Below are 55,045 nucleotides of genomic sequence, written 5' to 3' on the forward strand. Positions count from 1 at the left end.
CCGCGCGGCAGGATCAGGCAATCGACCGGCAGTAATGGCCTAACGTCGCGCGAGGGCGGGGCACTAACCTTGGCAGCCTGGTTTTTCCGTCCGCATGCTTCAAGGAGATCGTTCATGACCCAGCCACAACCGGTCACTCACCTGGCTTTCATCCGTGCCAGCAGCGGTCGTTCGGCGGAACTGGGCGCGCGTCTGCGCGACCTGCTGGAGCCTTCGCTGCGTACACCGGGTTGCCTGAGTTTCACCGTACAGCGGTCCCAGGCCGACGACGACCTGTGGTTGCTCAGCGGCAGCTGGAGCGATCAGCAAGCCATGAGCGGCTACTTCGCTTCGCCGACCCTCGAGGTGTTTGGCGAGCTGGTGCAGGCCCAGGTGGTGAGCAGCCTGGACCTGCATACGTTTGCCTGATGTGTATGCATGGGCTTTTTGCGGGCAAACCTGCTCCTACAGAGGCGTGAAGCCTCATCCGTGATTGAGGGGTAGAATGGCGGCCCTCGTTTTTTGGATGCGGATTTGCAGCATGGCACGTAGAGAGTTTTCCCACTTCGAAGCCGTTTCGGCGATGGTCCCTGTGCAAGGCGGTGGTTACAACGCGGCCATCGCCGTGAAAGCCTTGGGTATGGGCGGCGCGCCGCGCTTTCACAAGGTGCTCGATGGCCAGGTGTTTCAGAGTGCAGTGGCGGCCGACGAGGCCGCCTGTGCCGAACTCGCACGCCTGCAAGGCGTGGGCGAGGAAGGCGAACTCATTTTCTGATCAGACCTGCGGGCGGGCCATCTTGAACAGATTGCCCAGCTCGAAGTAGTCCGCTGGGCCTCCTCCCCGCAGGATCGGCTCGGCGGCGGCGGTGTCGTAGATGCCATCCTTGAGCAGATGCTCGGCGATGTGCACGGCCACGACTTCCCCCAGGATCAGCCAACTGGGCACCAGCGCCTGGTCGGCTCGCTTGAGCTGCACGATCTGGCTCACCTTGCATTCGAAGGCCACCGGGCTTTCGCCTACTCGAGGTACGCCGACGATGCGCGATGCCATCGGCGTCAGACCGCTCAATTCGAACTCATCGACATCCGCGGCTACCGCCGCGCAGCTTTGGTTCATCGGCTCGGCCAGTGTTCGGGTGGCCAGGTTCCAAACGAATTCGCCGGTCTGCTCGATGTTGTTCAGGCTGTCTTTGCGCCCAACGCTGCAGAAACCGATGATCGGTGGAATGTAGTTGAAGGCGTTGAAGAAACTGTAAGGCGCCAAATTGAGGCGGCCTTGCTGGTCCTGGGAAGAGATCCAGCCGATAGGGCGAGGGCCAACGATGGCATTGAACGGGTCGTGGGGCAGGCCATGGCCTTTGGCGGGTTCGTAGTAGTACATCTGCGCAAGGCCCGTGGGCCCTTTCCTTGTTGTGGACGAGGTGCCTAGTGTGCCAAGGCTCCAGCCCGCTGGAAATGATCAAGCCCGGCCGAAGCCGGGCTGGGCGCTCGCATCGGATCAGCTGATGCGGTGGGCATTGGTACGGTCGAAGCCGTCTTCAGCGAAGCGCTGTGCGCCGGTGCGGTCGTAGCCATCTTCGGCGAAGCGCTGTGCGCCGGTGCGGTCGTAGCCATCTTCAGCGAAGCGCTGTGCGCCGGTGCGGTCGTAGCCATCTTCAGCGAAGCGTTGTGCGCCGGTGCGGTCGTAGCCATCTTCTGCGTAAGTTGCCGATTGGGTCTGGGCGGCGGCGAAGCTGTGGGCGCTGGTACGGTCGAAACCGTCTTCGGCGAATGCACCGGTAGCCAGTGCCGACAGAGCCAGGGTCAGGATCAGTTTGCTTTTCATGGTCGTTGCTCCAGTGAGATTCGCGGGTTGTTTGTTTCTATGGGTTTAATGCTACGCCGATTAATTTGATAAAAAAGCGCAAAAAATCACGCATAAAAATCGATTTAATCGATGTGTTTGGGCGCATGTTCGCTGTTTAAAACGACAGAGAGGCCCGTGAGACAGGCGCTAGGGGCGGTGGCCTATCCACGGTTCAAGGATGCGGGAGGGGAATTAATCCCGAGTTAAATGAAACCTTCGATGAACGAACGCTTTTTTCATGCTTCACGAACCGTTTTTTCAAACCCGCCCGCTCAGCATCGCGCCCACTCAACCCAGGAGCGGCAAACAATGAATAAACTGGACCCATATCCCAGGCGTGGCGCTGTTCTGGATCGCATTTGTCCTGACCCGCCCATTCGGCGCGACCTTGGGCGACTTCCTGACAAAACCGCACGAAAAAGGCGGGATGGACTTCGGTACGGTGGGCTCTTCGGCGGTGCTCGGCGGCATCTTGCTGGTGCTGATCCTGATGGCGTCGTTCTACAACCGTGAACCGCGTCGAGAGTTGGAGGCTTCCTGACGGCTGTCACTGTCAGCGGCGTATGCGGTTCACCGCTCATCCGAACCATGAAAAAGGGGCGCTCCGTCAGCCGGAGCGCCCCTTTTCAATTACCGCGTGAGCAGGATCAGTCAGTCGTGATCCGCGAATGCTTGGCGGTGTCTTTCATGGTCGCGTAGACCAGCAGCGAGCAGGCGATGCAGCCGGTGACGTACCAGTAGAAGCCGGTTTCCATGCCGTTGCTCTTGAACCACAGGGCCACGTACTCGGCGGTGCCGCCGAAGATCGAGACGGTCAGGGCGTAGGGCAGGCCGACGCCCAGGGCGCGGATCTCGGTGGGGAACAGCTCGGCTTTGACCACGGCGTTGATGGAGGTGTAGCCACTGACGATGATCAGCGCCGCCATGATCAGGAAGAAAGCGCCCCACCAGGTCTGCACGGTGTGCAGGGTGCTGAGGATCGGTACGGTGAACAAGGTTCCGAGCACGCCGAAGGCGATCAGGATCGGACGACGACCGATCTTGTCGGAGAGTCCACCGATCACCGGTTGCAGGCACATGAACAGGAACAGAGTGGCCGCCGAGATGGTGGTCGAGTCGCTGATGCTCATGCCTACGGTGTTGACCAGGTACTTCTGCATGTAGGTGGTGTAGGTATAGAAGGCCAGGGTGCCGCCCATGGTCAGGCCGACCACGGTGAGCAGTTCCTTGGGATGGCGCAGCAGGGTGCGCATCAGGCTTTCCTTGGACTTTTCCTTCTTGGTGAAGGAGCTGGTCTCCTCCATGCCGCGACGCAGGTACAGGGCGACCACGGCGCACAGCGCGCCGATCACGAAGGGCACGCGCCAACCCCAGGCATACAGCTGTTCGGTGGTGAGCGTCTGTTGCAGGATGATCAGCACCGCCAGGGCGATGAGCTGACCGGAGATCAGGGTCACGTATTGGAAGCTTGAGAAGAAGCCGCGGCGATCCTTGCTGGCCATTTCGCTGAGGTAGGTGGCCGAGGTGCCGTACTCACCGCCGACCGACAGGCCTTGCATCAGGCGCGCCAGGACCAGCAGGATCGGCGCGGCGACGCCGATGGTCTCGTAGCCAGGGGTCAGGGCGATGACCAGGGAGCCTGCGCACATCAGCAGGACCGAGGCCATCAGCGCGGCCTTGCGGCCCTTGCGGTCGGCATACAGGCCCATCAGCCAGCCACCGATCGGGCGCATCAGAAAGCCCACGGCGAAGATGGCGGCGGTGTTGAGCAGTTGTGCGGTGGTATCGCCGGCCGGGAAGAAGGCCTTGGCGAAGTACAGTGAGAACGCCGCATAGACGTACCAGTCGTACCATTCGACCATGTTGCCGATGGAACCACTGAAAATCGACTTGAGACGGCTTGCGGTGGTTTTTTCCGTGGCGGGCGCAATGGCCGCCCCGGTGGGCAGGGTGCTGGCGTTATCCATCAGGGGATACCTTCTCGTTGTTTTTGTGGAGCGCGCAGGTCAGCGCTTGAGAAGGGTTTTGCAGAAGCTATGCCAAAGGCGTGCACTGCCGGGCCTGAATGCCCCATCGCGGCGCACGACCATTCCATAACCCGCGAATCCAAAGGCCCTGCAGGCGCAACGTCGCCACGCGATGGGCTGCGTAGCCGCGCACTTCAATACTTTCGATAAGCGGATTTTTGCTCATTGGTCACAATGGCTAGGCAAAAAACCGCTTATTAGCGCTCGAGAAAATCGTCCCGCACCAGCCCATGACGCTGCATCTTTTCGTTGAGTGTCCGCCGAGGCAGTTGTAAGGCCTCCATCACGGCCTTGATCTCACCCTTGTACTGTCGCAGCGCGGCGCGCAGGCACTGTGCCTCGAACGCCTCCATCTGGCCGGCGAGCGATTGCCCTGCGGCGCTGGCCTCGACGCTCGGCGCGCCCAGCCCCAGGGCGTGGCGCTCGGCGGCATTGGCCAGCTCGCGCACATTGCCTGGCCAGTCATGGGCCAGCAGTTGCGCTAACTGCCCACCGCTCACCGGCGGGGCCGTGCGGCCCAGGCGCTCGGCGGCAGCGCGGGCAAAGTGTTCGAACAACAGGGGGATGTCCTCGCGCCGTTCGCGCAGTGGTGCCAGGCGCAGTTCGGCGACGTTCAGACGGTACGCCAGATCTTCGCGAAAGCGTCCGGCGCGGGCTTCTTCGAGCAGGTCCGGTTTGGTGGCGGCGATAATGCGCAGGTCGACACTGATGCTCTGGTTGGCGCCCAGGCGCTCCAGCTTCTGCTCCTGAATCACCCGCAGTAGTTTGGCCTGCTGGGCCAGGGGCATGCTCTCGATCTCATCGAGAAACACGGTTCCCCCGTTGGCATATTCCAGCTTGCCGATGCGCTTGCCCTGGGCGCCGGTGAAGGCGCCACTCTCATGGCCGAACAGCTCGGCCTCGAACAGCGTTTCAGGAATCGCCGCGCAGTTGAGGGCGACGAAGGGCTTGTCGGCGCGCGGACCGAAGTCGTGCAGGCAACGCGCCACACGTTCCTTGCCGCTGCCGGTTTCGCCGCGGATCAACACGTTGACCGGCAGGCTGGCCAGGTCCAGCACCTGCCGGCGCAGGCTCTGCAAGCCTTGGGACATGCCCAGCAGGGTGTTTTCCAGGCGCGCCTTGAGATCGGCCTGCTGGTGCAGGCGACGGTTCTCCAGCACCAACTGGCGTTTCTCCAGGGCGCGGCGCAGGCTGCCGAGCAGGGTCTGCGGCGTAAAGGGTTTTTCCAGAAAGTCATAGGCGCCGTTGCGCATGGCCTCGACGGCCATGGGCACGTCGCCATGGCCGGTGAGCAGGATCACCGGAAGGTCCGGGTCCAGTGCCTGCAGCCGTTCGAGCAGTTGCAAGCCATCGATGCCAGGCATGCGCACATCGCTGACGATCACACCTGGGAAGTGTTCCGGCAACTGGGCCAGACACTCTTCGGCGCGGGCGAACAGTTGCACGCTAAACCCCGAAAGGCTCAGCCACTGCTGCACCGCGGTGCGGATGCTGGCTTCATCATCGACGACGATCACCGAATTCAACATACAGGCTCCAGGTCGCGGGGCAAGGTAAGGCTCAGGCGGGCGCCACCGGGCAGGTTTTCGGCCTGCAACTGGCCGCCGGCCTCGTGGACGATGCCATAGGAGATCGCCAGGCCCAGGCCGAGCCCTTCGCCGACCGGTTTGGTGGTGAAGAACGGATCGAAGATTCGGGCCAGATCCGCCTGGGGGATACCGCCGCCGGAGTCCAGCACGCTCAGGCGCCACTGACCATCATCGGCTTCGATTCGGATCTCCAGGCGTTTGTAACGCTTGTCGGCCATGGCGTCGAGGGCATTGCGCAACAGGTTGATCAACACTTGCTCGAGGCGGATCGCATCGCCCCTGACCCACGCGGGGCGCGCCAGGTACAGCGCCACTTCGACGCCCTCGCCACGGATGCGGGCATCGAGCAGGTGCAACGCTTGGTCGACCACGGTGGCCAGGTCCAGGCGCTCGCGTAGCCCGCCGGGGCTGTTGCGGGCAAAGGTCTTGAGATGGCCGGTCAGCGCCGCCATGCGCGTGAGCATCTGCTCCAGCGGCTCCAGGGCCTGCCGCGCCTCGTCGTAGCGACCGTGGTCGAGCAGCAGGCGCAGGGTCTCCAGCTGCATGCGCTGGGTGGTCAGGGGCTGGTTGATTTCATGGGCCAGGGCCGCCGACATTTGCCCCAGGGCCGCAAGCTTGGCTGACTGCACCAGGCCCTCTTGGGCGGTGCGCAGTTCGCGGGTGCGCTCTTCGACCAGGCGCTTGAGTTCGTTGCGGCTGCGCTGGCGCAGGCGTGCCAGGCGCAGGCGCTGGCTGACGAACAGTGCGGCGAACACCAGGCTCAGCCAGATCGCCGCCGCGGTCAGGGCGGCGTTGCGTCCGTCGGCGCTGACCTGGGGCTTACGCAGCAGATGCAAGGTCCAGCCTTCTGCCTCCAGCGGCAGGCTTTCCCACAGGTAGTCGACGCTTCCATCCGGGCCTTGCACGCGGCTCAAATGGCTGTTGGCGCCGAAGTCGGTCAGCACCTGATGCTGCAGGGGGACCAAGGGTTGCTTGTCGTACTGGCGGGTCTCGGCAAGCTCGGCGCGGTCGGCGGGGGAAATCGGCTGTAGCTCACGGTAGCGCCAGCCGTCCTGGTTGGCGATGAAAGTGATGCCTCGGGCATCGCTGACCAACAGGATGTCGCTGCCTTGGCGCCATTCGCGCTCAAGTTCGGGGAACTCCAGTTTAACCACCATGGCGCCGAGGAAGCGTCCCTGTTCGTCGGTGACCGCGTTGGCCAGGAAGTAGCCTGGTACGCCACTGGTGACACCGACCGCGTAGAAGCGACCGCTGCCGTGGCTGCGGGTCTGCTTGAAATAGGGGCGAAAGCCGTAGTTGGAGCCGACATAGGTCGTCGGCAGGCGCCAGTTGCTGGCCGCGATGGCCAAGCCCGTGCGATCGAGCAACTCCAGGGTGGAGGAGTTGGCGGCGCCGTTGATGCGTTCGAGCTTGCGGTTCAGGGCGTCCTGCATCTGTTCGGTGACCGGGCCGCGCAAGGCCGCGATCAGCTCCGGGTCCAGCGCCAGTACGGCGGGCAGGGCACGGTAGCGCTCGATCAGGGTGTGCAGGGCATTGGCGTAGAGGGTCAGTTGCTGGCTGGCCCGACGTGCGTCGGTCTCCATCGACTGGCGCTTGGCCTGGTGCATCGCCCAGCCAGCGCTGAGCGCGGTGCCGATGACTATCACCAGGACGATCAGGGCCAGACGCAAGGTTCGGAAGGAAAATAGCATGCGGCTGATCCTTGGCCTGTGCTGGGTGTGTTTAAGGTTTTTCACGCAGACTGTGGGCGCGGGTAAACCCACGCCCACAGGGCTGTGCTTAGGGCGCAACCCTGTGGGCGGAAGTTGTCACAGCAACTCGAAGCTCTGCTGCTGCACAGCCTCGGAGTCGAGGCCGACCTGGACATTGAACTGCCCCGGCTCTGCGACCCGTTGCAACTGGCCATTGTAGAACTTCAGATCATCCTCGCTGATGCGGAAGGTCAAGGTGCGCGATTCGCCAGCCTTGAGCATCAGTTTCTGGAAGTTTTTCAGTTCTTTGACCGGGCGGCTCATGGAAGCGCTGACATCCTGAACGTAGAGCTGGACCACGGTTTCGCCGTCGCGCTTGCCGGTGTTCTTCACCGTCACCTTGGCCTCCAGCGTGCCGCCACGCTTGAGCTGCTGGCTGCCCAGCGACAGGCCGGACAGTTCGAAGCTGCTATAGCTCAGGCCATAGCCGAACGGGTAGAGCGGGCCGTTGGGCTCCTCGAAGTACTGCGAGGTGTAGTTGCCTGGCTTGCCCGGTGTGTATGGCCGGCCGATGCGCATGTGGTTGTAGTACATCGGGATTTGCCCGACCGAACGCGGGAAGGTGATCGCCAGCTTGCCGGACGGGTTGTAGTCGCCGAACAGCACATCGGCGATCGCGTTGCCGCCTTCGGTGCCGCTGAACCAGGTTTCCAGCAATGCGTCGGCCTGCTCACGCTCCCAGGCCAGCGACAGCGGGCGGCCGTTCATCAGCACCAGTACCAAAGGCTTGCCGGTGGCCTTCAGCGCCTTGATCAGGTCGCGCTGCACCGCCGGGATTTCCAGGGTGGTACGGCTGGAGGATTCGTGGGACATGCCGCGAGACTCGCCGACCACCGCCACCACCACATCCGATTGTTTGGCGGCCTTGACCGCTTCGTCGATCAGCACAGCGGCTGGACGCGGGTCGTCGACGATCTCGGGCGCGGCGAAGTTGAGGAAGTTCAGGTAGTCGAAGATGGCCTTGTCGCCGGTGATGTTCGAGCCTTTGGCGTAAAGCAGCTTGGCCTTGCCCTCCAAGGCGCGGCGCAGGCCTTCGCGCACGGTCACCGAGTGTTCCGGTTTGCCGTCGGCGGCCCAGCTGCCCATCATGTCGATTGGTGCATCGGCCAGAGGGCCGACCAAGGCAATGGTGCCGGCCTTCTTCAGAGGCAGGGTCTGGTTGCGGTTTTCCAGCAGGACCAGGCTGCGGCGTGCCACGTCACGGGCGGCTTCGCGGTGCAGGCGGCTTTCAGCGTAGTAATCCTTGACGTCGTTTTCGGCCTTGCCGATGCGCACGTACGGGTCTTTGAACAGGCCCATGTCGTACTTGGCGCCCAGCACTTCGCGCACGGCCTGGTTCAGTTCGGCCTGGGTCACTTCACCGGACTTGAGCAGGCCGGGCAGTTCCTCGCCGTAGAGCGTGTCATTCATGCTCATGTCGATACCGGCCTTGATGGCCAGCTTGGCGGCTTCACGACCGTCCTGGGCCACGCCGTGGCGGATCAGTTCCTGGATGGCGCCGTGGTCGCTGATGGTCACACCCTTGAAGCCCCACTCCTTGCGCAGCAGGTCGTTCATCAGCCAGGTGTTGGAGGTGGCCGGCACGCCATTGATCGAGTTCAGTGCGACCATAACGCCACCGGCGCCGGCCTCCAGGCTGGCGCGGTAGGGCGGCAGGTAGTCGTTGTACATCTTCGGCAGGCTCATATCGACTGTGTTGTAGTCGCGCCCGCCTTCCACCGCGCCGTACAGGGCGAAGTGCTTGACGATGGCCATGATGCTGTCGGGTTCGGCCGGGCTGGTGCCCTGGAATGCCTTGACCATCACCTGGCCGATTTTCGAAGTGAGATAGGTGTCCTCACCGAAGCCCTCGCTGGTGCGGCCCCAGCGCGGGTCGCGGGCGATATCGACCATCGGGCCGAAGGTCATGTCCAGGGAGTCGGCGGCCGCCTCGATCGCCGAGGTGCGGCCGACCTTGGCAATGGCGTCCATGTCCCAAGTCGCCGCCAGGCCCAGGCCGATCGGGAAAATGGTGCGCTCGCCATGGATGGTGTCGTAGGCGAAGAACATCGGAATCTTCAGGCGGCTGCGCATGGCGGCGTCCTGCATCGGCCGGTTCTCGGGGGCCGTGCGCGAGTTGAAGGTGCCGCCGATGCGTCCGGCGGCGATTTCTTCACGGATCTTCTCGCGGGGCATTTCCGGGCCGATGCTGATCAGGCGCAACTGGCCGATCTTCTCGGCCTCGGTCATCTGGCCGATCAGGTGTTCGATGAACGCCTGCTTGTCCTGCAGCGGCGGTGCGGAGGTGGCGGCCAGGGCCGCCTGACTGGCAAGGCCCATGGCCAGGCCCAGCAAAGACAGTTTCATCATGAATTCCATTGTCGTGGCCCCTTGCCGTATCCAGGGGGATACGTGCACGGCCGGAGTTTTTCTTGGCGGCTATTGTTGTACAGTTCGCCGGGCTTCACTTGGCTGATCGGCCCTGCCTGGTCCAATGCAGCGGCGGATTATGCCTTATATGGCGGGCATCATGAGATACACTTCCCGCCGACCGGCTGTCGGGACAACAACAATAAGAACGATCGAGAGACCCATGGCATGACTGTCTTCAACGAATACGAGCAGCGCCAGATTGCCGAGGCCATCGCTCGGGCCGAGCAACGCACCGATGCGGAACTGGTGACCGTGCTGGCGCGCCGCGCGGACGATTACGCCTACCTGCCCCTGCTATGGGCCGCGCTGCTGGCTTTGGCCATACCGGGCCTGGCGCACATGGCCCTGGGGTGGCCTGATTTGCGCAGCCTGTTGGTGGTCCAGGTAGTGACGTTCGTCGGCCTGTGCCTGCTGCTGCGCAATCCACGTCTGGCCAGCCGCCTGGTCCCGCGCCTGTTGCGTCAGCGCCGCGCCTCGGGCCTGGCGCGGCAACAGTTTCTCGAGCTCAACTTGCAACACACCGCCGGTGCTACCGGGGTGCTGATCTTCGTCAGCGAGGCCGAGCGACATGTGGAGATCCTGGTCGACGAGGGCATTGCCCGGCATCTGCCCGAGCAGCCGTGGGATGCCATCATCGCCCGCTTTACCGAGCAGGTGTGCCAAGGCCAGACCCTGCAGGGCTTCGTCGACTGCATCGAAGCCTGTGGCGAGCTGCTCAGCGAACACGTACCGCCGACCTTCGCGCGCAACGAGCTGCCCAACCGCCTGGTGATCCTGGACTGAGCCGCGTCCATCGATTAAAGCTTCGCGCTGGCCGGGCATCGACGTAAAATGCCGGCCATTGCGCGCTGCGCGCCCCCCGCGATTCGAGGCACCCACTTTCCATGTCCGCCACTCCCTCCGCTACCACCGCGCCGGATGCGCGTGCCCAGTTCCTGGCTTTGCTGGCCGATGCCTTGCAGGCCGGTACCCTGGTCAAGCTGGTGCTGGCGCGCCATGTCGGCGTTGACCAGACCCTTCAGCGGATCATCGCCAAGCCTTTACAGGTCAAGGGCCAGGACTGCCTGTCGCTGGTCTACCGCCACCAGACCCGTGACATTACCCGCAACCTGCCGCTGGAGCAGGCCCAGACGCTGGTGGCCGAGCTGTTGCCCGAGAGTTTTCGCAATGCCCATCTGTTCACCGCTGAGGGCGAGGTGCAGCTGGGTTTCAGCAAAAAGGGCAAGCCGATGCTCCAGCGCCACATCGCCCAACCTGCCCGTGAACAGGCTGCCACTACCCATGATCGGGAGAAGAAGCGCTACCTGGAGCTGTCGCGGCCGTTCTTGCGCGATCTGGGAGTGACCGATGCCCAGGGCGCGTTGATTCCGTCCATGTCGCGCAAGTGGAAGCAGATCAACAAGTTCATCGAGGTCTTCGACCACGCCCTGGCCAGCGCACCCCTGACCATGGACCAGCCGCTACGGGTGGCGGATTTCGGTTCGGGCAAGGGTTACCTGACCTTCGCCATGCACGACTACCTGCGCAACAGCCTGGCGCGTGAAGCCCTGGTGACCGGTGTCGAGCTGCGCCAGGACATGGTCGACCTGTGCAACGCCGCTGCCGCGCGGCTGGAGCACCCTGGTCTTGAGTTCCAGTGCGGCGACGTGCGCAGCGTGGTGCCCGAGGCCATCGAGGTGATGATCGCGCTGCACGCCTGCGACATTGCCACCGACTACGCCATCCATACCGGCATCCGCTGTAACGCCGCGATCATCATGTGCTCGCCGTGCTGTCACAAGCAGATCCGCCCGCAATTGCACAGCCCAGGCCTGCTCCAGCCGATGTTGCAGTACGGCCTGCACCTCGGCCAGCAGGCCGAGATGCTCACCGACAGCCTGCGCGCCCTTTACCTCGAGGCCTGCGGCTACGAGACCAAGGTGTTCGAGTTCATCTCCCTGGAGCACACCAACAAGAACAAGATGATTCTGGCGGTCAAGCGCCGGCAGGCGGGGGAAAACACCGCATTGCTGGCCAAGATCGAGCAGCTAAAGGCGTTCTATGGCGTGAAGGAGCATTGCCTGGAGACGTTGTTGCGTCAGGATGGGTTGCTCGCCGCTTGACCTATTTTGGGCTGTGCAGCAGCCCATGACAGGTGGAGCATTCATCTGGGCCGGGCGTGTTCTGCCGGCCCCACGATGGCCAACGCCGGGTTACCCAGCGGGTGGCTGGCGGCATCGAAGAAGTGCACGGCCGTTCCTGGCAGGTCGGCGAAGCGCTGCATGAAATGCTGCTTCTGATTGATGATCGACGCTTCGCTCAAGGGGCGGATGGCGATCGACAGGTGCGTGGGGCGGGCTTGGCGAATGGCCTCGAGCAGGTGCTGATCGCTGGCGTCCAGGTGCTGGCCGAACAGGCATAGGCCCTCGCGTTCCCCGGCCAGTTGGCCCAACCCCCACGACAGGTAGTCCGAGGCGCGGATGGCGCGCAGTTTTTCTTCGCTGCGGCTCTCGTTGACGAACAGCGGCACTTCCCCCGGAATGTTCACGGCAAAGCCTTCGAGCAGCTCGGCGCATTCGGCGCTGCGCTGGCGTGTGGTGCCATCGGGGAGTTTGAGCAGGTGCAGCCCGCCGTGCAGATGAACGATGCGGATGCCTTCGGTCGCGGTGCGGCGCACATCGAAGAAGCCCTGCTCGTCGAACAGCGTGGCGAAGCCTTCCGGCGCCTGATTGACAGCCCAAGGCAGGAGCAGGTCGTAGTTGCTGGTGTAGACGTTGCGGTAGCTGCGCAGTGCCTGGTTGATCGTCGCCAAGGTGTCGCTCGGCACGCGCGTCCAGGGCAGGTGCACGGCGCGCGTGGCGTGGATCAGGGCTTCCTTGATCGAGTAGTAGCGGTTCAGTGGCGCGGTGGAGTTGATGGCCAGTGCGGCATTAGCGCGTACCGTGGTGTTCAGGGTGCTGAGCACCGGCTCGAACAGCTCGGTACCCAGGGACTTGAACAGCGCCTGGTCGCTTACGCCCAAGGCCTTGTGACGGACCCGCTGGGCCTCCTCGAACAGCGAGAAATAGCCGAACGGCTTCCACACGGCACGGCTGGCGCCGTTGCCCACCAGCAGGGCGGTGCAGGGCTGGCGGTCATTGAGCGCCTGCCAGGAGGGCAGGTGGGCATCGAGAGAAGGCATGGCATGTCCATTGGGCAAGGCGAGGAACGCGGGGACTTTAGCATGCCGCAGCCTTGATGCGGGACGCGCACCGCGCTTGCCTAGGCCAGGCCTCCCCAGCGCGTGCCTGCTCGTGACCGGGCCAGGGACTGCTTACGGTTCGAGTGCGGGCTGTCGGCGTGTGCGGTTGCGCCACACCCGATACGCCCGAATCCCTGCACGCACCGAGCCGAACAGCAGCTTTTCTTCCATTTCCCGCGCCATGCCTGAACGCACCAGCATACGCAGGAAGTTGCCACGGGCGCGGGCGATGGCGAAGTAGATACCTTGGGCGGCGAGGGTGTCGCGCACTTCGCGCAGGGCAGCGACGCCGCTGACGTCGATGCTGGTCACCGCCTCGGCGTCAAACAGTACGGCCTGGGGCTTGCTCTCACCTTGGACGGCGTCGAGCAGGCGCATCTTGAAGTAGTCGGCGTTGAAAAACAGGATCGCGTCGTCGAAGCGATACACCACAAGGCCCGGCACCGTCCGCGCTTCCGGGTGATGGCGAACGTCGACCTGGCCCTCGACGCCGGGCAGCCAGCCAAGGACGGCGTCGGTGGGCTGATAGATGCTGTACAGCAGGCGCAGGATCGCCAGGGTCACGGCGAAGATGATTCCCGGCAGCACGCCCAGGCTGAGGACGCCGGCGGTGGTGAGCAGGCATAGCCAGAACTCGAAGCGGCTGAGCTTGTGGATCTTGCCCAGGGATTTCACATCGATCAGCCCCCAGCCGGCCATCAACAAGACGGCGCCCAGGGCCGCCTGGGGAATCCACGCCATGGGAGCGGTGAAGAACAGCAGAATCAAGGCGATCACCAGCGCGGCGATGATGCCGACCAGTTGGCTCTTGCCTCCGACCATGTCGTTGACCGCCGTGCGTGAGTCGGCGCCGCTGATGGCAAAGCCCTGGGACATCCCCGCCGCCAGGTTGCTCACGCCGAGGGCAACGAACTCGTGGTTGGCATTGATCGCGTAGCCGTGGCGGGCAGCAAAGCTGCGAGCGGTGAGCATCGCGCTGCAGAAACTGACGGTGGCGATGCCTAGGGCGTCGCGCAACAGGCTTTTGGTTTCCGCCAGGGTGCTTTGCGGCCATGCCAGCTCCGGAATGCCCGCTGGCACCGGGCCGAGAATGGCGACGCCGAAGCGGTCGAGGCCGAGCAGGCCGGCCAGCAACGTGAATACCGCCACGGTCACCAGCGCTGCCGGCAAGCGGGGGTAGCGTTGCGGCAGCCAGACCAGCAGGCCCAGGCCGACCAGGCCGATGGCCAGGGTCAGCCAGTGGATCTCGCCCAGGCGCTGGAGAAAGTTGATCAGGCTGAGGATGAAACCGTCGCCTTGGATCTTGAACCCCACCACCTTGCTCATCTGCCCGGCGATCAGGCTCAGTCCGATACCGTTGAGGTAGCCGATCAGGATGGGACGCGAGAAGAAGCTGGCGATGAAGCCCGCCCGCGCAACGCCGGCGGCGATCAGCATTACGCCGACCAGCACCGTGACGATCACCGAAAGCTCGGCGATGCGATGCGGATCGCCCATCGCCAGTGGGGCGACGGCGCCGGCGATCATGGCGCAAGTAGCGGCGTCCGGGCCGACCATGAGTTGGCGGGAGCTGCCGACCAGGGCATAGACGATCATCGGCAGCACGCAGGCGTATAGCCCGTACTGGGGTGGCAGGCCGACGATCTGGGCGTAGGCGATGGCAATGGGGATCTGGATCGCGGCCACCGAAAGGCCGGCCTGAAGGTCAGCGTGGAGCCACTCACGGCGGTAGTGCAGCAGGTTGGCCAAGCCCGGTAGCCAGCGGGAGAGAAACATGCACGCGTCCTTGGAAATGTTTCGGGGTGCTGATCAGCATAAGTGTCCTGAGGCCGCTTCGCTTGCGAGCCCACGGACAGCATTCAAGCTGATCGGGTCGATGATGGCTATGGGCTAGGTCAAGAACAGCGGGGATTGGGCAGCGAAGGGGAGGTTCACAATCCCGGAAACTGGCGGAGCCTGCGATGGATAGCGGCCTTTGGATTGTCCAGGACTACGTAAATACGAACAGGCGCGCCTCGCGATGGGCGATGGGGACTTGTATTGATAAGGGCTGGATCGGCGCGGGTTGCGCCTAGAGGAAAGTGGAGCGGGTAGAGGGAATCGAACCCTCCTCGATAGCTTGGGAAGCTATAGTTTTACCAATAAACTATACCCGCTTCAGAAGCCGACATTTTTACCAGAACACGCCAGTCATGAGAAGCCCGGCCGTGCAAAAAGGCCTGTCGGCGACGTGTAGCCCGGGGCACTACAAGGGCTAGACGTCGCCGAACCACTCAGATAGCCAGTGCATGCTGCCCCTGTACGTAGTGACTGCGTTGACGGGGTTGGCGCAGCGTCGGGTTGAGGAAGCCAAGCATCGCGGCCCGGGTGTCCTCGCACGCGCTCTTGTGCTCGATATCCAGGAAGTGACCGGCATCGCGGATCACGCTGAAATGGCTCTGGCCCACGTGCTGGCTGAAATGCCGCGCATCCTCGACGGTGGTGTACTCGTCACGGTCGCCATTGATGAACAGCACTGGGATGTCGATGTTGCGCGCCGATTTCAGGGCTCGTTCCAGATCGTGATCCAGCACCTGGTTGATGTGGAAGTGCATCTGCGCGTACTCATGGCTGTCCAGGCTGCTCACATGGCGGTAGTTGAAGCGCTTGAACAACGACGGCAGGTACTTGCCGATGGTGTCGTTGACCAGGTTGCCCACCTGGTAGCGGTCGCAGGCGGCCAGGTACTGGCAACCGCGCGCCAGATAGTCGCGCATTGGCTCGTTGATGATCGGCGAGAACGAACTGACCACGGCCTTCTTCACCCGGCTCGGCTGGTGCGCCAGCGCCAGCAGGGCACAGGCACCGCCCCAGGAGAACGACATCACATGGTCGGCCTGGAAGTGCTCGATCAGCTCCAGGAGAATGTGCGCCTCGGTCTCCTTGGTGATCAGCCGTTCCTGATGGTTGTGCGGCTTGGACTTGCCAGCATAGGGCTGGTCGTACAACACAACGTTGAAATGCGGGTGCAGGCTGCGCACCGTCTGGGCGAAAGAGGCCGTTGTGGCCAGCGATCCGTTGATCAGGATGATCGTCTTCTCTGCTGCTTCCGCGCGATAGAACTCCGTGTAAACCCGATACTGACCTTGGATATCAAGCACAGCGATTTCTGGCCTCATGTCATCGACTCCTGGCGCAAAAAGGGTATTCGCGTGACCTAGGGTGCACGTTGTTTATGACAGGTAGGCATACGCCTGGAAGAGAAACCGGGAGCCCTTGTGTCGATCCATGGCACGGTCGTCGACGGTATTTGTTCTAGGTGGGCGGTTTGCCGTGCCCCAGGGCATCGAGACCCTGGGTGACCGGCAAAAGGCGTCTTGGACTGCAATCGTGACCGATGAGTCACATGCGGACCGACGAGTTTGATTCAAGCAGCAGGGTGGCGATCTCGCAAGTGCCGTTCAGGGGGATGGCACGAGAAAAACAACGGGATGAACCTGTCTATACCGCTCTATGCAGGGGCCCACCTGCGCAGAGGCTTCGAGGTTCAGACCGAGGCGATCTCTTCGGCCGTCAGTTCACGATACTCACCCGGAGCCAAAGCAGGATCCAGGCCAATGCAGCCCATTCGCTCCCGGTGCAGCCCCACCACCTTGTTGTCGAAGTGCCCGAACATGCGCTTGACCTGGTGATAGCGGCCTTCGACGATTGCCAGCCGCGCCCGGCGCGGTCCGAGAATGTCCAGTTGCGCGGGGAGGGTGGTGAGGTCCTCGAAGGCGAAGTAGAAGCCTTCGCGGAACTTGGCCACGTAGTGCTCGCCGATCTCGTCTTCGGTCTGGACGTGATAGATCTTCGGCAGCTTGGTCTTGGGCTGGGTCAGGCGCCGCGACCATTGACCGTCATTGGTCAGGATCATCAACCCAGTGGTGTTGTAGTCCAGGCGGCCAGCGATGTGCAGGTCTTCACGCAGTTCGGCCGGCAACAGGTCGAGCACGGTAGGGTGTTGCGGATCCTGGGTGGCGCTGACGCAGCCGCTGGGCTTGTGCAACATGAGGTAGCGCGCCGGGCGACCGGCTTGGAGTACTTGCTCGTCCACTTCGACCCGGCTGAATTCGCGTACCTCCTGGCGCGGGTCGGTGGCAACCACGCCATCGACGCGCACGCGCCGTTGCACCAGCAGCAGGCGGACCTGCTGGCGGTTGTAGCAGGGCAAGTTGGTGAGAAAACGATCAAGACGCATGGCACTAAGCGGTTCGAAAAAGGGCTAGCGGTTGGGCGCTGATTGCGCGGCCTTGAGCTGGTCATCGACCTTGGCGCATCGAGGACACAGGCAAGCCTTGTTGCGCAATTCGTCGGGCAGCGCCCTGAGCGCGGCCGGATCGATGGTGACGGTGAAACACCAGCAGGGCTGCGTGGCGAGGCGTGGGTCGGCCAGGCTGCACTGATTCAGGGCGCCACAGGCCGGGCAGCGCTGTTTGTCGTTCATGTCGGATCCAGACGTCTATGAAGCAGGCATTCTACCGGTTATGGCGACAGGGTGTTTCCGGCTGTCGGCAACCTGTTTCAATTCATTGCGAAAATGGCACTGCACCCGGGCGCAACGGTCTTATTCGGTGTCGATGAACGTATTGCCATCGATGCTCGCCAGCGCCGCTGTGCCGGGCACTCCCGCGGTCCAGGAGGCCGCCATGTACCTACGAATTCTGCTGATCGCCTTGTTGGCACTCCTCACCAGCGCCTGCGTCCCTTACTACGAGGATGGAGGTTACTACCGCTCGGGTTACTACCGCTCGGACTACTACTCAAGCGACCGCGACTATTATCCGGGCTATTACCGTCAGGATCGTTACTACATCACCCAGCCGCGCTACTACCAGAGCGCGCCTCGCTACTATCAACCCGCACCTCGTTATTACCGCCCGGCGCCCACGCCCCACTATCGGCCTTACCCGGGGCATCAGGTGAATCAATGGCATGGCAATCCGCGCAACGACTATGGCAACCGTCATCGCTATGACTATGGGCGGGACCGGGACCGTCATGACTATCGCAACGACAATCGCCGGCCGCAGAACGACCGTTGGCATTCCAATGGTCGAGGCGACAACAATCGTCGTCATGATGGCAGGCACGGGGACGACGGTCGTAACTGGCGGCGTTGATCACCGGGCTTGAGCCCGGTCTGCCTGTCGGAGCGGCGCTCACTCCAGATCAGCCAGGGGATGGCGCCCCTCCCAGACCTTGGCGAAATGCGCCTCGACCACCGCCGCTGGCACTTGGGCGATGTCCGGCCAGTGCCAGCGCGGCTGGTTGTCCTTGTCCAGCAAACGGGCACGCACCCCTTCACTGAACTCCGGGTGACGGCAGCAGTTCAGGCTCATGGTGAATTCCATCTGGAACACCTGGGCCAGCGACAGGTATTTGGCCCGGCGGATCTGCTCCCACACCAAGTGCGCGGTCAGCGGACAGCCCTCGTGCAAGCGTCGGCCGGCCTCGGCCAGTAGTGGGTCTGCATGACGGCTCAGGTCGGATAACGCCCGCCAGGCGGCAGCAGGGTCGGCTACGTCGAGCAGCTCGTCGATCGATGCCCGGCGCGGCAACCACTGGGCTTCGGGCAGGTCGGCGCAGGCTCGGTGCTGTTCGGCCTTGAGCAGACTGTTCAGCTGCAGGGCGGTTTGCTCCTGCCAATTCAGTTGCAGCAGTTCCTCGATTAGGGCTTCTTGCTGATGCTCGCCCAGCAGGCGATCAGCCAGGCCAAGGTCCAGGGCGTCGCGGGCATTGATCGGCGCGCCAGTCAGCCCAAGGAACAGGCCGAGCTTGCCGGGCAGGCGGGAAAGGAACCAGCTGGCGCCGACGTCCGGATACAGCCCGATGCTGATTTCCGGCATGGCCAGCCGACTGCTGGGAGTGACGATGCGGATGCCCGCGGCCTGCAGAAGGCCCATCCCCCCGCCGAGCACGTGGCCATGCCCCCAGCACAGCAAGGGCTTGGGATAGGTGTGCAGGCGATAATCGAGCCGGTACTCGGCGGCGAAAAAGGTGGCCGCCAGGGGCGGGACGCTGCCGGGGTGGTCGCGGCAGGCCTGAACCAGCGCACGTACATCGCCGCCGGCACAGAACGCCTTGGGCCCGCTGCCGCGCAGCAGCACGCAGACGATGCCCGGATCGTTGGCCCAAGCGCGCAGGCGCTCATCGAGGACCTCGATCATAGGCAGGCTCAGGGCATTGAGCGCCTTGGGCGCATCCAGGGTGGCGATGCCGATGCGCGCGCCATCGGCGCCTGTGAGTACCTCGCATTGAATGGACATGGGCGACCTCGTGTAGTCATCGCACAAGTATGGACCCCACAGACGATCATGGCGGTCGTCGGTCGGATCGATTGACAAGGCCGGGCGGCTTACCTAGTGTCGCGCCATTGTTTACGGATGGCCCCATGACTGACGACGATCGCATCAAACTCGAACCCGGCTGGAAGGCCGCGTTGCGCGCCGAGTTCGACCAACCCTACATGCACAAGCTGCGCGAGTTCCTGCGCGAGGAATATGCGGCGGGCAAGGAGATCTACCCGCCGGGGCCGCTGATCTTCAACGCGCTCAATTCCACGCCGCTGGACAAGGTGAAGGTGGTGATCCTCGGCCAGGACCCTTACCACGGGCCAGGCCAGGCCCATGGCCTGTGCTTCTCGGTGCAGCCTGGCGTGCCGACGCCGCCGTCTCTGGTGAACATCTACAAAGAGCTGCACCGCGACCTCAACTTGCCGATTCCCAACCATGGTTACCTGCAAAGCTGGGCGGAGCAGGGGGTGTTGCTGCTCAACACCACTATGACCGTGCAGCGCGGCAACGCGGCCTCCCACGCCAACGCGGGCTGGCAGCCATTCACCGATCGGGTCATCCAGGTGGTCAGCGAGCGGTGCGAAAACGTGGTGTTCCTGCTGTGGGGCTCTCATGCCCAGAGCAAGCAGAAGCTGATCGACGGCACTCGGCACCTGGTACTCAAGTCGGTGCACCCGTCGCCGCTGTCGGCGTATCGGGGCTTCTTCGGATGCGGGCATTTCAGCCGCACCAACAGCTTCCTTGAGCAGCGTGGGCTGGCGCCGATCAACTGGGCGTTGCCGCCGCTCTGAAAAAACGTGTTGCCTTCTTCGCGGGAACCCTCCCACAGGGGCGGCGATAAGCTTTTTGGACGCGGGTTTACCCGCGAAGAAAACTGCACGCCGTCACGGTCGGTTCGTGTTCCAGCGCCGGAACAACGGCTCGGCCAGAAACAGCACGAACAGCAACCTCATCACCTGCAGTGCCGTCACCAACGGTACGGACAGCTGCAAGGTCTCGGCCGTCAGGCTCATCTCGGCGATACCGCCGGGCATCATTCCCAGGGTCAATGAGCGCAGGTCCAGCTGGGTCATCACACTCAACACCCAGGCCGCGCTGGCGGCGATCAACATGCACAGGAAGGTCGCCAGCAAGGTCCGCCCCAGGAAGGACGGCGCCCGGCGAAAGAACGCCCGGTTGAAGTGGCAGGCCAGGCCACTGCCGATCAGCCACTGTCCGATCTGGCTGGCGCCGGGCGGCAGGGCGATCTGCAGGTTGCCCGCCAGGCTCACGCAGGCGGCAATCAACAGCGGACCGAACAGCCACGGGTTGGGCTGGCGCAGGCGCTGCCAGATCAACGCGGCCAACACACCAAACGGCGCGATCAGGGTCAGCCAGCCCCAACTGACGCTGCCTGCGTGGGTCAGCGGCACGCCATCGCCGAGCAAGAACTTGAACAGCGCCGGCACGCACAGCACCACTGCCAACACCCGCAGGCTCTGGGCTGCGGCCACCTGGCTGAGCACCGCACCGTTGCGTGCGCCCAGGTTGACCATCTCACCCGAGCCCCCCGGCATGCTGGCGAAGAACGCCGTGGCGCGGTCTTCGCCGGTACGCCTGAGCAGCCAGACGCTGATCACTGCTGACAACGTGGTGAACAGTGCCCCGAAGAAGATCAGACCAAAGTGGCTGGCCACCTGCTCGATGACTGCCGGGGTGAAGTGCAGGCCGATACCGATGCCGATGATCCACTGCCCGCACTTGCGGCCATTGGGGATTTCCGACAGCTGCCAGGGTGTCAGGCAGCGCACCAGGATGATTGCCAGCAACGAGCCGACCATCCACGGCAAAGGCCAGCCGACCTTGCTGGCGAGAAACCCGCCAGCAAGACCGACCAGCCCGGTAGCCCAGAACGGCGGTGACCGATCAGGCATCGGCCATCGCCCGACGCTGCAGGCTACGTTTACGCCAGCTGCGCAGCAACGGCAGGGTCAGCATGCAGAAGGTCAGCACCCACACCGACATGCTGATCGGGCTCGACCAGAGGATGCCCAGCTCGCCGTTGGAGATCGACAGTGCGCGGCGCAGGTTCTGCTCCATCAGCCCGCCCAGGATGAAGCCGAGCAGAATCGGCGACAGGGGGAAGTCCAGCTTGCGCAGGATGTAGCCCATGATGCCGATGCCGACCATCAGGAACAGATCGAAGGTGGTCGCATGCACGGCGTACACGCCGATCCCGGTGATGATCGCGATCACCGGCACCAGCGCCCAGTTCGGCACGGCGAGGATGCGGGTGAATATGCGGATCATCGGAATGTTCAGGATCACCAGCATGATATTGGCGATGAACAGCGAGGCGATCAGCCCCCAGACGATGTCAGGTTGCTGTTCGAACAGCAGCGGGCCTGGGGTGATGTTGTACAGGGTCAGTGCACCGATCATCACCGCGGTGGTGCCGGAACCCGGCACGCCCAGGGTCAGCATCGGCACCAGGGCGCCGCAGCAGGAGGCGCCGATGGCGGTTTCCGGAGCGGCCAGGCCGCGCGCGTCGCCCTTGCCGAACTTGCCCTTGTCGCCAGCGATGCGTTTCTCGGTCATGTAGGCCACGGCACTGGCCAGGGTCGCGCCGGCGCCGGGCAGTACGCCCATGACAAAGCCCAGCAGGCCGCAGCGCAGGTTGACGATGAACACCGAAGCGGCTTCCTTGAGGTTGAACAGCATGCGCCCAGTGGCCTTCACCGCCTCGTGGCCATGGTGGGTCTTTTCCAGCAACAGCAAGATCTCGCTGATGGAGAACAGACCCAGTACCAGCACCACGAACTGGATGCCATCGGCCAGGTGCACGCTGTCGCCGGTAAAGCGGTACACGCCGCTGTTAGCGTCGATGCCGACGCTGGACAGGAACAGGCCGATCAGCGCGGCGATGAAGGTCTTCAGTGGATTGTCGCCGGCCATGCCGCCCAGGGCGACGATGGCGAACACCATCAGCACGAAGTATTCGGCGGGCCCGAAGGCGATCGCCCATTTCGCCAGCAGCGGAGCGAACAGCACCATGCCGCAGGTGGCGATGAAGGCGCCGATGAACGAGCTCCACGCCGACAGCGATAGGGCGACGCCGGCCAGGCCTTGGCGGGCCATGGGGTAGCCGTCAAGGGTGGTCATCACGGTGGAGGCTTCGCCGGGAATGTTCAGCAGGATCGAGCTGATCCGCCCGCCATACTCGCAGCCAAGGTAGACCGCGGCCAGCAGGATCAGCGCCGATTCAGGCGGCAGGCCCAGGGCAAAGGCGATGGGGATCAGCAGTGCCACACCGTTGATCGGCCCAAGGCCTGGCAGCAGGCCGACCACGGTGCCGATGAGGGTGCCGGTCAGGGCGGTGACCAGGTTGTACGGGCTCAGGGCGACGCCGAAGCCCTGGCCCAGGTAGCTCAAGGTATCCATGTGTCAGTTCTCCAGTACATCCAGCAGGCCGAGGGGCAGAGGTACATCCATCACGCGGTCGAACAGCCAGTAGAGCAGCAGGCTCATGGCGCCCACCACGATCAGGCTGTGCAGCCAGCGCCCGCCATACAGACGTGCCATGGGTACGCCGACGAGTACGGCGCTGAGGATGAAACCGAGCGACTCGAAGGTGCTGGCGAAGACGATCAGCAAGCCCACACAGCCGCTGATCTTGACCAGGGTTTCACGGTCCAGCGGCGGTTCGTCGTCCTTGCGCACGATGGGCGTTGGGCGAATGGCCAAGTAGAGCAGAGCCACGCCCATCAGGCCGAGCATCAGCAAGGGATAGGCCCGTGGACCTACAGGCTCGTAGGAAAACGCAGCCTGGTACGGCCAGGCCATCACGGCCAGGGCGGCGCATACCGCCAGCAGAGCCAGGGCAAAAATGCGTTGCAGGATCATGAGGGAATCCTCGGAAATTGTTCGGTACGGCGCCGACCTTGTGGGAGCGGGCTTACCTGCGACCCAGGGCGCAGCCCAGGCCACGCGTCGGCGATGTCCGTTTCGCGGGTAAACCCGCCCCCTAAAGGGGAGCAGCGTTGCAGCTCGATCTACTGGACCAGGCCGAATTCCCGGGCCAGGGCCTTGTAGTCGGCGACCTGCTTCTTCACGTAGGTGTCCAGCTCCTGCCCGGTCATGGCGAACGGGAACAGCTCACGCTGGTCACGCAGCTTGGCGAAGTCCTCGGAGGCCAGCAGTTTGTCGAAGGAGGCTTTCCACCAGGCGTAATCCTCGTCGCTGACCTTTGGCCCCAGGTAGAAGCCGCGTACTACTGGCCAGACGATGTCGTAGCCTTGTTCCTTGGCGGTGGGGATGTCTTTCATTTCCGGCTCGTCCAGGCGGGTTTCGGAGAACACCGCGAGGATGCGCATGTCACCGCTCTGGATGTGCGGCATGGAGTCCGAGATGTCGGTGGAGCCCACCTGAATATGCCCGCCGAGCAGCGCTGTGGCGATTTCACCGCCGCCTTCCAGGGCCACGTAGCGAAGGTCGCGCGGATTGATGCCGGCGGCCTTGGCGATCAGGGCGGTCTGCATCCAGTCCTGGCTGCCGACGGTGCCGCCGGAGCCGATGACGACTTTGCTCGGGTCTTTCTTCAAGGCCGCGACCAGATCATCGAGGGTCTTGTAGGGCGAGTCGCTCTTCACGGCGATGGCACCATAGCTGGTGCCGACAGCTGCCAGCCATTTCACGGCGTTCTCGTCGAAGCGCCCGAACTTGCCCTGGGCCAGGTTGAGCAGGGAGCCGCTGGACCAGGCCACCAGAGTGCCGGCATCGGCCGGGCGCTGGGCGACCACGGCGTTGTAGGCCACCGCGCCGACGCCGCCGGGCATGTAGGTCACGCGCATGGGCTTGGAGAGGATCTTCTCGTTGACCAGGGCGCTTTGCACCAGTTTGCAGGTCAGGTCGAAGCCGCCACCGGGCGAGGCGGGGGCGATGCATTCGGGGCGTTTCGGTTCAGCGGCCAGGGCGTTGCCAGCCAGCAGCAGGCAACCGGTAGCCAGGACGAGGCGGCGCATTGAAAAGGTCATCGTCTATCTCCGTGAGCGTTGTTGTTATGGGTTACCACAGAGCCACGCTGTAGCTCACCAGCAGCCTGACTTCGTCGGCGTCGCGGGCGAAGTTGGAGCGGAAGGTGGCGTTGCGCAGGCGAACGGCGACGTCCTTCAACGGGCCGCTTTGTACCACGTACTTGAACTCGGTGTTGCGCTCCCACTCCTTGCCCTCGCCACCGTCGGCGCGGCTGACGTTGTCGCCGCTGATATAGCGGGTCATGAAGGTCAGCCCGGGGATGCCCAGTGCAGCGAAGTTGTAGTCGTAGCGTGCTTGCCAGGAGCGCTCGTCGGCGCCGGCGAAGTCGTTGATTTGGACGAAGTTGACCAGGTACGGATCGGCGCCATCGACATAGGGGAAGGCGCTGTCGCCCGACAGGTGCTGGTAGGCGGCGCTGATCTTGTGGCCGCCCAGGGCATAGCTGAGCATGCCGTTGACGGTGGTGTTGTCGATGTTGCCGGCCTTGGCCTGGCCTGCATCGTCGCTCACTGCCAGGCGCAGGTCGGCACCGAAGGTGCCCGGGCCCCAGGGCTGGGTAGCGACCATGCCCATGAAATGCTGACGGTAGATGTCGTCGAGTTCGGCGAAGTGGTAGCTGCCGGTGATGCGATCGGTGAACTGGTAATCCAGCCCGGCCAGGTCGAAGTTGTCGGCGCTGAAGGTGCCGCCGAAACGGCCGTTCTTGTTGTTGAGGGCGAGGTCTTCCCAGTTGGTGTCGTTGCGGTCCTTGGCTTTTTCCAGGCGCCCGCCGGTGAACGTCAGGCCCTTGAGCTCCTTGGAGGTGAGCAGGCCGCCCTCGAAGGTCTGCGGCAGGATGCGCCCGTCGTTGGGCTGCAGGGTCGGCAGTTCCGGGATGAGGGTACCGACCTTGAGCTCGGTGTTGGAGACCTTGATCTTGCCGGTCAGGCCGAGCTTGGAGTATTCGTCGGCGGCCTTGCCGTCATCATGGGTCGGCAGCAGGCCGGTGTCGGTGCGGTCTGGGCTGGAGTCGAGCTTGATGCCGAGCATGCCCAGCGCATCCAGGCCGAACCCTACGGTGCCGTCGGTGTAGCCGGACTCGAAGTTGAGCATGAAGCCCTGGGCCCATTCGTCGCGCTTGGACTGCTGGTCGCTGGTGCCATCGCGAAAGTCACGGTTGAAGTACATGTTGCGGGTTTCGAAGGTGGCCGTGCTGTCTTCGAAGAAGGCGGCCTGGCTCAGCGGGGCGACACCGGCTAGCGCAAGGGCGCTGGCGATGGCGGACGGGCGTGCGGACAGGGAACGGGTAGGCGCGAACGCCTGCGGCTGCGTGGACAGCATCGTCGGGAGACTCCGTTTATTGTTCTTATCGGGCGCACCTTGCTGGTGCTTTTTTTCGGCGCGCGGGGCGACCGTGGTGCGATGCTAGGTAATGAACCTTTCGCTAACCTTTCAGAGTGAAAGGTTTGCCGCGAGGGCTTCACAGGCCCCCCGACGGCGGTACACTCCGCGCCAAAGCCCCACCCGAGCAGGGAGAATCCGATGCGAGTGTTGCTGGTCGAAGACCACCTGCAACTGGCCGAAAGCGTGGCCCTGGCCCTCAAGAGCCAAGGCCTGACCGTGGATGTGCTGCACGATGGCGTGGCCGCCGACCTGGCCCTGGCCAGCGAGGACTATGCGGTGGCAGTGCTTGATGTCGGCCTGCCGCGCATGGACGGCTTCGAAGTGCTGGCGCGCCTGCGTGGCCGTGGCAAGACGCTGCCGGTGCTGATGCTCACCGCGCGCAGCGACGTCAAGGATCGGGTCCATGGCCTGAACCTGGGCGCCGATGACTACCTGGCCAAACCCTTCGAACTGACCGAACTGGAAGCGCGAGTCAAGGCACTGCTGCGCCGTAGCGTGCTCGGTGGCGAGCGCCAGCAGCGCTGCGGGCCGCTGGTCTACGACCTCGATACCCGCCGCTTCACCCTGGGTGAAGAAGCCCTGACCCTGACCCAGCGCGAGCAAAGCGTGCTCGAAGCCCTGATCGCCCGCCCGGGCCGAGTGATGAGCAAGGAGCAACTGGCGGCCCAGGTATTTGGCCTGGACGAAGAGGCCAGCCCCGATGCCATCGAGATCTACATCCATCGGCTACGCAAGAAGCTCGATGGCCATCCAGTGGCTATCGTCACGTTCCGCGGCCTGGGTTATTTGCTCGAGCACCGTGATGCGTGACACCGGCAGCCTGCGTGGGCGTTTGCTGGGCAATTTGGCGCTGCTGTTGGTGGTGCTGATGCTCGCCAGCGGCCTGAGCGCCTACTGGAACGGCCGCGAGGCCGCCGACACCGCTTACGATCGCACGTTGCTGGCTTCGGCACGGACCATCGCCGCGGGCCTGTCGCAGCGCGACGGGACCCTGAGCGCAGATGTGCCCTACGTGGCCCTAGACACCTTTGCCTACGACAGCGCCGGACGTATCTACTACCAGGTGCTGGATATTCATCAGCGGCTGATTTCCGGCTACGAGAACCTCCCGCCTCCGCCGCCGGGCACCCCGCGTACCGACGACTATCCGGCCTTGGCGCGTTTCTACAACGCCACCTACCAGGGCCAGGATGTGCGCGTGGTCAGCTTGCTCAAGCCAGTCAGCGAACCGAACATGAACGGCATGGCCGAGATCCGCGTGGCCGAGACCGAGGAGGCACGGGTGCGCATGGCCCGGGGCCTGATGGCCGATACCTTGCTGCGTCTGGGCATGCTGGCGCTGGGGGCGCTCATGATGGTCTGGTTCGCCGTGAGCGCAGCACTGCGGCCGCTGGAGCGCCTGCGCACGGCGGTCGAAGAGCGCCAACCTGATGACTTGCGTTCCTTGCCGGTGGTTCAGGTGCAGCGAGAGCTCGGGCCCTTGGTGCGCGCTTTGAACCATTTCACCGAGCGGCTGCGTGGTCAGTTCGAGCGTCAGGCACAGTTCATCGCCGACGCCGCCCATGAGTTGCGCACGCCGTTGGCCGCCCTAAAGGCGCGGCTTGAGCTGGGCTTGCGCTCCCAGGAGCCGGAGCAGTGGCGACAAACCCTCGAAGCCGCTACCCAGGGTACCGACCGTCTGACCCACCTGGCCAACCAGTTGTTGTCCCTGGCGCGGGTGGAAAATGGGGCCCGGGCGATTGCCGAAGGGGGTGCCCAGCGCCTGGACCTGTGCCAATTGACGCGTGAGCTCGGCATGGCCATGGCGCCTCTGGCCCATGCCCGGGGCGTGGCCCTGGCGCTGGAAGCCGAGGCGCCGGTATGGCTCAAAGGCGAGCCGACTTTGCTCAATGAGCTGCTCAGCAACCTGGTGGACAATGCCCTGGCCCATACGCCCAAGGGCGGCAACGTGATCCTGCGCGTGATGGCCCCGGCCATGCTGGAAGTGGAGGATGACGGGCCGGGTATTCCCGAGTCTGACCGCGAGCGCGTGTTCGAGCGCTTCTATCGACGCAGCGCCCAGGGCACAGGCCTGGGGCTGGCGATCGTCGGCGAAATCTGCCGCGCGCACCTAGCGCAGATCAGCCTGCATGATGGCGAAAAGGGCGGGTTGCGCGTGCGGGTGAGTTTTATCGCCGATTGAGCGGGCTTCTCGGGGCTTGGAGAGCAACTGTCCTGGGTTATCTGCGCTGGCCTATTTTCGGGTAAACCCGCTCCCACGGGGTTGGCGGTGATCCTTGTGGAGCGGGTGTCTTGCTTAGCGCAGCATGCTGCGGGCATCGAGCAGCTCGGCGACATCCAACTCGGTCCCGTAAGGGAGCCCGAGATGCTGGTAGGCAGGCAAGGCCGCCAGGGGCCGGCTGCGGGTCCGATGGCTGAGGTGACGGGCGATCTGCACGATGTCGATGTAGTCGATGCTCTCGGTGCGTCGATCCAGGTCCTGCACCTGGCTGGGCAGGTTGACCAGCTGCTCGGGAAACTCCCAGGCCTTGAGAATTTTGTCGCCCAGCACCGGCTGGATCTGCTCGATCACATAGTGCAGGCATACAGGATCCGAAAGCAGCTCGTTGTGCTCCTCGGCGTAGATCAGAACCGGCAGGGCACCGATTTGGTAGACCAAGCCCCCTAGGGTGGCCTGGTCAGGCTTGAGCTGGGTGTAGCGGCGGCAGAGTTCATAGCTGATACCCGCCACTTCAAGGCTGTTGGCCCAAATATCGCGCAGTTTTTGTTCGACGGCCGGTGAGCGGGCGTGGAAGATTTGCTCGATTACCAGGCCGATCGCCAAGTTGCAGCTGTAGTTGATACCCAGGCGAGTGATGGCGGTGTGCAGGTCGGTGACCTCCACTGCCGCACGCAGCAGCGGGCTGTTGACCACCTTGATCAGGCGCGCCGAGAGGGCGGCGTCGCGGCCGATCACCTTGCTCAAGGCGGCGACGCTGATCTCGCTGTCCTCCGCGGCCTCGCGGATGCTCAAGGCAACCTCCGGAAGGGTCGGCAGGACCAGGTCGTCCTTGTCGATGGCTGCGAGCAATTGTGCTTGAACCGTCTCGGCCAGCTTGTTCATCTAACTTCTCTACCGCAGTGGTGGTGCGACCCCGCAGGGCAGCGGGGCAGGCTGGTCAGCGCAGGATTTCCCGGTCGCGGTCCAGTTCATAGGGCAGGTCCAGCAGTGTCAGGCGCGGGCCTTCGAGGCTAGCCAGGTGCAGGTTGTCGTCTGCCACGGCTTCGGCACTGAGCACGGCGAGCAGTTCGCAGCCGTCACCGGTGCTGGCGGCGATGACCACTTCGCCCACCGACGAACCGTGGGTGGGCGAGAAGATCTCGGCAGCAGGGGCGGGCACGTCCCGCTGGGCCAGGGCCAGGCGGTACTGTCGGCGCTTGAGCTTACCCAGGTACTGCATACGCGCGACGATCTCTTGGCCGGTGTAGCAGCCTTTCTTGAAGCTCACCCCATCGACCGCCTGCAGATTGATCATCTGCGGGATGAACAGCTCACGGGTAGGGCCCATGACTTGGCCGATGCCGGCACGGATCTGGCCCAACAGCCAGTCGTTGAGGCTGCCTTCGGCCAGGTGAGTGGCGAGGGTCTGGCGCACGGTGTCTGCTTGCGCGGCGGGCGCCCAGAGCTCCACACGGCCGGTGCTGACGCCAATGGCGATCAGGCCGTCGTGGCGTACCGTGGCGCCAGCTTCGGTCGGCGTGGCCAAGCCCAGCGCGTTTAGCGCGGCATCGCCTTGCGTCAGGCCGAAGCGGACCCACGCGGTGCTCTCATCGGTCAAGGTAGCCTTGGAGAAGACAGCGTACTTCTTGAGGTCGGCCAGTTGCGCGTCGAGCAGCTCGCTGGCCATGGCCAGCAAGTAACCGTTGCCCTCGGGGAGAATGCGGAAGCTCGACTGCATGCGGCCCTTGACCATGCACCGGGCGCCGAGGCTCGCGTGCTCTTGGCTTAGGTAGTTGATGTTGCAGGTCAGCTGGCCTTGCAGGAACTTGCCGGCATCGGAGCCGCGGACGGCGAGGATGCCCTCGTGGGACAGGGGACAGAAGAAAGCGGAATCGGCCATGGGTCATCGCGGTTGCTTGAGACTGGCGGCCATCATAGAACGCCGGTAACAAAATAGGTAGGTGACTAGACCAACGCCTTGTGCCCCTGCGAGCGCCCCGCTGTATACTGGCGACCCATTCGAGGAGGGCCCCATGGTCGAACAAACTGAACTCAACCGGCTTTTCTGGCACAGCCGCCGCGGCATGCTGGAACTGGACGTACTGCTGGTGCCATTCACCCAGGAGGTCTACCCCACCCTGAGCGAAGCGGACCGCGAGCTGTACCGTCGCCTGCTGACCTGCGAAGACCAGGACATGTTCGGCTGGTTCATGGAGCGCACCGAGTCCGACGACCCTGAGCTGCAACGCATGGTTCGCATCATCCTGGACCGTGTCCAGCCCAAGTGAGCATTTCGAGTGCCGCTGGCAAGGCTCGCGCCTGCTGCTGGTGGCCTACCTGACCTGCCAGGTGCTCGCGCTCTGGGCCATGGTCCTGAGCGCGCAGCCCTGGTGGTTGAGCGTTCCCCTCGTCCTTGCTTGCCTTGCCCACGCCTGCTGGGCCATCCCCCGTCGTATCTTGCTGACCCATCCCGAGGCCATCACTGGCCTGCGCCGTGATCCAACCGGCTGGCGGCTGTTCAGCTGTGCCAGAGGGTGGCAGCAGGTGAGGTTGTGTCGGGATAGCGTGGCATTGCCAGGTCTGGTTGTGCTGCGTTTTGTCAGGTCGGGGCGCTGGTTTGGCGAGAGCCAGTGCGTACCGCGCGATGCCCTGGATGCGGATCAGCATCGGCGTTTGCGCGTGAGGTTGAAGTTCAGCCGCAGGCGCTGGGCCGAGGTTTCAGTGCAATAACCCGCTCCCACAGGGCTCGTAGGGTTCTGTGGGAGCGGGTCCAACCGCGAACGCGTCAGTTCAGACCGGACTGAGGATGGTGTCCTTGGCCTCGGGCAGCATTCCCGGATAGTCCAGTGTGTAATGCAGCCCGCGGCTTTCCTTGCGCTGCATGGCTGAGCGGATCATCAGCTCGGCGACCTGGGCCAGGTTACGCAGTTCGATCAGGTCGCGGCTGACCTTGTAGTTGCTGTAGAACTCGTCGATCTCGTCGAGCAGCAGGCGCACCCGATGCTCGGCTCGTTGCAGGCGTTTGCTGGTGCGCACGATACCTACGTAGTCCCACATGAAACGCCGCAGTTCATCCCAGTTGTGCGCAATGATCACGTCCTCGTCCGAGTCGGTAACCTGGCTTGCGTCCCAGCAGGGTAGGGCGGTCGGAGCCTGCACTTCATCAAGGTGCGCCTCGATGTCGGCGGCAGCGGCACGGCCATAGACGAAGCATTCGAGCAACGAATTGCTGGCCATGCGGTTGGCCCCGTGCAGGCCAGTGAAGCTGGTTTCGCCAATGGCGTACAGGCCGGGGACATCGGTATGGCCGCGATCATCGACCATCACGCCGCCGCAGGTGTAATGGGCGGCCGGGACCACCGGAATCGCCTGGCGGGTGATGTCGATACCGAAGGCCAGGCAGCGTTCATAGACCGTAGGGAAGTGATTCTTGATGAAGTCGGCTGGCTTGTGGCTGATGTCCAGGTAGACACAATCAACGCCCAAACGCTTCATTTCGTGGTCGATGGCGCGGGCGACGATATCCCGGGGCGCGAGCTCCTCGCGGGGGTCGAAGCGCGGCATGAAGCGTTCGCCATTGGGCAGGCGCAGCAGGGCGCCTTCGCCGCGCAGGGCCTCTGTGATCAGGAAACTCTTGGCCTGCGGGTGGTACAGGCAGGTGGGGTGGAACTGGTTGAATTCCAGGTTGGCCACCCGACAGCCGGCACGCCAGGCCATGGCGATGCCATCGCCGCAGGCACCGTCGGGATTGCTGGTATAGAGGTAGACCTTGGCCGCACCCCCGGTGGCCAGCACGGTGAAGCGCGCACCGAAGGTGTCGACTTCGCCGGTATTGCGATCCAGCACATAGGCGCCCAGGCAACGCTCGCCCGACAGGCCCAGACGACGCTCGGTGATCAGGTCGACCGCCACGCGCTGCTCCAGTAGCTCGATGTTCGGCCGCTGGCGTGCTTGGTTCAGCAAAGTGGTGAAAATCGCGGCGCCCGTTGCGTCGGCGGCATGGATGATGCGTCGGTGGCTGTGACCTCCTTCACGGGTCAGATGGAACTCGAAGCCGCCGTCATCGACGCTGTAATGCTCGTCGCGGGTGAAGGGCACCCCTTGTTCGATCAACCACTCGATCGCTTCGCGGCTGTGTTCGACGGTGAAGCGCACGGCATCTTCATGGCACAGGCCGCCACCGGCATTGAGCGTGTCCTCGACATGGGACTGGACGGTATCGGTGTTGTCCAGGACCGCGGCAACGCCGCCCTGGGCCCAGAAGGTCGAACCATTGGCCAGGTCGCCCTTGCTCAGCACGGCGATGCGCAAGTGACTTGGAAGGTTCAGTGCCAGGCTGAGGCCAGCGGCGCCGCTGCCGATCACCAGGACATCGTGTTGGAATTGTTGGCTCATGTCTTGACACTAGTAATCTTGGGAAGGGGAGCGGCACAATAGTCATGCGCAGATGGCATTGTGAAACTATCGTTAAGCCTGTCCGGCTGCCTTTATAGCAGCCACAGGTGTCTGATTTCCAATGGCATCTGCACCGGCGTCGCGATCTTTATGGGAACTTTCCGATACCGGTGGAAATCCTAAGAAGGCTGCCCGCACGCCACCAAATGCCACGGCGACGCATGGCGGTAGCTCTTTCGGGGCTGACACCTGCGTATTCGAAATCAGATTATCGACGCAGCCGGCCGTGACCGCGCTGCGTCTTTCGTGCGAGCCGACCAAGGGCCGCAGGAAACTTGCTTGGAGGGGAGAACTTTTGCGCAAAGGCCGAGTCTATGGTTGCAAGCCTGAACGATGGCTGTTGCAACGCTCCTTCGAGACCACTGAGGAGTGTTCATGCTAACCCAGGAAGAGGATCAGCAGCTTGTCGAGCGCGTGCAGCGCGGCGACAGGCGAGCGTTCGATCTGTTGGTGCTGAAGTATCAGCACAAGATTCTCGGGTTGATCGTGCGGTTCGTACACGACACCCACGAGGCCCAGGATGTGGCGCAGGAGGCTTTCATCAAGGCCTACCGGGCGCTAGGAAATTTTCGCGGTGACAGTGCTTTCTATACCTGGCTGTACCGCATCGCCATTAACACGGCGAAGAACTACCTGGTGTCCCGCGGAAGACGGCCACCAGACAGTGATGTGAGCTCCGAGGATGCGGAGTTTTACGACGGCGATCATGGCCTCAAGGATCTCGAGTCTCCAGAGCGCGCGTTGTTGAGGGATGAAATCGAAGGCACCGTCCATCGCACCATCCAGCAACTGCCCGAGGACCTGCGCACGGCATTGACCCTACGTGAGTTCGACGGACTGAGTTACGAAGACATTGCCAGTGTCATGCAATGTCCGGTAGGTACCGTGCGCTCTCGAATTTTCCGCGCTCGGGAGGCCATTGATAAAGCCCTGCAGCCTTTGTTGCAGGAAACCTGAGACAGCGGCGACAGCCAAGAGAGGAACCGCCATGAGTCGTGAAGCTTTGCAGGAATCGCTGTCCGCGGTGATGGATAACGAAGCGGACGAACTTGAACTGCGTCGCGTGTTGAACGCCGTCGACGATCCTGAAACCCGTGCCACTTGGTCCCGCTATCAAGTAGCGCGCGCAGCGATGCACAACGAGCTGGTACTGCCCAAGCTCGATATCGCCTCGGCGGTATCCGCAGCGCTGGCCGACGAAGCCGTGCCTGCCAAGGTCAAGCAAGGCCCATGGCGCACCATTGGTCGCCTGGCTGTAGCCGCCTCGGTGACCGTTGCCGTGCTGGCTGGCGTGCGCCTGTACAACCAGGACGAAATCACCGGTGCCGAGCTCGCTGCCCAGCAGCCTGTCCAGCAAGGGCTGAGCGTGCCACAAGCACAGGGCCCCGCCGTTTTGGCAGGCTATAGTGAGAGCAGTGAGCAACCGACCGGGCCGATGGCCAACGGCGTGCTGCAGAACCAGGCCGGCTGGGATCAGCGTCTGCCAGGGTATCTGCGCCAGCATGCCCAGGAATCTGCGCTCAAGGGTACTGAGACCGCTCTGCCCTATGCACGCGCCGCCAGCCTGGAAAACCGTTAAGTAAGGAGGATCATGCGCGCGCTACCTCTCCTGACGCTTCTGCTTGGCAGTTGCATGATGGTGCCGGCCTTGGCGGCCAACTCCTCGCCTGAGGCGAGCGAGTGGCTGAACAAGCTGGCACAGGCCGAGCGAGAACAGAGTTACCAGGGTTCCTTCGTCTACGAACGTAATGGCAGCTTCTCCTCACACGATATCTGGCACCGCGTCCAGGACGGCAAGGTCAGCGAGCGTTTGTTGCAGCTCGATGGGGCGACCCAGGAAATCGTGCGGGTCGATGGCAAGGTCCAGTGCGTCAGCGGCTCCCTGGTTAGCCGCGTAGGAACCCCGCCGGACTCCGCGCCCCGTGTGCTCGATCCTCTGAAACTGATGAGCTGGTACGACCTGAGCGTCGCAGGCAAGTCCCGGGTTGCCGGGCGCGATGCCGTGATCGTGACGCTCACGCCGCGAGACCAGCATCGCTACGCCTTCGAACTGCATTTGGATCGCCGCACTGGATTGCCCTTGCGCTCGTTGATGATCAATGACAAGGGCCAGTTGCTCGAGCGCTTCCAGATGACCCGCCTGGATACCGACGATCTACCCAGCGATGACGACCTGCGCGCCAGTTCTTCGTGCAAGCCGGTCGAGCACGTCGCAGCCGCGCATTCCGACGCTGCCTCTGCCTGGCGTTCGGACTGGTTGCCGCCGGGCTTCGAATTGATCAACAGCTCCGTGCGCCGGGACCCGGTGCGTGACAGCATGGTCAGCAGCCTCATGTACGACGATGGCCTGGCACGCTTCTCGGTGTTCCTGGAGCCGGTGAGCGATGATGCCGGACCGGATACCCGTGCGCAGTTAGGGCCTACCGTCGCCGTGTCGCGTCGTCTCAACACGCCCAAGGGCAAGGTCATGGTCACTGTGGTTGGCGAGATTCCCTTGGGAACCGCCGAGCGTGTCGCCCTGTCCATGCGGGCCCAGGATGCCCAGGCGCGTCAGTGATAGCGCGCCTTCCTACATCTCGTAGGGCATGCTTCTGACATGAAATTAAAGCATTGTCATTTGCAATCCCTTCGTAAATTTTCTATAGGTCAGGCTTCTCGGGGTCTGGCCTTTCTTGCTTGTGCAAAGGCCTCACTTTGTTAACTACGCTCGTTGTGACGGGAGCCGTATGTCAATACCACGCTTGAAATCCTACCTATCGATGTTCGCCGCCGTGCTGATGCTTGGCCAGGTGCTCACCGCCCAGGCCGAGGAAGCCCTGCCGGACTTCACCACCCTGGTCGAGCAGGCCTCGCCTGCTGTGGTGAACATCAGTACCAAGCAGAAGCTGCCGGACCGCCGTGTCGCCGCCGGGCAGATGCCGGACCTGGAAGGCCTGCCGCCGATGTTCCGCGAGTTCTTCGAGCGCAACATGCCGCAAGTGCCGCGCTCGCCCCGTGGTGACCGTCAACGAGAAGCCCAATCGCTCGGTTCGGGCTTCATCATCTCCAGCGATGGCTATGTGCTGACCAACAACCATGTGGTCGCCGATGCCGATGAGATCATCGTGCGTCTGTCCGACCGCAGCGAGCTGCAGGCCAAGCTGGTCGGTACCGATCCGCGCACAGACGTAGCCTTGCTCAAGGTCGAAGGCAAGAACCTGCCGACTGTCAAGCTCGGCGACTCCGAAAAGCTCAAGGTCGGTGAGTGGGTGCTGGCGATCGGCTCGCCGTTCGGCTTCGACCATTCGGTGACCAAGGGCATCGTGAGCGCCAAGGGGCGGACCCTGCCCAACGACACCTATGTCCCATTCATCCAGACCGACGTAGCGATCAACCCGGGTAACTCCGGTGGCCCGCTGTTCAACATGAATGGCGAGGTGGTGGGCATCAACTCGCAGATTTTCACCCGTTCCGGTGGCTTCATGGGGCTGTCGTTCGCTATCCCGATCGATGTGGCGCTGGATGTTTCCAATCAGCTGAAGAAGGACGGCAAGGTCAGCCGAGGCTGGCTTGGCGTGGTGATTCAGGAGGTCAACAAGGACCTGGCTGAATCCTTCGGTCTGGACAAGCCAGCCGGTGCCTTGGTCGCCCAAGTGCTAGAGGACGGTCCGGCAGCCAAGGGTGGCTTGCAGGTAGGGGACGTGATTCTGAGCATGAATGGCCAGCCGATCATTATGTCGGCCGACCTGCCGCACTTGGTCGGCAGCCTCAAGGACGGCGCCAAGGCTCGTCTGGAGATCATCCGCAACGGCAAGCGCCAGAATCTGGATATTACCATCGGCGCGCTGCCCGAGGACGATGCGGACATCGGTACCGGCGCTGGAGCCGGCGCAGAGCGTAACAGCAACCGTCTGGGCGTTTCCGTGGCCGACCTGACCGCCGAGCAGAAAAAGTCCCTGGAGCTCAAGGGCGGCGTGGTCATCAAGGAGGTCCAGGATGGTCCGGCGGCGTTGATTGGCCTGCGTCCTGGCGATGTCATCAGTCACCTGAACAACCAGGCGATCGCTTCGGCCAAGCAGTTCACCGAAATTGCCAAGGATCTGCCGAAGAATCGTTCGGTGTCGATGCGCGTGCTGCGTCAGGGCCGAGCCAGCTTCATTACCTTCAAGTTGGCGGAATAATCTGCGCACTGCATAGGAAAGGGCAGCTTCGGCTGCCCTTTTTCATGAAATTTTCCGCCGTCGACCCTCGTCCAAGGGCTGCGGGTAGCCCCGGGCGCGCGCAATTCGGGGCTCCCACAGGGCAGCGCTCGTTACCATGTCGCTTGATCTGGAATCTCCCATATCCCTGCGGCTTAAGGTACAATTCCCGGCTATTTTTCGGCGGGCGTCCGGCTCGCAGCCTTTTCGAGTGTTGACCCGTGAGTGATTTGAGTCATATCCGCAATTTCTCCATCATCGCCCACATCGACCATGGCAAGTCGACGCTGGCCGACCGTTTCATCCAGATGTGCGGTGGCCTGTCGGCACGCGAAATGGAAGCCCAGGTCCTCGATTCCATGGATCTGGAGCGTGAGCGCGGGATCACCATCAAGGCCCACAGCGTCACGCTGAGCTATAAGGCTCAGGACGGCAAGGTCTACCAGCTGAATTTCATCGATACTCCCGGCCACGTCGACTTCACCTATGAAGTCAGCCGTTCCCTGGCCGCGTGCGAAGGCGCGCTGCTGGTCGTAGACGCCGGTCAGGGTGTCGAGGCCCAGTCCGTGGCCAACTGCTACACCGCTATCGAGCAGGGCCTGGAGGTCATGCCGGTGCTTAACAAGATGGACCTGCCCCAGGCCGACCCAGACCGCGTCAAGGACGAGATCGAGAAGATCATCGGCATCGACGCCACCGACGCCGTGGCGTGCAGCGCCAAGAGCGGCATGGGCGTCGATGAGGTCCTCGAGCGTCTGGTGCAGACCATTCCGGCCCCCGAAGGCGAAATCGATGCTCCTCTGCAGGCACTGATCATCGATTCCTGGTTCGACAATTACCTGGGTGTCGTCTCCCTGGTCCGCGTGCGTCATGGCCGGGTCAAGAAAGGGGACAAGATCCTGGTCAAGTCCACCGGCAAGGTGCATCTGGTGGACAGCGTCGGTGTCTTCACCCCGAAACACACGCAGACCGCCGACCTCAAGGCGGGCGAGGTGGGCTTCATCATCGCCAGCATCAAAGACATTCACGGGGCACCGGTCGGTGACACCCTGACCCTGTCCTCGACCCCAGAGGTCGAAGTGCTGCCAGGCTTCAAAAAGATCCAGCCGCAGGTTTATGCCGGCCTGTTCCCGGTCAGCTCCGACGATTTTGAAGATTTCCGCGACGCACTGTCGAAGCTGACCCTGAACGACTCCTCGCTGCAATACCTGCCGGAAAGCTCCGACGCCCTGGGCTTCGGCTTCCGTTGCGGCTTCCTCGGCATGTTGCACATGGAGATCATTCAGGAGCGCCTGGAGCGCGAATACGACCTGGACCTGATCACCACCGCGCCGAGCGTGATCTACGAGCTGGTGCTCAAGACCGGCGAGACCATCTACGTCGACAACCCATCCAAGCTACCGGATGTTTCTGCGGTCCAGGACTTCCGTGAGCCAATCGTCACCGCCACCATCCTCGTGCCTCAGGAGCACCTGGGTAACGTCATCACCCTGTGTATCGAGAAGCGTGGCGTGCAGCGCGACATGCAGTTCCTCGGCAGCCAGGTACAGGTGCGCTACGACCTGCCGATGAACGAAGTGGTGCTGGACTTCTTCGATAAACTCAAGTCCACCAGCCGCGGTTACGCTTCGCTGGACTATCATTTCGATCGCTACCAGTCGGCCAACCTGGTCAAGCTGGACGTGCTGATCAACGGCGACAAGGTAGACGCCCTGGCGCTGATCGTTCACCGCGACAATGCCCACTACAAGGGCCGTGCGCTGACTGAGAAGATGAAGGAGCTGATCCCTCGGCAGATGTTCGATGTGGCGATCCAGGCAGCCATCGGTGGCCAGATCGTCGCCCGTACGACCGTCAAGGCGCTCAGAAAGAACGTACTGGCCAAGTGCTACGGCGGTGACGTCAGCCGTAAGAAAAAGCTGCTGGAGAAGCAGAAGGCCGGTAAGAAACGCATGAAGCAGGTCGGCAACGTGGAGATCCCACAGGAAGCCTTCCTCGCCGTGCTCAGGTTGGATAGCTAGGTCCTATGTCGCTAAATTTCCCGCTGTTGCTAGTCATCGCCGTAGCTGTCTGCGGCCTGTTGGGTTTGATCGACCTGCTGTTCCTGGCTCCGCGCCGGCGAGCGGCGGTCGCCAACTACCAGGGCAGCGTCAGCCAGCCCGAGATGGCAGTGCTCGAGCGCCTGAACAAGGAGCCGTTGCTCGTCGAGTACGGCAAGTCGTTCTTCCCGGTGCTGTTCATCGTGCTGGTGTTGCGTTCGTTCCTGGTCGAGCCGTTCCAGATCCCATCGGGATCGATGAAACCGACTCTGGAAGTGGGCGATTTCATCTTGGTGAACAAGTTCTCCTACGGTATTCGCCTGCCGGTGATCGACAAGAAAGTCATCGAGGTGGGTGACCCGCAGCGCGGCGACGTGATGGTGTTCCGCTACCCGAGCGACCCGAATGTCAACTACATCAAGCGTGTGGTCGGGCTGCCGGGCGATCAGGTGCGCTACACCAGCGACAAGCGTCTGTACGTCAATGGCCAGCCGGTCGCCGAGCAGTTGGTCGGTACCGAGCCAGGCACCCTGGGCAGTGCCCAGCTGTACAAGGAAAAACTCGGCGAGGCCGAGCACCTGATCCGCAAGGAAATGAGCCGCTACCGCATGCCGCCGGACCAGCAATGGACCGTTCCGGCTGGCCATTACTTCATGATGGGTGACAACCGCGACAACTCCAACGACAGCCGCTACTGGGACGATCCGAACATTCCGAAGGAACTGCACGGTATGGTTCCGGATCGCAACATTGTCGGCAAGGCCTTCGCGGTCTGGATGAGCTGGCCGGAGCCCAAGCTCAGCCACTTCCCCAACCTGTCGCGGGTAGGCCTGATCCATTGATACCCAACGGCGCTGTCTGACAGACAGCGCCGAATGCATTTCTGACATAGGCTGTGTTCTCAGGGATCGAGAGATTCCGCCGCCCACAAGGTGGTGGGCCACAGCCAAACAGTCTTTCAGGATGTTGATTTGAACAACGCGTTGAACAATCCACGGGTGGCCCCATGAGTGCTTCCCTCGCGCGCCTGGAGCGCAAGCTCGGCTATACCTTCAAGAACCAGGACCAGATGCTCCTGGCCCTGACTCATCGCAGCTATGCCGGGCGCAACAACGAGCGCCTGGAGTTTCTGGGCGATGCCATCCTCAACTTCGTGGCCGGCGAAGCGCTGTTCGAGCGTTTTCCGCAGGCCCGCGAAGGCCAGCTCTCGCGCCTGCGCGCCCGTCTGGTCAAAGGTGAGACCCTGGCCCGCCTGGCGCGGGGCTTCGATCTGGGCGAATACCTGCGCTTGGGCTCGGGTGAGCTCAAGAGCGGTGGTTTCCGGCGGGAGTCGATCCTGGCCGATGCCCTCGAAGCGCTGATCGGGGCGATCTACCTGGACGCCGACATGGAGACCGCACGCGAACGCATCCTGGCCTGGCTGGCCGGTGAGTTCGATGGGTTGACTCTGGTCGACACCAACAAAGACCCCAAGACTCGTCTGCAGGAGTTCCTGCAGTCGCGTGCCTGCGAACTGCCACGCTATGAAGTGGTGGACATCCAGGGCGAACCGCACTGCCGTACCTTCTTCGTCGAATGCGAGGTGGTGCTGCTGAACAACAAGAGCCGTGGCCAGGGCGTGAGCCGGCGTATCGCCGAGCAGGTCGCCGCCGCTGCTGCATTGATCGCCCTTGGCGTGGAGAATGGCAATGACTGAGAACACTTCGACCCGTTGCGGCTATGTCGCGATCGTGGGTCGCCCCAACGTGGGCAAGTCCACGCTGCTCAACCACATCCTCGGCCAGAAGTTGGCGATCACCTCGCGCAAGCCGCAGACCACCCGGCACAACATGCTCGGTATCAAGACCGAGGGCGACGTGCAGGCGATCTACGTCGATACGCCCGGTATGCACAAGGCCAACGACAAGGCCTTGAACCGCTACATGAACCGCAACGCATCGGCTGCCTTGAAGGATGTCGACGTAGTCATCTTCGTGGTCGACCGGACCCGCTGGACCGACGAGGACCAACTGGTGCTCGAGCGTGTGCAGTACGTGAGCGGCCCGGTGATCCTGGCGGTCAACAAGACCGACCGCATGGATGAGAAAGCCGAGCTGATCCCGCACTTGCAGTGGCTGCAGCAGCAGTTGCCCAATGCCGAGATCGTGCCGATTTCCGCCCAGCAAGGCCACAACCTCGAAGCCTTGGAAGCGTTGATCGCCAAGCATCTGCCCGAGAACGAGCATTTCTTCCCGGAAGATCAGATCACCGACCGCAGCAGCCGCTTCCTGGCCGCGGAACTGGTGCGCGAAAAGATTATGCGCCAGCTCGGTGCTGAGCTTCCGTACCAGATCACCGTGGAGATCGAGGAATTCAAGCAGCAGGGCCATGTGCTGCATATCCATGCGTTGATCCTGGTCGAGCGTGACGGTCAGAAGAAGATCATCATTGGTGACAAGGGCGAGCGCATCAAGCGCATCGGCTCGGACGCGCGCAAGGATATGGAAGTGCTGTTCGACGCCAAGGTCATGCTCAACCTGTGGGTCAAGGTCAAAGGCGGCTGGTCCGACGATGAGCGCGCCCTGCGCTCGCTGGGCTACGGCGACCTGTAACCGCTCCAGCCAACAGACATGCTGGCTCGTACCCTGTGGGAGCGGGTTCACCCTCGAATGTGACAGTGGATTCACTGATGCAGTCGAAGGTGAGCCCGCTCCCACAGGCACATTCAACCCCCAGAGATTGCTGATGGAACAACCCGCCGGCCAGCCGGCCTACGTGCTTCACAGCCGTGCCTACAAGGAAACCAGCGCGCTGGTGGACTTCCTTACGCCCCAAGGCCGTGTACGTGCGGTGCTGCGCCGTGCCCGGGGCAAGGGCGGCAGCCTGGTCCGGCCGTTCGTGGAGCTGGAGGTGGAACTGCGTGGGCGAGGTGAGTTGAAGAACGTCGGTCGCCTGGACGGTGTCGGCATCGGCGGCTGGCTGCATGGCGATGCCTTGTTCAGCGGGCTGTACCTCAATGAGCTGCTGATGCGCCTGCTGCCTGCGGAGGCGCCGCATCCTGCGTTGTTCGAGCACTACACCTTGACGCTGCAGGCCCTGGCCGCCGGTCGGCCCCTGGAGCCGCTGCTGCGTGCCTTCGAGTGGCGCCTGTTGGACGAGTTGGGTTATGCCTTTGCCCTGACCCACGATATCAACGACGAGCCCATCGACACCCAAGGCCTGTATCGCCTGCAGGTCGATGCGGGCCTGGAGCGGGTTTACCTGGCGCAGCCTGGGTTGTTCACCGGGGCAGAGCTGCTGGCGCTGGCCGAGGCCGATTGGCAAGCCCCGGGTGCGTTGCTCGCTGCCAAGCGCTTGATGCGCCAGGCCCTGGCGGTGCACCTGGGGCCGAAGCCGCTGGTGAGTCGGGAACTGTTTCGCAAGCGTTGAGCACATCGTATGCTGTGGGGCTCAACTTTCAGGAGAGCCCTTTCGTGACTCACAGCAACCGCATGCTTCTTGGCGTCAACATCGACCACGTGGCGACCCTTCGCCAGGCCCGGGGCACCCGTTACCCAGACCCGGTCAAGGCCGCGCTGGATGCCGAGGAAGCGGGCGCCGACGGTATCACCGTGCACCTGCGTGAAGACCGCCGGCATATCCAGGAGCGCGACGTGCTGCTGCTCAAGGACGTGCTGCAGACCCGCATGAACTTCGAAATGGGCATCACCGAAGAAATGATGGCCTTTGCCGAGAAGATCCGCCCAGCGCATATCTGCCTGGTGCCTGAAACCCGCCAGGAACTGACGACCGAGGGTGGCCTGGACGTGGCTGGCCAGGAGGCGCGGATCAAGGCTGCGGTGGAGCGTCTGTCGCGCACAGGGGCTGAAGTGTCGCTGTTCATCGATCCGGACGCACGTCAGATCGAAGCCTCGCGCCGTGTCGGTGCGCCGGCGATCGAACTGCACACCGGCCGCTATGCCGATGCCGAAACCCCGAGTGAGGTGGCTGAAGAGCTGCAGCGGATCATTGACGGCGTGGCCGTGGGGGTAGGGCAGGGGCTGATCGTCAATGCCGGCCATGGCCTGCACTACCACAACGTCGAGGCGGTGGCGGCGATCAAGGGTATCAACGAACTGAACATCGGCCATGCGCTGGTGGCCCATGCGCTGTTCGTCGGTTTCAAGGCGGCGGTGGCCGAGATGAAGGCGCTGATCGTAGCGGCTTCTCGCTAATTGCCGTTCGGCTGTACTGGCCCCTTCACCGGTACAGCCCCCGTCATTGCGCTCGGAATACCAAGGTGAAGCGGGTAGGGCCAGCAGGCGTGCTGCTGGCCTCGACTCGTCCGCCATGCAACTGCATGATCGACTTCACGATTGCCAGTCCCAATCCTGTCCCACCCTCCAGCCGCGAGCGTCCGCATCCAGCGCGGTAGAAGCGTTCGAACAGGTGCGGCAAATGGCTCTCGGCTATGCCAGGTCCTGGGTTCCTCACCCCTAGGTGTATCTCATCGCCCTGGCGCTCGATCAGGACCGTCACCACCTGGTTCTCCGGGCAGTGGCGGATGGCATTGCTCAACAGGTTGGACAGCGCCCGCTGGAACATCAGGCGATCGGCCATGGCCGTTCCCCAACCCTGCAGATGCAGTTCGATCCCCTTGATCTCGGCGCTGACGGCGAACAGCTCACAGACCCGCTGCGCTTCCTGGGCCAGGGCCAGTGGCCCGAACAGGACCTGGGCCTGGGGTTGGCTGACCTGGGCGAGAAACAACATGTCGTTGATGATGCGGTTGAGGCGGGTCAACTCCTCGACACTGTCTTCCAGTGCTTCCCGATAGTGGGTGCCGTCTCGGTCTCGGGCCAGGGTGACCTGGGCCTTGCCCATCAGATTACCGATGGGCGTGCGCAGCTCATGGGCCAGATCATCGGAGAATTGCGAGAGCTGGCGTACACCCTGGTCCAGGCGATCGAGCATGACATTGATGGCCTTGGCCAGTTCGGCCAGTTCCACCGGCAAGCCTGTGTCGGGAAGGCGATGCCCCAGGTCCTGGGCCGAGACGCGCCCGGCGATCCGGCGAAAGTGACGTAAAGGGCGCAATCCCATTTGCATCAGCTTCCAGGCACTGAGGCCGATCAGTACCAGCAACAGGGGCAGGGCCAGCAAGGTCGAGTTCAGGTAGGCCTGGAGCAGGGCGTTATCGTCGGCGCGATTGAGCGACATCATCACCCGAACGGTGGTGTCGTCGCGCAGGCGCATCAGGCGGGTGGCGGTGAGGATCTGGTTATCGGCACTGTCGCGCCACTGGTGGAAGCTCAGCCGGTCGCCGACCGGCAGCGCGTTCAGGCGGGCCTCCAGTGCAGGGCCTAGGCTCAGCAGCGAGGGGTGACGACCGTCGAGTGCCAGGATGCTCAGGCTCAGGTTGTCATGGCCCATGATCACATCGAGCAAGGGATGGGCGCGGCGGGCCAGATCCTCGTTGCGTAGATCGACGCGCAGGTTGTGTTCGATCTGCAGCATCTTACGGTCCAGGTCCTTGCGGGCCCGACTGTCCAGCTCGTGCTGCAGAGCGAACACGGCCAGGCAAGCCAGCAGCAGCACCAGGGTGGCGCCCATCAGGGTCACCGACAGCCCGAGACGCAGGGACAGGCTGGCAGGTTTCATGGCCTGGCCTCGAGCACGTAACCCACGCCGCGCAGGGTGTGGATCAGTTTGTCGTCGAACGGGTCGTCGATCTTGGCCCGCAGGCGGCGGATCGACACCTCCACCACATTGGTGTCGCAATCGAAATTCATGTCCCAGACCAGCGAGATGATCTGCGTGCGCGACAACACTTCGCCGCTCTGGCGCATCAACAGGTGCAGCAGGGCGAACTCCTTGGCGGTCAGGTCGATGCGTCGGCCTGCGCGGTAGGCGCGGTGGCGGCCAGGGTCCAGTTCCAGGTCGGCGACGCGTAGGGTGCTCGGTTGCAAATGCTGGTCGTTACGCCGCAGTAGGCTGCGGATTCGAGCCAGCAATTCCGGGAACTCGAAGGGCTTGAGCAGATAGTCGTCGGCGCCCAGGTCCAGGCCTTTGACCCGGTCGTCCAGGCGGCCATGGGCCGTAAGCATCATGATCCGCGTGGCCGATTCGCTGCGCAGGCGTTGCAGTACGCCCCAGCCGTCCAGGCCGGGCAGGTTGACGTCGAGGATCACCAGGTCATAGGCCTGCTGGCGGGCCATGTGCAGCCCATCGATACCGGTAGGGGCGCAGTCGACCACGTAGCCGTTCTCGCGCAGACCCTGTTGCAGGTAATCAGCGGTACGCAGTTCGTCTTCGATGATCAGTAGGCGCATGGGAAGCTCGGTGTAATGAAAGGTGGCGATTCTCGACCCTGTAGCGAGATCAGGGTCAAGGTTGCCGATGTTACGGGATGCAACCGAGCGGAAAGCTTGAATAACGGATTTGTAATGGGCTGGAAATGTGGCTGTAAGGCGTTGCGCAAGTCTGTGCCGAAACGCCGCTCAAGTCTTGCAACACTGTAATGTCCGGCTCACCTTGGCGTTAGCTGCGCCTCGCTACGATGGCCTCGAATGACTGGTTATCACGAGGCAAACACGATGAACCTGACCCAATACTTGTTGTTGGCTGTACTCGCCCTGGGCAGTTCCGGGGCAATGGCCGAAGGCGGCGCCGAGCGTTCCAGGCAGTTCTGGGAGGCGTTCCGGCAAGACCAGCAGCGCTTGCATGGCGACAAAGAGCAAGCCGTGGTGGCGCGTGAGCGCAAGGCGAACGAGAAGGCCCGTGAATTGGCCAAGGATTGACGTGTAGCCGCCTTCGCAGGCGCTCCTCTGACGAAGGCGAGTCTGGCGCCCCTACGGGGGCGCCTTTTTTATTTGCGTGCCAGCAAGGTGGCACGACGTGGGGCCGGGAGGCCCTCGATGGTGCGGCTGTGATCCTTCGGATCGAGGAAGTCGGCCAGCGACTGGTAGCGCATCCAGTCGGTGCTGCGCTGCTCGTCCACGCTGGTGACGCTGACATCGACACAGCGCACGTCGCTGAACCCGGCACGGCGCAGCCAGCGCTCCAGGGCCGGCACCGACGGCAGGAACCAAACGTTGCGCATCTGTGCGTAGCGGTCCTCGGGCACCAGCACCTGGTGTTCGTCGCCCTCGACGACCAGGGTTTCCAGCACCAGCTCGCCACCTTTGACCAGGCAGTCCTTGAGCGCCAGCAGGTGCTCGATGGGCGAGCGTCGGTGATAGAACACGCCCATGGAGAACACGGTGTCGAAGCCTTCTAGGTTCGCTGGCAGCTCTTCCAGAGCGAAGGGCAGATGCCAGGCGGGAAGCTCTGGCAGGTACTTTTGCACGGCCTGGAACTGGCAGAAGAACAGCCAGTTGGGGTCCACGCCGATCACCATGTCGGCGCCGGCACCTAGCATGCGCCACTGGTAGTAGCCATTGCCGCAGCCGACGTCGAGCACGCGTTTGTCTTTGAGATCCAGATGTGGGCTTACCCGCGACCACTTCCAGTCAGAGCGCCATTCGGTGTCCACGTGGACGCCGAACAGGTCGAACGGCCCCTTGCGCCAGGGCGAGAGCCCCATCAACGCTTGGTGCATCCGGGCGCGGGTGGCATCGTCACAGTCGCTGTCCAGACGCAGGCCGTTTTGCAAGTCGACCTCGCTGGGCAGCAGATCCGGCAGGGCATCCAGCGCGCCGCGCCAACGATCGAGATCGCCATGGCCTTTCTCCAGCTTGGCGTGCAGTTGTGCTTGCAGGCCTTGGGACCACGTGGCAAGGGGCGTGCCCGCCAGGCGGCGGACGAGGGGAGAGAGGTCGATCATGGCAGGGCAATCAGTGAGGCGAAATTGAGGCATTGGAACCAAGGCACGACCTTGGAGAAGCCAGCGGCATGCAGGCGGTCTTTGTGGGTCTGCAGGGTGTCGGGTTTCATCACGTTTTCGATGGCGCTGCGCTTCTGGGCGATTTCCAGTTCGCTGTAGCCATTGGCACGCTTGAAGTCCAGGTGCAACTCGTTGAGCAGGTCCTGCTCCTGGTCATCGGCAAAACGCAGCTTCTCGGAGAGGACGAGCGCGCCGCCGGGCAGCAGCGCCTGGCGGATGCGACCGAGTAGTGCCAGGCGTTGGTCCGGGGCGATGAACTGCAGGGTGAAGTTCATCGCCACCACCGAGGCCGGCTCGAAGGGCAAGGCCAGGATATCGGCCTCCAGCACCTGTACCGGCAACAGCTCCTGGAACATCGAGTCCTGGGCGGTGAGGTACTGGCGGCAACGCTCGACCATGGCTGCGGAGTTGTCCACCGCGATCACCCGGCAGCCGTCGGCACGCACGTGGCGGCGCAGGGACTGGGTCACCGCGCCCAGCGACGCGCCCAGGTCGTACAGCGCGGTGTGCGGCTGGGCGAAGCGGGCGGCGAGCACGCCGAGGTTCTCGACGATGGTTGGGTAACCTGGCACCGAACGCTTGATCATGTCCGGGAACACCCGCACCACGTCCTCGTTGAAGGCAAAGTCGGGCACCTGCTCCAAGGGCTGGGCGAAGAGGCGGTCGGGTTGTTGGCTCACGGAAGTACCAGGTGGGGGTGGTAAAGAGCGTGCATTTTAGCCAACCCTGACCGTTTGCGCATCGCCTCTGGGCAGGTTCAGTCGACCGTCACGGCGCAGTCGAAGGTCTGTGCGGGGCGCACTTCGGGTGCCCAGGGTTGCTGATACACCAGAATGAGATGGCTCACGCCTTGGCCCTGGGCCTGGAAGCGCCACAAGGACTGGCCCGCACTGCCCACCACACCTGTGTCTTCTGGATCGCTGTACACCTCAGGGCCCAGGCTGCGCAGGATGTTGGCCGCCGGGTGTTGAACCAGCCAGCGGTAACCGGTGCTGGGATTGCTGGGCAAGCGCAAGGTCAATGTTTGCCCGGGCACCAGGGTGATTGGGCACTCACTGGCTTTTTCCACAACGATAGGTTCAGGGGAGGACGGGGTTTGGCTGCAGGCGCTCAATAGCCCGAGGGCCAGGGGAAACAGTGCAAGGCGAGATCTCATGAAGTCTCCTGTCTGAAAATACCAATAGATCTTGTAGGCGGAACGATTGCCATCTGATGACTCATCGGGGCGAGTCAAAGCTTTGTACCACCAAACCAGCCAGGTTTGGGTACAAGGAGAAATGTATGAGTTTCCAAAGAGCCAGCTATGAAACGCTGGCAAATGAGGCGGCCAGTCAACCTGTAGCAATGGTTACAGCCATGGCCGAGCGCGACGGTAGTAATGAGGGTGGCCTGACACTCAGCCGCGAGCACATCGTCACCATCAACCAATATGCCAACTTTGTTTTTGGTCTACCCAAGACCCCGCAAACCGTTGAGCAATGGCTGGGCTACAAGACCATCGATGAGCCTGAGCTGAAGCCCTCAGCCATGTCCAGCCTGTTTGAGGGGCTGCGTCGTCATGCCAACGTCTGGACAACACTGTCAGATCGCAGCAAGCGGCTCTCGAGCGAACTGGTAACCACCGCCAACTTGATCGATGTCGTTGGCGAGGAAATTGTTGAAGAGTGCAGTCGCCTGAGATTTCTGAAACCGCAAATGACCTGGGAGCAGGTGGCGCTCGCGAGGCCGGTCAAGCTGGGCGCCGAGGACCAGAAAGTCGTCACGCAACTGGTCGAGTACATGCAAATCCTCAACGACGATGTCAGGAACTATGCCAAGCGTGTAGACGGTGTAAAGAAAGACAGCGAAGCCTTCAGGGACACCGTTAAAAAGGAGTTGCTGCCTGCAGTCGGCAACAAGGACAAGGCGCTAAAACGCAAGAAACAAGACGGGCTGGTTGAAGCGTTGCGCACGGAACTCAAAGCCCTCGACGTCGAGATCGGCGAACTTAAACAAAGAATACGACAGGTACCTCGCCAACGGACTGAACAGCCTCGCTGGGGGGCCGCTGGGGGCTATTGTCGGCGGTGCGATCTATGGCGCCAAAGCAGAATCTGCGCGTAAGCAACGTAAAAAGTTAGAACAACAGCGCAAGGTGGTCGCAGCGAAACTGAAGGCCCGTGTGAATCTGGAAGGCCGGCTCAAGGAAATGACCCAGTTTGTGGATGATCTGGACGTGCGTCTTAACGATGTCCTGACCTCAGCCTCCCATTTGCAGACGGTCTGGGAGCGTGTCCAGGTCTACATCACCAGTTCCATCGAAGAGCTCGGAAAGATCACCGATGGCCAGCGGCTGGCGATCTTCCTGATCTTTTTCAAACGATTCCTCCGGCAGTGGAAGGAAATCGAGCGCACTTCGCTGCAACTGACAGCGGTTTTCGACAATGCCGCATCGGCACGCTAATTCATTAACGGACTATCACCATGAATGCCAAGGTTTCCTATCTGTCGCCTGCCAGCCAGCAACCAGCGCTGGACGACATTCTCTCGACGACTCGTGTTTTCCTGCTTGAGTGGCAGCAGGGCAACCTGAAGCCCTTGCCGACGTTGTATGAATCGATTGAGCGGCATGCCAAGTTTCTGGACAGCATGACCAAGCGAATAGCAACTCAAGCCCTGCGAATGGAGGCAGAGCTGCATGCAAGCGGGTTAGAGGATATCGTCGATGCGCTTGAGGACATCGGCGAAGACCCTGAGCTTCTGTTCATTGCCCAGGAAACAATCAATAAAGTGCTGTCGAATCTGACGAGTCAAATCAGTGGCGTAAAGAATGCTTCTACGGAGTTGTCGGCTTTGTCTGCCCCCAACGCCTCACGCGACGAAGCCCGTTTATTCAGGCAGCAGATGGAACTGGAAACGACCAGTGTCGCCTCGAAAGCCGAAATAGACGCCGAGTCGTCCAAGATCGAGGCACTGCATACCGCCCTCATCTCACTGAATATATGTCAGGTATCGAGGACTTTCGCGAAACGCATCGGCGTGAATTACAGCCCGACCTGGATAGGGTGATCAAAGCGCTTGATACGGTTGAAGTGCGCAAGTGCACGCTGAGATTCGAGCCGTTTTGGACAAACTGTCGGAAAGCGACTTTTGAAGAAGAAGATCGCGAGCAGCTTGGGGCTTTGTTTGACGTGCGTGATCTACAGCTGGCTGGCGTGCATGGCAATATTGAAAAACTTCATACGGCTTGGCAAGCGATAGGCTCGTATGTCGAAAGTGCACACAATCATTTGAGCAAAGTGAAACGCCAGCGAGAGCTGGCGCTTTTCATGGTGTACTTCAAAATATTCTTGGGACAGTGGAAACAGGTTGCCGTGCACGCGCAGCGATTGCGTGAGGCTTTTGCCTGAAAACAGAGGGGCCGTGGCCCCTCTGTTCGATCAAGCGAACAACACTTTCGCCACGTCGGCATAGCGCTTGGCGAAATGCACAGTCAGCCCCTCACGTAGATAGTCCGGCAGCTCTTCGAAGTCGCCGCGGTTGGCCTCTGGCAGGATCAGTTCGAAGATCTTCTGTCGCCGCGCGGCGATTACCTTCTCACGGACCCCACCAATCGGTAGCACCTGCCCGGTGAGTGTCAGTTCACCGGTCATGGCCACGCCTTTTTTCGGCGCCTGGTCCCGGGCGAGCGACAACAGGGCGCTTGCCATGGTGATGCCGGCGCTCGGCCCATCCTTGGGCGTGGCGCCCTCGGGTACGTGCAGGTGGATGAAGGCTTCGTTGAAGAAACTCGGGTCGCCACCGTACTGCTTGAGGTTCGAGCTGACATAGCTGTAGGCGATCTCGGCCGATTCCTTCATCACATCGCCCAGCTTGCCGGTGAGCTTGAAGCCACGGTTGAGGGTATGGATACGAGTGGCTTCGATCGGCAAGGTGGCACCGCCCATGCTGGTCCAGGCAAGGCCGGTGATCACGCCCTTGCCAGCGAGTACCTGCTCGCTGCGGAACACCGGCATACCAAGTGCGGCTTCCAGATCCTTCGTGCCGATCTTGAGCTTGGCCTGCGGCGTCTCGAGCAGCTTGACCACTGCCTTGCGCACCAGTTTGCCCAGCTGTTTTTCCAGCTGGCGCACCCCGGCCTCGCGTGCATACCCCTCGATCACCATGCGCAGGGCGCTGTCGCTGATGCTCAGGCTGGATTTGGCGACCCCGGCCTTGGCCAGTTGCTTGGGCCACAGGTGGCGCTTGGCGATCGCCAGTTTCTCTTCGGTGATGTAGCCGGAGAGGCGGATCACTTCCATGCGGTCGAGCAGTGGGCCGGGGATCGAGTCCAGGGTGTTGGCGGTGCACACGAACAGCACTTTGGACAAGTCCAGGCGCAGGTCCAGGTAATGATCGAGGAAGTCGACGTTCTGTTCGGGGTCGAGGGTTTCGAGCAGCGCCGAGGCCGGATCGCCTTGATAGCTCTGGCCCATCTTGTCGATCTCGTCGAGCATGATCACCGGGTTCATCACCTCGACGTCCTTCAGGGCCTGCACCAGCTTGCCCGGCTGGGCGCCGATATAGGTGCGTCGGTGGCCCTTGATCTCCGCCTCGTCGCGCATGCCGCCGACGCTGAAGCGGAAGAACGGCCGGCCGAGGCTTTCGGCGATGGACTTGCCGATACTGGTCTTGCCCACCCCGGGCGGACCGACCAGCAGGACAATGGAACCGCTGATTTCGCCTTTCCAGGCCCCAACGGCAAGGAACTCCAGGATCCGATCCTTGATGTCGTCCAGCCCGGCGTGATGCTGGTCGAGGACTTTGCGCGCATGGGTGAGGTCAAGCTTGTCTTGGCCGTAAACGCCCCAGGGCAGTGCGGTGGCCCAGTCCAGATAGTTGCGAGTGACGGCGTATTCCGGCGAACCGGTCTCGAGGATCGACAGCTTGTTCATTTCCTCGTCGATGCGCTTTTTCGCCTGCTCCGGCAGGGTCTTGCCTTCCAGGCGCTGCTGGAACTGCTCCAGGTCGGCACTACGGTCGTCTTTGGTCAGGCCCAGCTCCTGCTGGATGACCTTGAGCTGTTCCTTGAGGAAGAACTCGCGCTGGTGTTCGCCAATCTGCCGGTTGACCTCGGCGGAGATCTCGTTTTGCAGACGCGCGACCTCGACCTCCTTGCGCAGCATCGGCAGGACTTTTTCCATGCGCTTGAGTATCGGCACACAGTCGAGCACTTCCTGCAACTGCGCGCCGGTAGCCGAGGTCAGCGCGGCGGCGAAGTCGGTCAAGGGCGATGGGTCGTTGGGGCTGAAGCGGTTGAGGTAGTTCTTCAGCTCTTCGCTGTACAACGGATTGAGCGGCAGCAGCTCCTTGATCGCATTGATCAGGGCCATGCCATAGGCCTTCACCTCATCGGTGGGTTCGGCGGGTTGATGCGGGTAGTCCACTTCCACCAAGTAGGGTGGGCGATGGTGCTTGAGCCAGGTCCGGATGCGCACCCGGGTCAGGCCTTGGGCGACGAACTGCAGCTTGCCGTTCTCGCGGCTGGCGTGGTGGACCTTGACCAAGGTGCCGTACTGCGGCAGGGACGAGGTGTCGAAATGACGATGGTCTTCTGGCGGCTCGTCCAGGAAGAACAGGGCCAGGGAGTGGTGCGGGGTCTTGGCGACCAGATCCAGGGTTTCTGCCCAAGGTTCTTCATTGACGATCACCGGCAGGACCTGGGCCGGGAAGAACGGGCGGTTGTGGATCGGGATCACATAGACCTTGTCCGGCAGTTGTTGGCCGGGCAGGGCAAGGTGGTGGCCGGGGGTGGCCTTGGCGTGGAGATGTTCGACTGTTTCGTGTTCGTCTGGATGGTCCGGTAGATCCTGCTGGTCGCTCATGGGGCACCTGCGCAAATGACTATGGTGCTTAGATGGGGCGGGGGGGGATGGGTTTCAAGCTTTAAGCTTCGAGCTTCAAGCTGCAAGAAAAAAGCGGGACCTTGTCGGCCCCGCTTTCTCTTGTCGCTTGCAGCTTGCCGCTTAGTCGGCGAGCTTGTAGGCGATGATGTAGTCGCCCATCTTGGTGCCCAGCGAGCCGTGGCCGCCGGCGGTGACCAGCACGTACTGCTTGCCATCCTTGCCGGTGTAGGTCATCGGCGTGGCTTGGCCACCTGCGGGCAGGCGGGCTTTCCACAGCTCCTTGCCGTTGTGCACGTCATAGGCGCGCAGGTATTGGTCCAGGGTGCCACTGAGGAAGCCTACGCCACCTGCGGTGACGATCGAGCCACCCATGCTCGGTACACCGACCGGCAGGCCGATCGGTACCGGGGTGCTGTCACGGGTGGTGCCGTTCTTGTGCTTCCAGATCACCTTGTTGGTGAACAGGTCGATCGCCGCGACGTAACCCCAGGCCGGGGCCTGGCACGGTACGCCCAAAGGCGACATGAACGGGTGCATGATCACCGCGTAAGGCGCGCCGGTGTTCGGTTGCACGCCACTGGTCTCGCTCTCGCGCTTGCTGCCGGCGGCGACTTGCTCGCGTGGCACCATCTTCGAAACGAACGCCATGTAGTTCGGTGAGGTGAACAGCACCTGGCGAACCGGGTCGACCGACACGCTACCCCAGTTGAACACGCCAACGTTGCCTGGGTAGACCAGCGAGCCCTGCTCGGACGGCGGGGTGTACTGGCCCTCATAGCGCAGGCTGCGGAACTGGATGCGGCAGAGCATCTGATCGAACGGCGTTGCGCCCCACATGGCCTTTTCGGTCAGCTCGGGGCCGAGCAGGTTGAGGTCGGAGCGTGCCTGGGTCGGTGCGGTGTGATCGCCTTTGACGGCGCCTTGGGGGACCGGAATCTCACGGATCGGCACGATCGGCGTGCCGTCGCGACGGTCAAGCACGTACAGGCTGCCTTGCTTGGTCGGCACGATGACCGCGGGCTTGATGCCATCGTCGGTTTTCAGGTGCACCAGGGTCGGCTGGCTGCCCACGTCCATGTCCCACAGGTCGTGGTGGGTGAACTGGTAGTTCCAGCGCACTTTGCCGGTGGCCAGGTCCAGGGCGACAATACCGGCGCTGTACTTCTCGGCGCCTGGGGTACGGTCGGCGCCCCACTGGTCGGGGGTCTGGTTGCCCAGCGGCAGGTAGATCATCCCCAGGTCTTCGTCGACGCTGGCGATCGACCACATGTTGGCCGAATTGCGGCTGTAGGTCTGGCCGGCGGCAAGCGGTTTGGTGTCCTCTGGATTGTTGCTGTCCCAGTTCCACACCAGGTGGCCGTCGTGCACGTCGTAGGCGCGGATCACGCCGGACGGCTCATTGGTCGACTCGTTGTCGGTGACGTGACCGCCAATGATCACCAACTCGCGGGTAATCGCCGCTGGCGAGGTGGAGTAGTACCCGCCGGCGGTGAAGGGCCCAAGGCCGGTGGTCAGGTCGATCACGCCCTGGTTGGCGAAGCCTTCGCAGACCTTGCCGTTGTCGGCGTTGATGGCGATCAGGCGGGCGTCGGCGGTCGGCAGGTACAGGCGGCGCGGGCAGGTCTGGGCCACGATCTGGCCTGCGTCGGAGATCTTTGGCGCAGGCTTGCCGTCGCGGCTGACGTAGCGGTTTTCGTCATAGTACGAAACGCCGCGGCAGGTCATGTGTGCAAAGCCCTTGAGCGAGCCAGTCGGGCTCTTGATCTGCGGGTCGAAGCGCCAGATCTCGGCACCGGTGTCCGGATCCAGGGCCAGCAGCTTGCTGTGAGCGGTGCACGCATAGAGCATGCCGTTGACCTTCAGCGGCGTGTTCTGGTTGGTCAGCTCTACCGGGTCGTCATCGGTCGGCAGGTCACCGGTGCGGATGCGCCAGGCCTCTTCCAGGCGGTAGGCATTCTGCGGGGTGATCTGGCGCAGCGGCGAGTAGCGGTCGCCGTGTTCTGTACGGCCGTAGGCTTGCCATTCGCCGTCCGGCATGTCGGGGGCTGCGCTGCCCATTTCGCTGTTATCGCGATTGAGCGTGCCGAAGGTCTCGCCCGGGTGTGTGAACTGGCTGCCCAGGGCGCTGGCGCCGGCGGCGACCACCGCGACGGTGAGCAGCGCGGTGTTGATTTTCGACGACGGTCCGATCAGCGGACGACGTGCCCACGGCAGCAGCAGGAGGACACCGACGGCGAACCAGATCGCCAGACGTGGCACCAGTTGCCACCAGTCCAGGCCGACTTCCCACAGTGCCCAGATCGTGCTGCCCAACAGCATCAAGCCATACAGGCCCAGAGCGATGCGGCGCATGGCCAGCAGGAGGATGCCGGACAGGGCAAAGCCAATGCCGGCGATAAGGTAGTACAGGGATCCTCCCAGCTGGCTCAGCTTGATGCCGCCTGCCAGCAGGGCCAGGCCCATCAGCAACAGCAGCACGCCCAGAAGGCGCGGTAGCCAGCGGGTTCCATTCTTGGCACCGTCAGTGCTCATCGTATGTTCTCCGTAGGTCGAAGGGGTGGGTTAGAAACTGCTCTGAATTTTCAGGCCGCCGATCAGGGCGGCGTCGACCTGCGACACACCGCCTGGATGGCGGATGTATTGCAGGTTGGGTCGTACGGTGAGCCAGTCGGCCAGGTGAATGCCGTAGTAGAGCTCGGCGCTGTATTCGGTGTCCTGGACGGGCAGGTAGCCAGGGTTGTCGTAGTCGTCCAGGCCGGCGGCCTGGTTGATGAGGCGGGCATTTTTGCGATAGCCGGGATTGACGTGCACGCGGGCGAGGGCGAAACCAATGTCGTCCTTGGCGCGGGCATCGAAGGGCCCTTTGTACACCACACCTGCCTGAACATAGTTATCGATGGCATTGGTCTTCTTGTCGTGCATCGTGGCATTG

Annotated in this window: 53 protein-coding genes, 1 tRNA gene and 1 pseudogene (1 of these 55 cut by a window edge); 26 read left to right on the forward strand and 29 right to left on the reverse strand. The window is 62.8% G+C overall.

Features of this window, described 5'->3' with window-relative positions:
• The first annotated feature begins 114 nt into the window (after window positions 1-114).
• Together HMPREF3173_RS17225 and HMPREF3173_RS17230 are read left to right on the forward strand one after the other, a co-directional pair.
• Complete coding sequence (locus HMPREF3173_RS17225; protein ID WP_043206432.1) at window positions 115-408, forward strand: putative quinol monooxygenase; 294 nt, start codon at window positions 115-117, stop codon at window positions 406-408.
• Between the two features lie 112 nt (window positions 409-520).
• Window positions 521-754: a hypothetical protein gene (locus HMPREF3173_RS17230; RefSeq protein WP_139146868.1), complete on the forward strand. Its 234-nt coding sequence runs from the start codon at window positions 521-523 to the stop codon at window positions 752-754.
• On the opposite strand, the gene HMPREF3173_RS17235 is transcribed toward HMPREF3173_RS17230, so the two are convergent.
• On the reverse strand, window positions 755-1,360 hold the full coding sequence (locus HMPREF3173_RS17235) for a flavin reductase family protein (RefSeq protein WP_070574825.1): 606 nt from the start codon (window positions 1,358-1,360) through the stop codon (window positions 755-757).
• 117 nt (window positions 1,361-1,477) lie between these two features.
• The gene (locus HMPREF3173_RS17240) at window positions 1,478-1,804 is read right to left on the reverse strand and encodes a hypothetical protein (RefSeq protein WP_070574827.1); all 327 of its coding nucleotides are present in this window, start codon (window positions 1,802-1,804) and stop codon (window positions 1,478-1,480) included.
• Between the two features lie 340 nt (window positions 1,805-2,144).
• Between HMPREF3173_RS17240 and HMPREF3173_RS17245 the strand changes: the two are divergent.
• Window positions 2,145-2,366 (forward strand): annotated as a pseudogene (locus tag HMPREF3173_RS17245) (hypothetical protein); the annotation flags it as partial.
• Window positions 2,367-2,472: 106 nt separating this feature from the next.
• On the opposite strand, the gene HMPREF3173_RS17250 reads toward HMPREF3173_RS17245, so the two are convergent.
• From HMPREF3173_RS17250 to bglX, 4 genes are all read right to left on the reverse strand, one after another.
• Complete coding sequence (locus tag HMPREF3173_RS17250) at window positions 2,473-3,792, reverse strand: MFS transporter (RefSeq protein WP_070093800.1); 1,320 nt, start codon at window positions 3,790-3,792, stop codon at window positions 2,473-2,475.
• A gap of 257 nt (window positions 3,793-4,049) precedes the next feature.
• Window positions 4,050-5,381, reverse strand: a complete 1,332-nt coding sequence (locus tag HMPREF3173_RS17255; RefSeq protein ID WP_070574834.1) for a sigma-54-dependent transcriptional regulator — start codon at window positions 5,379-5,381, stop codon at window positions 4,050-4,052.
• Complete coding sequence (locus HMPREF3173_RS17260) at window positions 5,375-7,132, reverse strand: ATP-binding protein (protein ID WP_070574837.1); 1,758 nt, start codon at window positions 7,130-7,132, stop codon at window positions 5,375-5,377. Before HMPREF3173_RS17260 ends, HMPREF3173_RS17255 begins: the two co-directional genes overlap by 7 nt.
• A gap of 117 nt (window positions 7,133-7,249) precedes the next feature.
• Entirely contained in the window at window positions 7,250-9,541 is a 2,292-nt protein-coding gene (bglX, locus tag HMPREF3173_RS17265; protein WP_070575133.1) for a beta-glucosidase BglX, read from the reverse strand.
• Between the two features lie 228 nt (window positions 9,542-9,769).
• On the opposite strand from bglX, the gene HMPREF3173_RS17270 reads away from it, so the two are divergent.
• A complete protein-coding gene (locus HMPREF3173_RS17270; protein WP_070574840.1) occupies window positions 9,770-10,387 on the forward strand; it encodes a TPM domain-containing protein in 618 nt (205 codons plus the stop codon).
• Window positions 10,388-10,488: 101 nt separating this feature from the next.
• On the forward strand, window positions 10,489-11,706 hold the full coding sequence (locus HMPREF3173_RS17275; RefSeq protein WP_070574843.1) for a class I SAM-dependent methyltransferase: 1,218 nt from the start codon (window positions 10,489-10,491) through the stop codon (window positions 11,704-11,706).
• A 41-nt stretch (window positions 11,707-11,747) separates the two neighbouring features.
• Here the strand turns inward: HMPREF3173_RS17275 and HMPREF3173_RS17280 are convergent, their stop codons facing one another.
• From HMPREF3173_RS17280 to HMPREF3173_RS17305, 6 genes are all read right to left on the reverse strand, one after another.
• Window positions 11,748-12,764: a DUF4917 family protein gene (locus HMPREF3173_RS17280; protein ID WP_070574847.1), complete on the reverse strand. Its 1,017-nt coding sequence runs from the start codon at window positions 12,762-12,764 to the stop codon at window positions 11,748-11,750.
• A 132-nt stretch (window positions 12,765-12,896) separates the two neighbouring features.
• Window positions 12,897-14,600: a SulP family inorganic anion transporter gene (locus HMPREF3173_RS17285; RefSeq protein ID WP_070574850.1), complete on the reverse strand. Its 1,704-nt coding sequence runs from the start codon at window positions 14,598-14,600 to the stop codon at window positions 12,897-12,899.
• Between the two features lie 306 nt (window positions 14,601-14,906).
• Window positions 14,907-14,980: transfer RNA gene (locus HMPREF3173_RS17290), tRNA-Gly, on the reverse strand.
• Window positions 14,981-15,097: 117 nt separating this feature from the next.
• On the reverse strand, window positions 15,098-15,982 hold the full coding sequence (locus HMPREF3173_RS17295; RefSeq protein ID WP_070574855.1) for an alpha/beta fold hydrolase: 885 nt from the start codon (window positions 15,980-15,982) through the stop codon (window positions 15,098-15,100).
• Between the two features lie 368 nt (window positions 15,983-16,350).
• Window positions 16,351-17,043: a pseudouridine synthase gene (locus HMPREF3173_RS17300; protein WP_070574858.1), complete on the reverse strand. Its 693-nt coding sequence runs from the start codon at window positions 17,041-17,043 to the stop codon at window positions 16,351-16,353.
• 24 nt (window positions 17,044-17,067) lie between these two features.
• Window positions 17,068-17,289, reverse strand: a complete 222-nt coding sequence (locus HMPREF3173_RS17305; RefSeq protein ID WP_070574861.1) for a cysteine-rich CWC family protein — start codon at window positions 17,287-17,289, stop codon at window positions 17,068-17,070.
• Window positions 17,290-17,491: 202 nt separating this feature from the next.
• Here HMPREF3173_RS17305 and HMPREF3173_RS17310 point away from each other — a divergent pair, with 202 nt between their 5' ends.
• Window positions 17,492-17,965, forward strand: coding sequence for a hypothetical protein (locus HMPREF3173_RS17310; RefSeq protein WP_070574864.1), 474 nt, complete (start codon window positions 17,492-17,494; stop codon window positions 17,963-17,965).
• Between the two features lie 39 nt (window positions 17,966-18,004).
• Here HMPREF3173_RS17310 and HMPREF3173_RS17315 read toward each other — a convergent pair whose 3' ends face one another.
• Entirely contained in the window at window positions 18,005-19,111 is a 1,107-nt protein-coding gene (locus HMPREF3173_RS17315) for an enoyl-CoA hydratase/isomerase family protein (protein ID WP_070574867.1), read from the reverse strand.
• A gap of 125 nt (window positions 19,112-19,236) precedes the next feature.
• Between HMPREF3173_RS17315 and ung the strand changes: the two genes are divergently transcribed.
• Window positions 19,237-19,929: a uracil-DNA glycosylase gene (ung, locus tag HMPREF3173_RS17320; RefSeq protein WP_070574872.1), complete on the forward strand. Its 693-nt coding sequence runs from the start codon at window positions 19,237-19,239 to the stop codon at window positions 19,927-19,929.
• A 93-nt stretch (window positions 19,930-20,022) separates the two neighbouring features.
• Here the strand turns inward: ung and HMPREF3173_RS17325 are convergent, their stop codons facing one another.
• From HMPREF3173_RS17325 to HMPREF3173_RS17345, 5 genes are all read right to left on the reverse strand, one after another.
• On the reverse strand, window positions 20,023-21,051 hold the full coding sequence (locus HMPREF3173_RS17325; protein WP_070574875.1) for an AbrB family transcriptional regulator: 1,029 nt from the start codon (window positions 21,049-21,051) through the stop codon (window positions 20,023-20,025).
• Window positions 21,044-22,558 carry a tripartite tricarboxylate transporter permease gene (locus HMPREF3173_RS17330; protein ID WP_070574878.1) on the reverse strand — a complete coding sequence of 505 codons (1,515 nt, stop codon included), beginning with the start codon at window positions 22,556-22,558 and terminating at the stop codon, window positions 21,044-21,046. The genes HMPREF3173_RS17325 and HMPREF3173_RS17330 overlap by 8 nt, the downstream gene beginning before the upstream one ends.
• Before the next feature lie 3 nt (window positions 22,559-22,561).
• Entirely contained in the window at window positions 22,562-23,020 is a 459-nt protein-coding gene (locus tag HMPREF3173_RS17335) for a tripartite tricarboxylate transporter TctB family protein (protein WP_070574881.1), read from the reverse strand.
• Window positions 23,021-23,169: 149 nt separating this feature from the next.
• A complete protein-coding gene (locus HMPREF3173_RS17340; protein WP_070574884.1) occupies window positions 23,170-24,150 on the reverse strand; it encodes a Bug family tripartite tricarboxylate transporter substrate binding protein in 981 nt (326 codons plus the stop codon).
• A 31-nt stretch (window positions 24,151-24,181) separates the two neighbouring features.
• Window positions 24,182-25,471 (reverse strand): OprD family porin, encoded by a 1,290-nt coding sequence (locus tag HMPREF3173_RS17345; RefSeq protein WP_070574887.1) that lies wholly within the window; start codon window positions 25,469-25,471, stop codon window positions 24,182-24,184.
• Window positions 25,472-25,672: 201 nt separating this feature from the next.
• Here HMPREF3173_RS17345 and HMPREF3173_RS17350 point away from each other — a divergent pair, with 201 nt between their 5' ends.
• Both HMPREF3173_RS17350 and HMPREF3173_RS17355 read left to right on the forward strand, forming a co-directional pair.
• Window positions 25,673-26,344 (forward strand): response regulator, encoded by a 672-nt coding sequence (locus HMPREF3173_RS17350; protein WP_043206458.1) that lies wholly within the window; start codon window positions 25,673-25,675, stop codon window positions 26,342-26,344.
• Window positions 26,337-27,716, forward strand: coding sequence for a sensor histidine kinase (locus tag HMPREF3173_RS17355; RefSeq protein ID WP_070574890.1), 1,380 nt, complete (start codon window positions 26,337-26,339; stop codon window positions 27,714-27,716). Before HMPREF3173_RS17350 ends, HMPREF3173_RS17355 begins: the two co-directional genes overlap by 8 nt.
• 114 nt (window positions 27,717-27,830) lie before the next feature.
• Here the strand turns inward: HMPREF3173_RS17355 and HMPREF3173_RS17360 are convergent, their stop codons facing one another.
• Both HMPREF3173_RS17360 and HMPREF3173_RS17365 read right to left on the reverse strand, forming a co-directional pair.
• Complete coding sequence (locus HMPREF3173_RS17360; RefSeq protein WP_070574893.1) at window positions 27,831-28,637, reverse strand: HDOD domain-containing protein; 807 nt, start codon at window positions 28,635-28,637, stop codon at window positions 27,831-27,833.
• 55 nt (window positions 28,638-28,692) lie between these two features.
• On the reverse strand, window positions 28,693-29,634 hold the full coding sequence (locus HMPREF3173_RS17365; protein ID WP_070574897.1) for a CAF17-like 4Fe-4S cluster assembly/insertion protein YgfZ: 942 nt from the start codon (window positions 29,632-29,634) through the stop codon (window positions 28,693-28,695).
• Between the two features lie 133 nt (window positions 29,635-29,767).
• Between HMPREF3173_RS17365 and HMPREF3173_RS17370 the strand changes: the two genes are divergently transcribed.
• Together HMPREF3173_RS17370 and HMPREF3173_RS17375 are read left to right on the forward strand one after the other, a co-directional pair.
• On the forward strand, window positions 29,768-30,022 hold the full coding sequence (locus HMPREF3173_RS17370) for an FAD assembly factor SdhE (protein WP_043206462.1): 255 nt from the start codon (window positions 29,768-29,770) through the stop codon (window positions 30,020-30,022).
• Entirely contained in the window at window positions 30,006-30,464 is a 459-nt protein-coding gene (locus HMPREF3173_RS17375) for a protein YgfX (RefSeq protein WP_070574900.1), read from the forward strand. The genes HMPREF3173_RS17370 and HMPREF3173_RS17375 overlap by 17 nt, the downstream gene beginning before the upstream one ends.
• A gap of 60 nt (window positions 30,465-30,524) precedes the next feature.
• Here the strand turns inward: HMPREF3173_RS17375 and nadB are convergent, their stop codons facing one another.
• Window positions 30,525-32,129, reverse strand: coding sequence for an L-aspartate oxidase (gene nadB, locus HMPREF3173_RS17380; RefSeq protein ID WP_070574903.1), 1,605 nt, complete (start codon window positions 32,127-32,129; stop codon window positions 30,525-30,527).
• 435 nt (window positions 32,130-32,564) lie between these two features.
• Here nadB and rpoE point away from each other — a divergent pair, with 435 nt between their 5' ends.
• From rpoE to pdxJ, 10 genes are all read left to right on the forward strand, one after another.
• Window positions 32,565-33,146: an RNA polymerase sigma factor RpoE/AlgU gene (rpoE, locus tag HMPREF3173_RS17385; RefSeq protein WP_010220971.1), complete on the forward strand. Its 582-nt coding sequence runs from the start codon at window positions 32,565-32,567 to the stop codon at window positions 33,144-33,146.
• Between the two features lie 31 nt (window positions 33,147-33,177).
• Window positions 33,178-33,768 (forward strand): sigma-E factor negative regulatory protein, encoded by a 591-nt coding sequence (locus tag HMPREF3173_RS17390; RefSeq protein ID WP_043206465.1) that lies wholly within the window; start codon window positions 33,178-33,180, stop codon window positions 33,766-33,768.
• A gap of 12 nt (window positions 33,769-33,780) precedes the next feature.
• Window positions 33,781-34,746, forward strand: a complete 966-nt coding sequence (locus tag HMPREF3173_RS17395) for a MucB/RseB C-terminal domain-containing protein (RefSeq protein WP_043206467.1) — start codon at window positions 33,781-33,783, stop codon at window positions 34,744-34,746.
• Window positions 34,747-34,948: 202 nt separating this feature from the next.
• The gene (locus tag HMPREF3173_RS17400; protein WP_371906690.1) at window positions 34,949-36,349 is read left to right on the forward strand and encodes a DegQ family serine endoprotease; all 1,401 of its coding nucleotides are present in this window, start codon (window positions 34,949-34,951) and stop codon (window positions 36,347-36,349) included.
• Window positions 36,350-36,588: 239 nt separating this feature from the next.
• Entirely contained in the window at window positions 36,589-38,388 is a 1,800-nt protein-coding gene (gene lepA / locus HMPREF3173_RS17405; protein ID WP_043206469.1) for a translation elongation factor 4, read from the forward strand.
• Window positions 38,389-38,393: 5 nt separating this feature from the next.
• The gene (gene lepB, locus HMPREF3173_RS17410) at window positions 38,394-39,248 is read left to right on the forward strand and encodes a signal peptidase I (RefSeq protein WP_043206470.1); all 855 of its coding nucleotides are present in this window, start codon (window positions 38,394-38,396) and stop codon (window positions 39,246-39,248) included.
• A gap of 164 nt (window positions 39,249-39,412) precedes the next feature.
• Window positions 39,413-40,102, forward strand: coding sequence for a ribonuclease III (gene rnc, locus HMPREF3173_RS17415; protein WP_043206471.1), 690 nt, complete (start codon window positions 39,413-39,415; stop codon window positions 40,100-40,102).
• Entirely contained in the window at window positions 40,095-40,997 is a 903-nt protein-coding gene (gene era, locus HMPREF3173_RS17420) for a GTPase Era (RefSeq protein ID WP_043206472.1), read from the forward strand. Before rnc ends, era begins: the two co-directional genes overlap by 8 nt.
• Window positions 40,998-41,130: 133 nt before the next feature.
• The gene (gene recO, locus HMPREF3173_RS17425) at window positions 41,131-41,814 is read left to right on the forward strand and encodes a DNA repair protein RecO (protein WP_070574906.1); all 684 of its coding nucleotides are present in this window, start codon (window positions 41,131-41,133) and stop codon (window positions 41,812-41,814) included.
• A gap of 62 nt (window positions 41,815-41,876) precedes the next feature.
• Window positions 41,877-42,599: a pyridoxine 5'-phosphate synthase gene (pdxJ, locus tag HMPREF3173_RS17430; protein WP_371906691.1), complete on the forward strand. Its 723-nt coding sequence runs from the start codon at window positions 41,877-41,879 to the stop codon at window positions 42,597-42,599.
• 43 nt (window positions 42,600-42,642) lie between these two features.
• Here pdxJ and HMPREF3173_RS17435 read toward each other — a convergent pair whose 3' ends face one another.
• Window positions 42,643-44,025, reverse strand: a complete 1,383-nt coding sequence (locus HMPREF3173_RS17435; RefSeq protein ID WP_070574912.1) for a heavy metal sensor histidine kinase — start codon at window positions 44,023-44,025, stop codon at window positions 42,643-42,645.
• A complete protein-coding gene (locus HMPREF3173_RS17440) occupies window positions 44,022-44,696 on the reverse strand; it encodes a heavy metal response regulator transcription factor (RefSeq protein WP_070574915.1) in 675 nt (224 codons plus the stop codon). The genes HMPREF3173_RS17435 and HMPREF3173_RS17440 overlap by 4 nt, the downstream gene beginning before the upstream one ends.
• 264 nt (window positions 44,697-44,960) lie before the next feature.
• On the opposite strand from HMPREF3173_RS17440, the gene HMPREF3173_RS17445 reads away from it, so the two are divergent.
• Window positions 44,961-45,164: a DUF2790 domain-containing protein gene (locus tag HMPREF3173_RS17445; protein WP_043206477.1), complete on the forward strand. Its 204-nt coding sequence runs from the start codon at window positions 44,961-44,963 to the stop codon at window positions 45,162-45,164.
• A 68-nt stretch (window positions 45,165-45,232) separates the two neighbouring features.
• Here HMPREF3173_RS17445 and cmoB read toward each other — a convergent pair whose 3' ends face one another.
• The 3 genes from cmoB to HMPREF3173_RS17460 all read right to left on the reverse strand — a co-directional run bounded on the left by cmoB (window position 45,233) and on the right by HMPREF3173_RS17460 (window position 47,405).
• A complete protein-coding gene (gene cmoB, locus HMPREF3173_RS17450) occupies window positions 45,233-46,189 on the reverse strand; it encodes a tRNA 5-methoxyuridine(34)/uridine 5-oxyacetic acid(34) synthase CmoB (RefSeq protein ID WP_070574918.1) in 957 nt (318 codons plus the stop codon).
• Window positions 46,186-46,929, reverse strand: a complete 744-nt coding sequence (cmoA, locus tag HMPREF3173_RS17455; protein ID WP_070574921.1) for a carboxy-S-adenosyl-L-methionine synthase CmoA — start codon at window positions 46,927-46,929, stop codon at window positions 46,186-46,188. The genes cmoB and cmoA overlap by 4 nt, the downstream gene beginning before the upstream one ends.
• Window positions 46,930-47,006: 77 nt before the next feature.
• On the reverse strand, window positions 47,007-47,405 hold the full coding sequence (locus tag HMPREF3173_RS17460; protein WP_070574924.1) for a protease inhibitor I42 family protein: 399 nt from the start codon (window positions 47,403-47,405) through the stop codon (window positions 47,007-47,009).
• A 125-nt stretch (window positions 47,406-47,530) separates the two neighbouring features.
• On the opposite strand from HMPREF3173_RS17460, the gene HMPREF3173_RS17465 reads away from it, so the two are divergent.
• Genes HMPREF3173_RS17465 through HMPREF3173_RS17480 form a run of 4 tightly spaced genes read left to right on the forward strand, consistent with a single transcriptional unit; the run spans window position 47,531 to window position 49,638 of the window.
• A complete protein-coding gene (locus HMPREF3173_RS17465; protein WP_070574927.1) occupies window positions 47,531-48,352 on the forward strand; it encodes an alpha-xenorhabdolysin family binary toxin subunit A in 822 nt (273 codons plus the stop codon).
• A gap of 58 nt (window positions 48,353-48,410) precedes the next feature.
• Window positions 48,411-48,692: a hypothetical protein gene (locus tag HMPREF3173_RS25125; RefSeq protein ID WP_070574930.1), complete on the forward strand. Its 282-nt coding sequence runs from the start codon at window positions 48,411-48,413 to the stop codon at window positions 48,690-48,692.
• 20 nt (window positions 48,693-48,712) lie between these two features.
• Complete coding sequence (locus HMPREF3173_RS17475) at window positions 48,713-49,297, forward strand: hypothetical protein (RefSeq protein ID WP_070574933.1); 585 nt, start codon at window positions 48,713-48,715, stop codon at window positions 49,295-49,297.
• A complete protein-coding gene (locus HMPREF3173_RS17480) occupies window positions 49,294-49,638 on the forward strand; it encodes a hypothetical protein (RefSeq protein ID WP_070574935.1) in 345 nt (114 codons plus the stop codon). Before HMPREF3173_RS17475 ends, HMPREF3173_RS17480 begins: the two co-directional genes overlap by 4 nt.
• Before the next feature lie 30 nt (window positions 49,639-49,668).
• On the opposite strand, the gene lon is transcribed toward HMPREF3173_RS17480, so the two are convergent.
• The 3 genes from lon to HMPREF3173_RS17495 all read right to left on the reverse strand — a co-directional run.
• Window positions 49,669-52,092: an endopeptidase La gene (gene lon / locus HMPREF3173_RS17485; protein ID WP_070574938.1), complete on the reverse strand. Its 2,424-nt coding sequence runs from the start codon at window positions 52,090-52,092 to the stop codon at window positions 49,669-49,671.
• Window positions 52,093-52,233: 141 nt separating this feature from the next.
• On the reverse strand, window positions 52,234-54,645 hold the full coding sequence (locus tag HMPREF3173_RS17490) for a glucose/quinate/shikimate family membrane-bound PQQ-dependent dehydrogenase (RefSeq protein WP_070574941.1): 2,412 nt from the start codon (window positions 54,643-54,645) through the stop codon (window positions 52,234-52,236).
• A gap of 30 nt (window positions 54,646-54,675) precedes the next feature.
• Window positions 54,676-55,045 carry the final stretch of a carbohydrate porin gene (locus HMPREF3173_RS17495; protein WP_070574944.1) on the reverse strand. 977 nt of this gene lie beyond the right edge of the window, so 370 of the gene's 1,347 nt are visible here — the last part of the coding sequence; its start codon lies beyond the right edge, outside the window — the gene reads right to left on this strand; its stop codon occupies window positions 54,676-54,678.

This window comes from Pseudomonas sp. HMSC08G10 (genome assembly GCF_001808425.1).
Taxonomy (GTDB): Bacteria; Pseudomonadota; Gammaproteobacteria; order Pseudomonadales; family Pseudomonadaceae; genus Aquipseudomonas; species Aquipseudomonas guariconensis.

Excerpts from the sequence above, each read along its gene's own strand:
- HMPREF3173_RS17280 (WP_070574847.1), bottom strand. The coding sequence starts at position 12,764 with ATGCCTTCTCTCGATGCCCACCTGCCCTCCTGGCAGGCGCTCAATGAC.
- HMPREF3173_RS17440 (WP_070574915.1), bottom strand. The coding sequence starts at position 44,696 with ATGCGCCTACTGATCATCGAAGACGAACTGCGTACCGCTGATTACCTG.
- HMPREF3173_RS17340 (WP_070574884.1), bottom strand. The coding sequence starts at position 24,150 with ATGACCTTTTCAATGCGCCGCCTCGTCCTGGCTACCGGTTGCCTGCTG.
- lepB (WP_043206470.1), top strand. The coding sequence starts at position 38,394 with ATGTCGCTAAATTTCCCGCTGTTGCTAGTCATCGCCGTAGCTGTCTGC.
- HMPREF3173_RS17225 (WP_043206432.1), top strand. The coding sequence starts at position 115 with ATGACCCAGCCACAACCGGTCACTCACCTGGCTTTCATCCGTGCCAGC.
- HMPREF3173_RS17465 (WP_070574927.1), top strand. The coding sequence starts at position 47,531 with ATGAGTTTCCAAAGAGCCAGCTATGAAACGCTGGCAAATGAGGCGGCC.
- HMPREF3173_RS17275 (WP_070574843.1), top strand. The coding sequence starts at position 10,489 with ATGTCCGCCACTCCCTCCGCTACCACCGCGCCGGATGCGCGTGCCCAG.
- HMPREF3173_RS17435 (WP_070574912.1), bottom strand. The coding sequence starts at position 44,025 with ATGAAACCTGCCAGCCTGTCCCTGCGTCTCGGGCTGTCGGTGACCCTG.
- HMPREF3173_RS17250 (WP_070093800.1), bottom strand. The coding sequence starts at position 3,792 with ATGGATAACGCCAGCACCCTGCCCACCGGGGCGGCCATTGCGCCCGCC.
- HMPREF3173_RS17310 (WP_070574864.1), top strand. The coding sequence starts at position 17,492 with ATGTACCTACGAATTCTGCTGATCGCCTTGTTGGCACTCCTCACCAGC.
- HMPREF3173_RS17325 (WP_070574875.1), bottom strand. The coding sequence starts at position 21,051 with ATGCCTGATCGGTCACCGCCGTTCTGGGCTACCGGGCTGGTCGGTCTT.
- rnc (WP_043206471.1), top strand. The coding sequence starts at position 39,413 with ATGAGTGCTTCCCTCGCGCGCCTGGAGCGCAAGCTCGGCTATACCTTC.
- HMPREF3173_RS17270 (WP_070574840.1), top strand. The coding sequence starts at position 9,770 with ATGACTGTCTTCAACGAATACGAGCAGCGCCAGATTGCCGAGGCCATC.
- HMPREF3173_RS17475 (WP_070574933.1), top strand. The coding sequence starts at position 48,713 with ATGAATGCCAAGGTTTCCTATCTGTCGCCTGCCAGCCAGCAACCAGCG.
- HMPREF3173_RS17235 (WP_070574825.1), bottom strand. The coding sequence starts at position 1,360 with ATGTACTACTACGAACCCGCCAAAGGCCATGGCCTGCCCCACGACCCG.
- HMPREF3173_RS17345 (WP_070574887.1), bottom strand. The coding sequence starts at position 25,471 with ATGCTGTCCACGCAGCCGCAGGCGTTCGCGCCTACCCGTTCCCTGTCC.
- HMPREF3173_RS17490 (WP_070574941.1), bottom strand. The coding sequence starts at position 54,645 with ATGAGCACTGACGGTGCCAAGAATGGAACCCGCTGGCTACCGCGCCTT.
- HMPREF3173_RS17390 (WP_043206465.1), top strand. The coding sequence starts at position 33,178 with ATGAGTCGTGAAGCTTTGCAGGAATCGCTGTCCGCGGTGATGGATAAC.
- HMPREF3173_RS17350 (WP_043206458.1), top strand. The coding sequence starts at position 25,673 with ATGCGAGTGTTGCTGGTCGAAGACCACCTGCAACTGGCCGAAAGCGTG.
- HMPREF3173_RS17260 (WP_070574837.1), bottom strand. The coding sequence starts at position 7,132 with ATGCTATTTTCCTTCCGAACCTTGCGTCTGGCCCTGATCGTCCTGGTG.
- HMPREF3173_RS17360 (WP_070574893.1), bottom strand. The coding sequence starts at position 28,637 with ATGAACAAGCTGGCCGAGACGGTTCAAGCACAATTGCTCGCAGCCATC.
- pdxJ (WP_371906691.1), top strand. The coding sequence starts at position 41,877 with ATGCTTCTTGGCGTCAACATCGACCACGTGGCGACCCTTCGCCAGGCC.
- HMPREF3173_RS17335 (WP_070574881.1), bottom strand. The coding sequence starts at position 23,020 with ATGATCCTGCAACGCATTTTTGCCCTGGCTCTGCTGGCGGTATGCGCC.
- HMPREF3173_RS17395 (WP_043206467.1), top strand. The coding sequence starts at position 33,781 with ATGCGCGCGCTACCTCTCCTGACGCTTCTGCTTGGCAGTTGCATGATG.
- HMPREF3173_RS17445 (WP_043206477.1), top strand. The coding sequence starts at position 44,961 with ATGAACCTGACCCAATACTTGTTGTTGGCTGTACTCGCCCTGGGCAGT.
- HMPREF3173_RS17285 (WP_070574850.1), bottom strand. The coding sequence starts at position 14,600 with ATGTTTCTCTCCCGCTGGCTACCGGGCTTGGCCAACCTGCTGCACTAC.
- lon (WP_070574938.1), bottom strand. The coding sequence starts at position 52,092 with ATGAGCGACCAGCAGGATCTACCGGACCATCCAGACGAACACGAAACA.
- HMPREF3173_RS17355 (WP_070574890.1), top strand. The coding sequence starts at position 26,337 with ATGCGTGACACCGGCAGCCTGCGTGGGCGTTTGCTGGGCAATTTGGCG.
- HMPREF3173_RS17230 (WP_139146868.1), top strand. The coding sequence starts at position 521 with ATGGCACGTAGAGAGTTTTCCCACTTCGAAGCCGTTTCGGCGATGGTC.
- HMPREF3173_RS17315 (WP_070574867.1), bottom strand. The coding sequence starts at position 19,111 with ATGTCCATTCAATGCGAGGTACTCACAGGCGCCGATGGCGCGCGCATC.
- HMPREF3173_RS17305 (WP_070574861.1), bottom strand. The coding sequence starts at position 17,289 with ATGAACGACAAACAGCGCTGCCCGGCCTGTGGCGCCCTGAATCAGTGC.
- HMPREF3173_RS17240 (WP_070574827.1), bottom strand. The coding sequence starts at position 1,804 with ATGAAAAGCAAACTGATCCTGACCCTGGCTCTGTCGGCACTGGCTACC.
- rpoE (WP_010220971.1), top strand. The coding sequence starts at position 32,565 with ATGCTAACCCAGGAAGAGGATCAGCAGCTTGTCGAGCGCGTGCAGCGC.
- HMPREF3173_RS17400 (WP_371906690.1), top strand. The coding sequence starts at position 34,949 with ATGTTCGCCGCCGTGCTGATGCTTGGCCAGGTGCTCACCGCCCAGGCC.
- HMPREF3173_RS17370 (WP_043206462.1), top strand. The coding sequence starts at position 29,768 with ATGGTCGAACAAACTGAACTCAACCGGCTTTTCTGGCACAGCCGCCGC.
- HMPREF3173_RS17255 (WP_070574834.1), bottom strand. The coding sequence starts at position 5,381 with ATGTTGAATTCGGTGATCGTCGTCGATGATGAAGCCAGCATCCGCACC.
- bglX (WP_070575133.1), bottom strand. The coding sequence starts at position 9,541 with ATGATGAAACTGTCTTTGCTGGGCCTGGCCATGGGCCTTGCCAGTCAG.
- recO (WP_070574906.1), top strand. The coding sequence starts at position 41,131 with ATGGAACAACCCGCCGGCCAGCCGGCCTACGTGCTTCACAGCCGTGCC.
- nadB (WP_070574903.1), bottom strand. The coding sequence starts at position 32,129 with ATGAGCCAACAATTCCAACACGATGTCCTGGTGATCGGCAGCGGCGCC.
- HMPREF3173_RS17365 (WP_070574897.1), bottom strand. The coding sequence starts at position 29,634 with ATGGCCGATTCCGCTTTCTTCTGTCCCCTGTCCCACGAGGGCATCCTC.
- HMPREF3173_RS17295 (WP_070574855.1), bottom strand. The coding sequence starts at position 15,982 with ATGAGGCCAGAAATCGCTGTGCTTGATATCCAAGGTCAGTATCGGGTT.
- HMPREF3173_RS17460 (WP_070574924.1), bottom strand. The coding sequence starts at position 47,405 with ATGAGATCTCGCCTTGCACTGTTTCCCCTGGCCCTCGGGCTATTGAGC.
- ung (WP_070574872.1), top strand. The coding sequence starts at position 19,237 with ATGACTGACGACGATCGCATCAAACTCGAACCCGGCTGGAAGGCCGCG.
- HMPREF3173_RS17300 (WP_070574858.1), bottom strand. The coding sequence starts at position 17,043 with ATGCGTCTTGATCGTTTTCTCACCAACTTGCCCTGCTACAACCGCCAG.
- cmoB (WP_070574918.1), bottom strand. The coding sequence starts at position 46,189 with ATGATCGACCTCTCTCCCCTCGTCCGCCGCCTGGCGGGCACGCCCCTT.
- HMPREF3173_RS17330 (WP_070574878.1), bottom strand. The coding sequence starts at position 22,558 with ATGGATACCTTGAGCTACCTGGGCCAGGGCTTCGGCGTCGCCCTGAGC.
- era (WP_043206472.1), top strand. The coding sequence starts at position 40,095 with ATGACTGAGAACACTTCGACCCGTTGCGGCTATGTCGCGATCGTGGGT.